Raw genomic sequence first — 56,449 nt, forward strand, 5'->3', positions numbered from 1 at the left:
CGAGGTGAGGGCATCTGGCTTGTTACCGAAGACGGCGAACGCTATCTCGATTTTGCAGCCGGCATTGCTGTAAACTCGCTTGGCCATTCGCATCCGCATCTGGTGGAAACGCTGAAGAACCAGGCGGAAAAGCTGTGGCACCTGTCGAATGTCTATGAAATTCCCGCGCAGGAAAAGCTCGGCCGGCGACTTGTCGAGAACACTTTTGCCGACAAGGTCTTCTTTACCAACTCCGGCGCTGAAGCCCTTGAATGCGCGATCAAGACCGCACGGCGCTATCAATATGTAAGCGGCCATCCGGAACGTTTCCGCGTCGTGACCTTTGAAGGCGCTTTTCATGGCCGCACGCTGGCCACAATTGCTGCTGGCGGTCAGGCCAAGTATCTTGAGGGGTTCGGCCCGAAGGTTGACGGTTTCGACCAGGTTCCGTTCGGCGATGAAGCAGCATTGCGTGCCGCTATAACCGACGGGACAGCAGCGATCCTGCTTGAGCCCGTGCAGGGTGAAGGTGGCCTGCGCGCTTTCCCTGAAGAATTCATGCGTATGCTGCGCCAGCTTTGCGACGAAAAAGGGCTTCTGCTGATCTTGGACGAAGTACAGACCGGCGTTGGCCGTACGGGCAAGCTTTTCGCGCATGAATGGGCCGGTATCAAGCCGGACATAATGGCTGTGGCCAAGGGTATTGGTGGTGGTTTCCCGATGGGCGCCTGCCTCGCGACCGCAGAAGCTGCCAAAGGAATGACAGCAGGGGTTCACGGCACCACCTATGGCGGCAACCCGCTGGCTATGGCCGTCGGCAATGCCGTGCTTGATGTTGTTCTGGCTGACGGCTTCCTCGAGAATGTCCAGGCAACTGCCTTGGTCATGAAGCAGGGGCTTGCTTCTATCGTTGACCGCTACCCGAGCGTAGTTTCCGAAATTCGTGGTCGCGGCCTGCTGATTGGTATCAAATGCGTGGTGCCGAATACCAGCCTCATTCAGGCTCTTCGTGACGAGCATTTCCTTAGTGTTGGCGCCGGTGACAATGTTGTTCGTTTGCTGCCGCCGCTGGTGACGACGCCGGAAGAGGCACGCGAAGCGCTTAAACGCATCGAAATGGCGGTCGAACGGCTAGCAACTGCAAATCCGATCAGCAAGACGGCGTGATAACATGGCTAACGATAACGGGATCAAACATTTTATCGACCTCTCCGCTGTTCCTGCGTCGGAACTTCGTGTGATCATGGAAGATGCCAAGGCACGCAAGGCGCGTCTGAAGGCAGGAGAAATTGAACGGCCTTTCGCAGGCAAAGTGCTTGCGATGATTTTCGAGAAGCCATCCACGCGCACTCGTGTTTCGTTCGATGTCGGCATGCGCCAGCTCGGAGGCGAGACGATCATGCTGACCGGTTCGGAAATGCAGCTTGGACGCAGCGAAACCATCGCCGATACGGCGAAGGTTCTGTCGCGCTATGTCGATGCGATCATGATCCGTACGACTTCGCATGAGCGCATGCTGGAACTTGCCGAATATGCGACCGTTCCGGTCATCAACGCATTGACGGATGATACGCACCCTTGTCAAATCATGGCTGACGTTCTTACATATGAGGAACATCGCGGCCCGATCAAAGGCAAGACCTTTGCCTGGATGGGAGACGGCAACAACGTCCTCCACTCGCTGGTTGAAGCTGCGGCGCGTTTTGATTTCAATGTCAATATCGCAACGCCGGAAGGCAGTGAACCCAAGTCGCAATATATCGATTGGGCGAAAGCTAACGGCGCGAGCATCATGTCTACCATCGATCCGGAGAGAGCGGCGAACGGTGCGGACTGCATCGTGACCGATACGTGGGTTTCCATGGGGCAGGAAGATCACGCTCGCGGCCATAACGTTTTCATGCCCTATCAAGTCAATGCGCGACTGATGGCAAAAGCTGACCCAAAGGCGCTTTTCATGCACTGCCTGCCCGCACATCGCGGCGAGGAAGTGACGGATGAGGTGATCGATGGACCGCAATCGGTCGTATTCGATGAAGCGGAAAACAGGCTCCATGCCCAGAAAGCCATTCTGGCCTGGTGTCTGCAAGGAGCATAATTTGGCTGATAAGACCGGCAATGAGCATACCGAAGTCGAAACCGTTCAGGTCAGCCTGGGCGATTTCGACTTCGCAGGCGATGACGCTGTCGTGCCCTTCCAGGTCGAGGGGCTCGACGTGCGTGGTCGTGCGGTTCAGCTTGGCGCGAGTATCGACGGCATCCTGAAACGCCACAACTATCCGGATGAAGTCGCACGCTTGTTGGCGGAAGCAACGGTTTTGACCGTGCTCCTTGGCACCTCGCTCAAATTCGATGGCAAGTTCATCTTCCAGACGCAGTCTGACGGCCCTGTCGATATGCTGGTGGTCGATTTCCGCACTCCACGTTCGGTGCGCGCCTATGCACGTTTCGACGAGGAACGCTTGCAGGAGGCTGTCGCCGCTCACAAGACGAAGCCCGAGGAATTGCTCGGACGGGGCACGCTTGCCTTTACCGTAGATCAGGGCGCTTACACCCAACGCTATCAGGGAATTGTTGCGCTTGACGGGTCGACGCTGGAAGAAATCGCCACGACCTATTTCCGTCAGTCGGAACAGATACCGACTGATCTAAAGTTGAGCGTTGCCAAGCTTATCGAGCGCGGTGTCGATGGAAAGCCTGTCGAACAGTGGCGTGCTGGCGGATTGATTATCCAGTTCCTGCCGGAATCCGAACTTCGCGCACGTCTCCCTGATCTGCCAGGAGGCGATGAGGATGAAGCCGAAGTCGTCTTTCATCCAGAAGACGACGCATGGGATGAAGCCCGCTCGCTGGTAGGCACAATTGAAAGTTCGGAACTGACGGACCCGCAGGTCGGCTCAGAGCGATTACTTTATCGCCTGTTCCATGAGCGTGGCGTGCGTGTGTTCGACGCGGTGCCCGTGATGGACGAGTGCTCATGTTCGCGTGAAAAAATTTCTGGTGTGCTTTCAGGCTTTACAGCCGAGGAAATTGCGGAAAGCGCAGACAGTGGCAAGATTTCCGTGACCTGTGAGTTCTGCTCGAAGCTCTATGAGTTCAATCCGGCAGAGTTCGAGAAGTAATGGGCAGAAGATTTTCTAGATTAGGAATTTATCCCCATTAAAGGCTAGGCTGGTAATCTCCACAGGTTGATTGTGGAGAAACGATATGCCTGACATTTGGTTACCAGTTACCCAGCAGAATCTCGAAATTGCGGCTGGCAGTCCGCTCGATTTTTCGACGTTTCTATCGAACCCGGCGATTACCGAAGAGCGACGGCTCATCATTAATCCAGACGGTCGCATCGCATTGCAAAGCAATCCCTCGGTTCCATATCGGCTGTTGTGCGGTACCATCGGCACTATCCCCGACAACGCGACTGCGGATAAGATGGCTGTCCAGTTGCGTCGTCATGGATATAACAGTGTCCGATTTCATTTTCTCGACATTGCATTGATGGATGGACAGCTTCAGGATTTCGGATACCGACAGGATACTCTTGATCGGTTCCGCTACTTCATGGCTGTACTGAAGCAAAACGGCATCTACTGGATCGTGGATGGCCTTACATCCAATGCTGGTGCATTGGGTGGCATGACGGACCGCTGGGGAACGGAAGGCAGGCTGAAGCTGAAGACGCATGTCGAGAATGCGGCTTTTGGCCACTGGCTGCGCTTTCAAGTTGATATATTCGGCACTGTCAATCCTTACATTGGTCTTGTGCCTTTCGAAGACCCGGCAATGGCAATTGTTGTGCCCTTCAATGAAAATGGCTTGTCGTTCAATTCGTGGATTTATGCCGACGGCGATCTGCAGGCTTTGACCGAATTGCCGATGCCTTTCAACCAGTGGCTTCGCGAACGCTACGGTACGACGGCTGGCCTGGTTAATGCATGGGGTAGCGAACTGGCGGCGAACGAGAACCTGGAGAACAACACCGTCCTCTTGCCCTCAAATCGCTATGCCAGCTCGGTTCGTCTGCGAGACTTCGCGCGCTTTCTCGTGGATATCGAAACACGCACCATGGACAAGATGAGCGACTGTATTCGGGCTATGGGCTTCAAGGGGGTCGTGGCACCCTACAACAATTGGACAGGTATCCAACCTGCTCTGACACGTGGCAATCAGTCAGCCGTTGCGATGAACATCTACCACGACTGGATTGGCGATGTGTCGCCAGGTGCCCAGATACAGCAGGAGAGTTCGCTCGCCAATGCGGTGGAGTATTTCCGTCTTGCAGCCTCGGCGCGCGTTTTCGGCAAACCATTTGTGATGACGGAATACGACCACATGTTCTGGAACCAGTTTCGGTATGAAGCTGGCTTGGCGATGCCTTCCTACGCTGCACTTCAAGGATGGGATGTACTCTGCCGTCACAGCAATGGAGCGCTGGTACTTGGCTATGGTGGCAGCAACTTCAACGAGCAGTATATTCGCCCCTATAGAACCGCACTGGATCCCGTTGCCCGTGCTGGCGAAACCCTATCGGCCTTGTTGTTCCGGCGCGGGGACGTCGCAAAAGCAGCTCATCAGGTTGTGGCGCAAATACAGGATGTCAACAATCTGATTGGGTTGGATACACCGGAGCCGGATGCTGTTACGGTCATGTCGTTGATGACAGGTTTTGCACAAGGAGATGCTGCACTCGCACCAGGAGCGGTAACGGTCGGCTCGCCTCGTCAGATAAACTCTGAGACGGCGGCGGTAACGTTCCTGCGCAACAACGGCGTGCTCACGACTGAAAATCCCAGCGCCGCGTCCTCGGGTATTTATGCCAGCGATACTGGAGAGATCACCCTCGACACAATGGCGAAGCAGATGAAAATTATTACGTCGCATTCGGAGGCGGTCGCCTTTGCATCGGTCAACCAGCCCATTTCGCTCGGTCAGTTGACTGTTTGGAGCGCTTCTGGCGCCAGCTTATTCGCTGTCTCGTCGCTTGATGGACAAACAGTAGCGGAAAGCAGCAAGCTCTTGATTGTCATGGCTACAAATGCCCGAAATACAGGCATGACTTTTTCCGATATGGAACAGACGGTCGTCTCCAATTATGGGGCGCTGCCTGTCGAAATCAAAGTCGAGTGGGTCCAATTCTCATTGCCGACCGATCGGGCATGGAGAATTTCTCCTATCAATCTCGACGGGGTCGTACAGCCACACGTCATATCAGGAGATGGGACTTCTTCGATAGGTGCACAGCTTTGGAACAATGTTTCTTCCTTGTCTGCGTCACCCGGACCAACGACATATTTCCTGCTCGAACGTCTGTAGGAGTTGAAAGCGAGCGCCGGTTTTGGCGCTTGTTCCAGTTGGCCTTACATGATCTCAACTTGCTGACTTATCAAAGGATCGTAGTGAAATTCGAAAGCCGCTTTACACTTTTCAGGATTTGCTCCGGTCACGCTAGGGTTGGTTGCTGCTGATAGGTCTGTTCTGGTGTTGTTGCTGACTTTTTGTGCACTGTGCAGGCGTGCAACCGCATACCCATGACCGCAGTAAGTACGCTGAACCAGACTGGTCCGCGTGCGACAAAGAACGGAGTCTCCAGATTGGCGTAGAACATTATGAACAACCATATCTGAAGATATGTGAGCGCAAGGCTGGAGGAGTTGCCTGATCGTTGCGCGCGGTGGAAATCGAGAAGCGGGCGCACCCCAATCCACCAGATCAGAGCAGCCAAGCCAATGAAACCCGTCGTAATCGCTATGTTGAGATAGGCATTGTGTGCGTGGCCTGCGCGCGCCGCCCATGTTTCGACGTCGTATCCACCATTCACCAGTCGCGAGGTGCCCCAGAAAGCGTCGTACCCATACCCTACCAGCGAATGGTCCATAAGTTGCTTGATGGCGAATTTCCATATGTCGGTACGGCCGGTGAAAGTGGGATCGGAGGCGAAGCTTTCGACGAGACTTTTGGCTGATGGAAAAAGGACGGTTCCCAATGTGAGATAGGCGGTGATCAGAAGAGGGACATAGACCATTAGTGCCTTCAAAGCGAGGCTTCGGGTCCGCGTAAGGCAATATGCAAGGGCGAAAGCCAGTACAACCAGGCCGATCGAGGTCTTGTTGTTCGTTTTGTAAAGAAAAAAGAGCGCGAGTATAGTAACGAGTGTCCCGCTAAATCGGGATTTTGCTCGCCAAAGATACATGCCGTAGCAGCTTAGTACTACCATTGCCGGCCCGGCGATGTTTTTGTGGGCGAAATGTCCGCGCCACGAGCCAGCATTCGTCAATTCCAATACCTCCGCCAGGTTATGGATGGAAACGGCAGGTAAGAAGATCACGCCGAAATAGGCTAGTCCCAACACGAACAATGAAAGCGGCTTGATGAGCCGGATGAAATGGGTTTCGTCTTCCGGCAGAAGGAGCCAGGCCAAAGCGGTAACAACGACCGTTATGCTGAAAACATAGCGGCGAAACGAGAGATCAGGTTGGGTGGAAAGAATTACCGTTACGAACTGCCATCCAAGAAGTATGACAAAGTAGGGAAACAGTACTTTGCCGACCAGATTGCGGTTCTGCCAGAGAACCCCAAGGCTAAGTGCCGTGAGCAACAGCGAAAGCACTTGCTGCATTGCATTTCCCGCTTCCTGGGCGAGAAGAACATCCGGGTTACGCAGATCAATGAATGGGTCGAGCGTGACCCAGTACAGACAAAAAATGGCAATGAACAGAATGTTTCTGTATGTTCTGCTCATACGCTATCCGCCGGGAAATAAGGTGAGGAATTCCTCAATTCAGTGTAGGTCGCAGGTCCGGCATGTCAAGCGAGAAGGCGGGGATATCGACCTCGAACAAGTTGCCGCCGTTACCCTCCATCTGATAGCGCCCGACCATGACCCCTGATGTCGTGGTCAAAGGGCAGCCTGATGAATATTGAAAAGAGTCGCCCGGTTCGAGGGTTGGCTGCTCGCCGACTACACCCGGTCCGCGCACTTCCTCGACATAACCGTTCGCATCGGTAATCTGCCAGTAACGCGAACGCAATTGTACAGTTTCTGTGGAGTTGTTGGCAATCGTGATGCGATAGCCCCACACATAGCGGTTTTCGTCGGGCTCGGACTGATCTTCCAGATAGAAAGGTTCGACCGAAACTTCGATCCCCCGCGTCACCGCTCTATACATACACACCGCCCTAAATTCGCATCGACCCTGGCACCCTGCAATCTATTGAGGCTGGATCGCAATGATGCTTGTCTGTTCAACGGTTCGTCGGTTCTGGGACGCCGTTATTCACCTCACCTATCGCTAAAGTTGCGGGAGAGGTCAATAATTTGGAGCGGCAAATATGCGGCAATTGCCGAAATGTTCCGGCAATTGCATCGTTTAAGCCTCTATTTGCAGCTTAAGAGCCACAATATCGAGATATAGAGTTCAGCGAACGATCTTCAGCGCGGCTTCCACGTCTTCCACGAGGTCGTCGCTATCCTCAAGGCCCAGCGAGATTCGCAGGAGGCCGTCCGAAATGCCGAGTTCGGCCTTCGCGTCGTCGCTAAGGTTCTTATGCGTGGTGGTCGCCGGATGAGTAATGAGGCTTTTCGCGTCACCGAGATTGTTGGAGATGCTGAAGACCTGCAAGGCATTCTGGAATTTGAATGCTGCCTCCTTGCCGCCGTCCAGTTCCAGAGCAATTAGGGTCGAACCGCCGGTCATCTGCTTGGCGATGATGTCGGCCTGCGGGTGATCTGCCCGTCCCGGATAGATCACGCGCTTCACACCTGGCTTGCCGGCGAGGAAGTCGGCAACAGCAGCCGCTGAGAGTGTTTGCTGCCGTACGCGTACGGACAAGGTTTCGAGGCCCTTCAGCATGATCCAAGCATTGAACGGGCTGAGGCCAGGGCCGGTATGACGGAAATAATCCTGCAAGGTGTTTTCAATCCATTCACGGTCGGAGAGGACTACACCGCCAAGGCAGCGTCCCTGACCGTCGATATGCTTCGTCGCAGAGTAAACGACAATATGCGCACCAAGCTCCAGAGGCTTCTGGAAGAGCGGTGTGGCGAAAACATTGTCGACGATCAACTTGGCGCCTGCTTCATTGGCGACCTGTGCAACGGCAGCAATGTCGATGACTTCAAGCGTTGGATTGGAGGGGCTTTCAAGGAACATGATCTTGGTGTTCGGGCGAACAGCCGCTTTCCAGTTTTCAATGTCTGAGCCGTCTATAATCGAAATTTCGACGCCGTATTTTGGCAGAACAGTCTCAACGATGTAGCGACAGGAACCAAAGACAGCGCGGGCGGAAATAACGTGATCGCCTGCCTGCACTTGACACAGGATGGCTGCTGCGACCGCTGCCATGCCAGATGCAGTGGCACGGGCTTCTTCAGCACCCTCCAGCGCACACATACGTTTTTCAAACATGTCAGTGGTCGGGTTGGCATAGCGCGAATAGATGAAACCCGGGTCTTCACCCTTGAAGCGCGCTTCGGCGGCTTCGGCATTGGGATAAAGGAAGCCCTGCGTCAGAAACATTGCTTCCGACATTTCGGCAAAACCGGAGCGCAGCGATCCGGCATGCACGAGTTCGGTTGCAGGGCGAAACTTGCGGGTATTCTCAGTCGTCATTTTTCCAACCTGTCGAAAGCTGGTCGGCCGGGGCAGGGTAACCGAGCCTCGGCGGCCAATAAAAAACCGGCCTTGCGAAAACGCAAAAGGCCGGTAACGAACCGCGGCCTTTTTTAGCGAATTCTTTAACGTGGCTGCAAGCCGGCCGGCCAAATCACCACGGAACATTTTTTCATTATGCCTGTTGTGTAGAGCCGTCAATGCCGAAACCGCCCAATTTCAGGAAAAGCGTATCCCTCGCTCTGCGTTAATGCTCGGATTCCTGCGGAAAACCCGGTTTGAAGCCGTTCCGAGGCTTGGCATTGACGCCGCCAGCGGTCAATGGTCTTTGTCAAGCAAGGCTTAGAGCATGTCTCCCGAAAGTGGGAACCAGTTTCGGTATAAAGGCATGCGTGAAAACAAGAGATTAAAGCGTGTCGCTTGAATACGACATGCTTTAGGCTACGGAGTGTGGGGTTGATGATGCAGAAAGATGCTGGGATTCTGGCGGATGCGGATATTTCCGCGCTGTTTGAAAGCGGTTTGCTGGCGTCTCCGCGCCCACTCGATCCTGATCAGATACAGCCTGCAAGCCTCGATCTGAGGCTTGGCGCAAAAGCCTATCGTGTGCGTGCGTCCTTCATGCCGGGGCCGGGGACGCCGGTTATTGAAAAGCTGGAACGACTGAAGCTGCACGAGATTGACCTGACCGCAGGGGCTGTGCTGGAAACTGGCTGTGTCTATATTGTTCCGCTTCTCGAAACCTTGGCACTGTCACCAGATCTTTCCGCATCGGCAAACCCGAAAAGTTCAACGGGTCGTTTGGATATCTTCACCCGCGTCATCGCGGATGGAGCGCAGGAATTCGACAAGGTGCCTGCCGGATATAACGGCCCGCTTTATCTGGAAGTCAGCCCGCGCACATTCCCGATCGTCGTGCGCACAGGGTCTCGCCTGTCGCAGATACGCTTTCGCAAGGGGCGCGCCCAGCTTGATGAAGCTGAGCTCGCCGCTTTGCATAATGCTGAAACGCTGGTTGCTGCCGAGATGCCGAATATATCCGGCGGCGGCATAGCTCTGTCGGTTGATCTTTCCGGTGGCCCTGACCGACTGATCGGCTATCGCGGCAAGCATCATACGGCTGTGGTCGATGTGGATAAGCGTGCAGCACACGATATATTGGATTTCTGGGAACCTATCTATGATCGTGGCGCGCGTGAACTCGTACTTGACCCGGACGAGTTCTATATTCTTGTTTCTCGCGAAGCCGTACATGTTCCACCGCTCTATGCGGCGGAAATGACGCCATTCGACCCGCTGGTTGGCGAATTCCGTGTTCACTATGCAGGCTTCTTCGATCCGGGCTTCGGGCATAGTGCCGCGGGTGGAACCGGTAGCCGCGCCGTTCTGGAAGTCCGCAGCCATGAAGTTCCGTTCATTCTGGAGCATGGGCAGATTGTCGGGCGTTTGGTTTACGAGCATATGCTGCATCGCCCGTCTGCGCTTTACGGTGTGGACCTCGGCTCCAACTATCAGGCGCAGCAGTTGAAGCTTTCCAAGCATTTTCGTTGACTATATCACCTTCCTCCAAGCAGTTAGAATTAAGGACGGAGGAGAGCGACCTAAGTGACAACTGGAATCGAACGGGATCAGGACAAGAAGCTTCAGGCAGCAATGGATGGCCCGCAGCGTAGGTTATCGGTCGGCATTGTTGCGCTGCCTGGCTTTACGCTGAGTGCGCTTAGCCTTTTCCTTGATCCTTTTCGCCTGGCTGCTGATGATCGCGACAAGAGCCGCCAGATACGTTGCGCATGGAAAATCTGCACGCTGACAGGAGATCCTGTAACCTCCAGCTCCGGCATGGTGATCGAACCAACCGCGCCTATAGGCGAAGTCGACGACTGTGATTATGTTGCCGTTGTCGGCGGGTTGCTTGCACAGTATCGGCCAAGGCAGCAAGCACTGATAGATCTCATCAAACGGGCGGACCGGCGCGGCAAGACCGTTGTGGGCCTTTGTACGGCCGCTTTTCTACTGGCGGAGGCCAATCTCCTGCCTGATCGCAATTGCTGCGTCAGTTGGTTCCATCGGGACGACTTTCTGGAGCTTTTCGACGGCTATACAGCCGATACGACCAGCCTGTTTCATCATAGTGGAAAACATTTCACCTGCGCCGGCGGGCTCGGTACGGCGTCGCTCGCGCTTTCGATCATACAGAACGAGATTTCCGAGGAAATGGCACGCAAAAGCGCGTCCATCCTTATGATTCCTTATGAGCTCGTACGCTCGGAGCAGCCAGCCCTGAGCTTCAACGGTGTGCGCTCACCGATGATCCGCAAGGCAATTCGTATTTTTGAGGAAACGCTGGAAGATCCAGTTCCGATGATCGATGTCGCGCGTCGGCTGGGTATTTCTGTTCGCCAAATGGAACGTGGCTTCAAGCTTGCTCTCGAGCGAACGGCATTTGAGGTTCGTGAAGAACTCCGGGTCAAGAAAGCCAAGGAACTCTTGTCCGAGACTAGCTTGTCGTTGCTGGAAGTGGCCGTTGCAAGCGGCTTCACTGACACGCGCAGCATGAACCGCTCATTCTCGCGACAAAAACAGAAGGCTCCGCGCGATTACCGCAAGCAGCGATGAGTGAGTACAGAACTTGCGAAGGTGGCACGGACAGCCTATTTCTTGCGCGATGAGTCCGTCGCTCTGACCAATAACTGCACAGGGAGATTTGCATGTCGGATGGTGTAAACCGTTTTCTTGGCGATACGCCCGCCCGTGTCCTGATCAAGCTGGTGCTGATTTCGCTGGTCGTTGGCGTGGTGATGAGCGCCTTTCACTGGACGCCCTATGATATTTTCTATGGGATACGCGACTTCTTCCTGCGCCTTTGGAACATGGGCTTTTCGGCAATTGCAGGCTTTGTCGATTATCTCATTCTCGGTGCGGCGGTTGTCATTCCTGCCTTTATTTTGCTCCGTATTCTCAGCTACCGGAAGTGAATTCAATTTGGTAATTGGATAGCTCAGACAGGCAATGCAGCAAGAACAGGGATTAACATTCAGTCGGCGCAGTTTTCTCCTCCTCGCCGGGGGAGCGCTGGTAGTGTCAGCAGTGCCGTTGAACATGGCGCTTGCTGCGGGAGACAATGATCCCACTCCGATTTTCAACGTTATTCGCAAAGCGTACGGTTTGCCGTTGATGGCCACGGATACGAGGCTCGAGCAAGCCGCGCTTTACCAGGCCAAACGTATGGCGAGTTATGGAAAGATTGGCCACAGTATCGGCTGGGGCAATGGTTTTGTCGCTCGACTGCGTCAGGCAGGTATTCGCGGACCGGCGGCCGAAAACGTGGCGTCGGGACAGCGCGATACTCAAGCCGTATTTGACGCATGGATGAAGTCGCCCGGTCATCGCAAGAACATGCTTGATCCGACTTTTGAGCATTATGGTCTTGCCTGGGCTACACCTGATAACAAACCCACATATATATATTGGGCCATGATGCTTGGGTTGTAACGGCCTCATGTCTCCTGACGGTTCGCTGTCAGGAGCTGCGACAAAGCGGTGGCCAAATTATCTGTCGTTCCGACTAATTCCAGAGTAGATGATCTGGATAAGAGGGCATGCATTCGGGACAAGCATAATGGATCAGTCGCTGCAACGTGTTGGTGGCGTAACAAGGCCGTTCGACGTGACACACCGGATGGTGATGCTGATCGCCATTCCAATGACACTTGCCGCAGTCACGACGCCGCTTCTCGGGCTTGTGGACATGGGCGTTGTCGGTCAGATGGGACAAGCCGAGCTGATCGGCGGTCTGGCGATTGGTGCACTCGTATTTGATTTCCTGCTATCGATGTTCAACTTCCTCCGCTCAGGCACGACGGGGCTCGTTGCGCAGGCCGTGGGGGCTGAAGACGCGGTGGAAGAACAGGCAATCTTCTGGCGCGCGATCATCATCGCAGTGGTTGCTGGCTGTCTGATGATTTTGTGTCTGCCGATCATCATCGCTGTTTCGTCCACATTCATGCATCCAACCTCCGCTACGCAGGAAGCGATGGCAACCTATGTGTCGATCCGCATGCTGTCGGCACCTGTTGCTCTCATCAACTATTCGATATTGGGACTCGTTCTCGGTCGCGGACACGGCATCATCGGCCTCGGTCTTCAAGTGCTACTCAATGGTATCAATATTGTGCTCTGCATCATCCTTGGGCTGGAATTGGGCTGGGGCGTTACCGGAGTTGCCTGGGCCACGGTGACCGGTGAGACCGTCGCTGCGTTCGTTGGCATGTTCATTGTGCTGCGGCATTTCCGCAAGGATGCATCGCTACGCCCAGACCGGGCGCGAATCTTTCAGAAAGAGGGGATTTTGCGCATGTTCGCGGTCAATCGCGACATCATGATCCGCTCATTTCTGCTTCTGACGGCCTTTGCGTTCTTTACCCGAGCCGGGTCCGACCTTGGTCCGGTTGCGCTTGCAGCCAACGCCGTATTGTTGAACTTCTTTCTCGTTGCCGGTTTCTTTCTGGACGGCATGGCAGCGGCTGCCGAACAGATTGTCGGCCGGTCGATTGGGGCACGTTACAGCCCGGCCTTTGTGCGTGGCGCCAAGCTCACTTTCGTTTGGGGGCTGGTCATGGCGAGCATTATCGCCTTTTTTCTGCTGTTGTTCGGGGATGCGATCATCGGACTTCTGTCCAAGGCTGAAGATGTCCATGCCGAGGCTCTGAAGTATCTGCCTTGGGCGGCGCTGACGGGGATTACGGGCCTGTTGGCCTTCCATATGGACGGGGTCTACATCGGCGCTACATGGTCGCGCGACATGCGCAACATGATGTTCCTGTCGCTCGCATTCTTTCTCGTGGTCCTTTACACGGCAAAGCCCGTAATGGGCAATCACGGGCTTTGGCTGGCTCTTAATCTGTTTCTGTCGATCCGTGGCGTTACGCTTCTGGCGATCTTGCCGCGCCGCTATCGTACGGAATTCACCGGGTGATCAAAGCATGTCTCCCAAAGCTGGTAACCGGTTTTGGGAGACATGAATGATGCCTTATGCAGACAGCTCGTGCCGGGCCCAATCTTTGGTGTCCCGGTCGCGCAGCGCGGCAATGTTGGCAACGCCCTCGCGCTTTACGGCGGCTGATAAGCCGCGCACGATTTCAGCAGGCAGGTTTGGACCGCGATAGATCAGGCCCGTATAAAGCTGGATGAGATCGGCACCTGCCTTGATCTTGGTTAGCGCTGTCTCGGCGCTATCCACACCGCCAACACCAATCAGCGGCATTTCAGGACCGACGCGTTCTCGCATGCGGGCGAGGACGACGGTGGACCGGTCGAAAAGCGGGGCACCGGAAAGACCGCCCGTTTCATCGCGGCTTTCTTCGCATTTCAAGCCAGCACGTGAAAGCGTCGTGTTGGATACAATGATGCCATCCAGCTTTTGTTCGGTTGCCTCGGCAGCGATATCGTCCAGTTCTTCGTCAGCCAGATCGGGTGCGATCTTCAGGAAAACCGGACGCTTTAGCGTACACATCTTGCCTTCTTCGTTGCGAGCTTCCAGTACACGGCTCAGCAATTCGCGCAAGGCTTCGCGAGCCTGAAGGTTGCGCAGGCCCGGCGTGTTGGGCGAAGAGATATTGACCGTGAAATAACGCGCAAGCTGATAGAAGCGGCGGATACCGGCCACATAGTCGGCAATGCGGTCTTCGGAATCCTTGTTGGCACCGATATTGACGCCTACGATACCGCTCTTGCCTGCACGTTGTGACAGACGTTTAAAAGCTGCGTCGTGGCCCTCATTGTTAAAGCCGAGACGATTGATAACGGCTCTATCCTCCACAAGGCGGAAAATGCGCGGGCGCGGATTGCCGCTTTGCGGGCGCGGTGTGATGGTGCCGATTTCGGTAAAGCCGAAGCCCAGCTTCAAAAGTGCGTCGGGCACCTCAGCATTCTTGTCATAACCAGCCGCCATACCGAGCGGATTTGGAAACTGCAGTCCTGCCACTTTGACAGAAAGAGCGGGATCGTTTGGCGCGCCGCAAGTAAGAAGGCCTGTCTTCAAGCCAGCGATGGAAAGGCCATGCGCCTGCTCGGCATCGAAGGCAAATAGGGCGCGCCGTCCGAGAGTTTCAAAAAAACCGGTCATTGATCTTCCAGCTCCGGAAAAATGTGACGTCCATCGTCGCCCAGCGGCAAGGCTTCAACCTTTAAAACCGCTGCAAGCGGCAGCTTACTATAAAGATGAGGAAACAAGGCTCCGCCACGCGAGACTTCAAACTTCAATGCTGCACCAAGCGCGGCAGCGTTCACACTGATCAGAAGTAAATTCTGCTGGCCCGCAAAATGCTTTGCTGCCGTTTCTCGCACCTGCGTTGCAGTGGAGAAATGGATATAGCCATCGGCAATATCAACCGGAGCCCCGGTAAAGCTACCAGTCTGTTCGGCTTGTGCCCAAAGGTCGCGTGGAGCGATCTTAAAGATGATCTCATTGGTCATGACTGCTCTCTAGACCGAAATTCTTCGGAAATCAAAGTCCCGTATGTTCGCTTTTCGTCTCAAACGTCCCATATGATAGGGACGTCTCAAAGGGAAGCTGAAGGGAATTGCATTATGTCAAACAGAAAGACATTGATGGTTCGTAATCTGGCTGCTGTTGCTCTTCTCGGTTCAGCGCTTGCCCCGGCTAATGCGCTTGCGCAGGAAAACGGGCGCTATCGGCTGGAAGGTACGGAAACAGGCTATGTCCGTCTGGACACGCGAACCGGGGCACTCTCCACCTGCACGGAGCAGCAAGGACAGCTCATCTGCAAGATGGCTACTGAAGATCGCGAAGCTTATGAGAACGACATTGCCGACTTGCAGGATCGCGTGAAGAAGCTTGAAGGCAAGGTTTCTGCTCTTGAAGGGAAGGGCGTCGCGTCCGGTCTCCCGACCGAGCAGGAATTCGAGCAGTCCATGAGCTATATGGAACGCTTCATGCGCCGATTTATGGATATTGCGAAGAGCTTCGATAGCGAGCCGGAAAGTCCGACTGACAAAATCACGCCGGGCGGCAGAACTTGATAATAAAGAAAAGGCGCCCCGCGGCGCCTTTTGACTATTGGGCGAAACGCTTTGTCGCCTCGATCAATTCGTGGGTGATGCCAGGCTCTGTAACGGCGTGCCCTGCATCCTCTACGATCTTGAGATCGGCTTCAGGCCACATTTTCTTAAGTTGCCAAGCATTGATAAACGGCGTGCAGACATCATAGCGGCCATGCACGATCAAGCCCGGAATATGCCGGATGCGATCGACATTTCGCAGAAGCTGGTCATCGGAATCGAGAAAGCCGCGGTTCTGGAAATAGTGGCATTCGATGCGTGCGAAGGCGATGGCGTACTGATCCTCGCCAAAGGAGTCTACACGCGCCGGATCAGGCAGAAGCGATATGACCGAACCTTCCCAACGCGCCCAGCGTCGCGCCGCTTCAAGTTGCACCTGCGGATCAGGGTCAGTCAGGCGCTTGTAATAAGCAGCGATCATGTCGCCGCGCTCGGCTTCAGGTATATGCTCCTGATAAGCCTCAAACTGGTCTGGAAATAGAATGCTTGCGCCATTGGAATACATCCAGTCGACTTCAAAACGACGGATCATGAAGATGCCGCGCAGAACAAGCTCCGCCACACGATCCGGATGGGATTGCGCATAGGCGAGGCCGAGGGTCGATCCCCAGGAGCCGCCAAAAACCTGCCATCTCTCGACGCCGAGATGCGCACGAATATGCTCCATATCTGCCACAAGATCCCAAGTCGTGTTTTCGCGCAGTTCCGCATGCGGGGTCGAGCGACCGCAGCCACGCTGGTCAAACAGGATGATGCGATAGCGCTCTGGATCGTGCAGGCGGCGCATGGTTGGGGTGATACCGCCGCCGGGACCGCCATGGATCATGATGACCGGCTTGCCGTCGGGATTGCCGCATTGCTCGATGTGGATTCGATGCAATGGAGAAACCTGAAGCATCTCTTCCTTGAATGGTTGGATCTCTGGATAAAGCGTATTGCGCGTCATGAATTGCCTTTTCGGTTTCCTTCCAATTGGTTGGTCGGGCCGCTCTCATGTTATCTTCAGCGTGCAACCTAACATACAATGCGGCCAGATGGCGGCAATGCGTATTGTGAAAACGGACACGCAACGTGAATTTTGGTTGCCCGAGGCAAAAAACGGCATAAAACGGAATAGTTGGCTGTTGGCCAGCATCGCGAGGGGAGGAGATTCGAACAATGGCGCGCGAGGCTCATGCACTTCATCATCGCTGACGATCACCCGCTTTTCCGGGGAGCACTCAGGCAGGTTCTTTCAGGACAGTCGCAGAGTGTGGAAATCATTGAAGCCGGCGATTTTGACGCAGTCAAGAAACTGGTCGGTGGGCGGGAAGACATTGATCTTCTCTTGTTGGATTTGACGATGCCAGGCGGAACGGGACTTTCAGGTCTGGTGACGTTGAAAGCGCTTCAGCCCGCGCTTCCGGTCATCATCGTTTCGGCGACCGACGATGCTGCAACGATCCGTCATGCAATTGAACTTGGCGCGTCGGGTTTTATCTCTAAATCCGCTAGCATGGAAACGATTGGCGAGGCAGTGCGCGCAGTTTTGTCTGGTGACATCTGGACGCCGCCCGACATTGAGCTGGATCATTCACACGACCCAGAAATTGAAGCTGTCATTGCGCGACTGCGTACATTGACGCCACAGCAGACACGTGTGCTGACCATGCTTGCCGAGGGCCTTTTGAACAAGCAGATTGCCTATGAGCTTGGTGTGTCGGAAGCCACCGTCAAGGCGCATGTTTCGGCGGTACTGCAGAAACTCGGAGTAGATAGTCGTACGCAGGCAGTCATTCTTCTGTCACGCATCGGCAATGATGCGCTAAGCATGGACTGAACGTCGCCCTGCTACTGAGCTGCATTCTTCGCCGATGCCTTGTCCTGCCGGGTGTGGTGGAAATGCGATAACAGAGAACGCAATGCAGCGGGTCGAAGCGGCTTGTGCAGAACCGTGACATTTTCATCCTCAGCGCGCTGCCGGACTTCTTTTGACCGATCGGCTGTCAGCAGAATGGCTGGTATCTCAACTTGAAACGTCTCGCGGGCAAAGCCAATCATATCTAGACCGTTTTCATTCAGCAGATGATAATCCGCGACAATCACGTCGGGTGGGGCGGAGTGATCAGCGCAATAGTTCTTCAAAGCTGTTCCGCTGCGCAGCGTCGTTACACGGCATCCCCACCCGCCAAGCAGCGTTTCCATTCCAGACAGGATGCTGACATCATTGTCGATACAGAGAATATCGAGCTCTGTCAGTTCCAGTAAGCGCTGTGGGCCACGGCGGCTCTTCACTTCGTCGGCGGGTACTTTTTCCTGCGAAACAGGGATGCGCAGCGTAAACACTGTTCCTTTGTCGAGCGTCGAAGACAGGGATAGCGGCAGCGACAGCAGCCTTGCGATGCGGTCGACGATGGAAAGGCCAAGGCCAAGCCCTTCTGCTTCCCGCATGCCCTCATCCAGTCGAGTGAACTCTCGGAAGACAACTTTGAGTTTCTGGGATGCTATGCCGATGCCGGTATCGAGCACTTGCAACTCAACAAAGGAGCCACGACGTCGGACACCGAGCAAAATACCGCCCTTGCGGCTATACTTGATCGAATTGGAAACAAGGTTCTGGATCAGGCGCCGCAGCATGTTGCGGTCCGTTTTGACAACGATGCTGGATGGCACAACGCGCAACTTCAGCCCTTTGGCGGCTGCGAGAGGTGTAAAGTCAGTGGCAATCTGGCTCATCAGCTTGTCGAGGCGAAACACCGACACATCGGGCTTGAGCGCTCCCGTATCCAGTCGGGAAATATCCAGCACCATGCCCAGAATAGCTTCCACCGCTTCCAGCGAGGAATCGATGTTGCGAGCGAATTCACTGGTTTCGGAGCGTCCGAGTTTCTCTGCGAGTGCGGTACTATACAAACGCGCTGCGTTAAGTGGTTGCAGAATGTCGTGACCGGCAGCCGCCAGAAATCGTGTCTTGCCCTGATTGGCTTCTTCCGCTGCCATCTGAGCCTTGGCAAGCTGCTGATTGACGCGAGTAAGTTCCGCCGTACGATCTGCCACGCGCTGCTCCAGCATTTCCGCAGCTTTCTGTCGCGTGGCATCGGCTTCGACTGCCGCCGTGATATCGGTATATGTCGCGACGATCCCGCCGTCTGGCATTGGATTGGATTGAATTTCCAGCACCTTGCCGGTCGATTTCATGTTGATGCGCCATGGCTGGCGGACGGTCGCGAGCGAGCGGATTACACCGTTCTGAGCATTGAAGGAGATGTCATCGCGGCGGTGCAGTTGTTCCACGATTTCTGAAACCGGTATCCCGACCTGCATCACTTCGTCGGGAAGATCGAAAAGCTGGCGGAACTGCCGGTTCCAGAAAGTCAGTCTCAAATCCTTGTCGAAAACGGTAATACCCTGTTCCATCTGATCGAGGGCCGTTTGGAGCAGATTGCGATTTTGCTGTAAGGCAGTCGAAGCATCGTCCAGTAGTTGTCGCGCGTCACGTCCGGAAGCATCATTTTTTTGCAAAAGCAGCGATAGAACCAGCCGCGCGGAGGCGGAGCCGACGGCAGTGCCAAGAAGCTGTTCCGCATGGCGGATCAAAGGCGTGTCAACGGTCATGCCCGGGTCGAGCCGCCGTTGTTCTCTTCCCTCGAAACGAAGAAAAGCTCGTTCAACGCGCTCAGCGCCGAGATAGCGCGCCATGGTAGCCTTCAGCTCGGCGACAGTGACGGTGGTGCGGAAGCGCTTTAGAGTCGGTGTACCGATGAAATAACGTGGTAGGAAGATACTGGCCTGAATGCGTTCGAGTGGTGTGGAGGCGCGCGAAAGGGAACCAAGCACGTAAAAAAGCGTGTTGGCCGCCAGGCTCCACATTACACCATTGGTCAAGGGGAGCGCATTGGTTCCGAACAACGCTTCGGGACGCAGGGCCGTAAAGCCAAGAAAGCCGTCGCGCAAAATGGCGGCATTTTCGGGCGCCAACGTTGGCAGCAACAGTGTGTAGGCCCAGACAAGAAACCCCGCCGAAAGGCCTAGCATGGCGCCGCGGCCATTCGCATTGCGCCAGAACAGCCCACCGATGAAGGCGGGAACGAACTGGGCAATTGCGGCAAAGGACACGAAACCGATCGAAGCAAGATGGATATTGTTTGAGGTGAAGCGATAATAGGCGAATGCTAGCGCCAGTATGCCGATAATGGTGATGCGGCGTGTGTTCAAAATGATTCTGGTGAGGTCACGCTGCTCAGCGGCGTGTTGCTTCGCCAGACGCCGGATGAAGAGCGGCAGCACCAGATGGTTGGAAATCATGATTGAAAGTGCAACGCAAGCGACGATCACCATCGCGGTTGCTGCCGACAATCCGCCAAGAAAAGCCACCAATGCGAGCCAATGGGCACCTGCTGCAAGCGGCAGAGCCAGAACGTATAGATCTCCGCTGACATCGCTCCCGAGCGCCATCACGCCGATCAATGCGATGGGAAACACGAAGATATTGATGAGCACCAGATAGAGCGGGAAGAGCCAGGAGGCAGTTCGCAGTTCCTTTTCACTTCGGCTTTCCACCACTGTCACATGGAACTGTCGCGGCAGCATGATGACGGCGGCGGCACTAAGCGCGCTTTGCACGATCCATGTGCCGATCGATGTCTGGTAGTGGAATGCTTCCAATGCTTCGGACGATTGGGAGATCTGATTGATGAGCTGTGACGGTGCGCCGAACAGGAAGAAGGTGCAGGCAAAGCCGACAGTCAGAAAGGCACATAGCTTGATGACGGATTCAAGAGCTACAGCCAGAATAAGGCCGTTCTGGTGCTCCGTAGCATCGGTATGGCGAGTCCCGAATAGGATCGCAAAGACAGCCAGTACAGCCGCAACGGGGAGGGAAATATCGCCAAACATGAATAGAGACGGATCGACGGCTGATCCGTAGTGTTCCATGATGAGCCCGACACTGCCGGAAACGGCTTTGAGCTGTAGCGCGATATAAGGGATCGAACCCACGGCTGCGATGCAGGTTGCAAGAGAGGCAACCCCGAAGCTCTTGCCGTAACGTGCCGCGAGAAAATCGGCAATGGAGGTGATGTGCTCGGATTTGGCCAGTCGCACGATATGTCGTAGTAATCGGTTGCCGAGCGTAAAGACCAGAATGGGGCCAATATAGATTCCAAGGAATTCAAGGCCGCGCTGAGCAGATAGACCGACTGAGCCAAAGAACGTCCAGGATGTGCAGTAAACAGCCAGGCTGAGCGCGTAGATATAAGGGCGCGGAGCACTGCTCCAACGCGAGGTGCGCCTGTCACCGATACTGGCCACCGCGAAGAGCAGCAGCAGATATAAAAAGGCGGCGCCAATAATACCCCAGCCCTGCATGATCGGCTTGTTCCCTCACTCCTTGAATGTGATTTGACGCAAGCACTTTCGGTGTGTTCGCGCAAGATTATTGATGAAAAACAGTGCATTTTAGCTGCTTCATCTTTTCTTTGGTAATTTTCGCTTACACAGTAGAAGTGTGATCTTGAAAAAAGTGTATGTCACATTTCAGGAAAGCATTCGAAATCGCAAAACGCTTTTCAGTTTCGTTTTCGAAAAGTTGCTTTGCCATCCATTGCCAGTTTATCTGGTACTCAGGTTGATTTGGCGAACGCCACCGGAGCAGGACGGCCCAACGGTCTGCGTTCGTGAGGGAGACAGGCTTATGCTAAAAGAATTCAAGGAATTCGCCCTAAAGGGTAATATGGTTGATCTGGCCATAGGTGTGATCATTGGCGGGGCGTTCGGCGGCCTCGTCAATTCCATCGTCAACGACATCATCATGCCGATCATCGGCCTGATTACTGGCGGTATCGACTTTTCAAATATGTTCATTCAGCTGGCAGGTGAACCCAAGCCCACGCTGGCAGCTGCCCGTGAGGCTGGTGCAACCATTGCCTACGGCAACTTTGTTACACTTCTCATCAACTTCCTGATCATCGCGTGGGTATTGTTCCTTGTGGTGAAAGGAATGAACCGCATGAAGAAGAAGGAAGAGGCGAAGCCAGAACCAGAAGCTCCGCGCGAAGAGGTCCTGTTGACCGAAATCCGCGACCTTCTGGCAAAGCAGAAAGCCTGACCGATTCAGAACTCATGAATGGAAGCGGGGCCTTGTGGCCCCGTTTTCTCTTGATCCATAAATAAGCTTGATCGAACTATAAGAAAAAGCCGCGTGATTTCGCCAACCGGCCTTGATAAGCACGAAGTAAAAATCGAAATTCAATGCGGGGAAATCATGACACTCATAGCCAACCTTCGTCGGGAAGCTGCACATGCGCCGGAAAGCGGGATTGTGGCAGTCGCCAATCACGGGCGTGGGCGCGAAGGACTGATTCCGCTTTGGGTCGGAGAGGGTGATCTTCCTACACCAGATTTCATCCGTGCTGCGGCTCAAAAAGGCATCTCCGACGGCGAGACCTTCTATACTTGGCAGGCTGGCATTCCAGAGTTGCGGGAGGCATTGGCCCGCTATCACGCGCGTTATTTTCCGCTACCTCTGAAGCCAGAGAACTTCTATGTCACCGGTTCCGGTATGCACGCCATCGAAATGGCCCTGACTGCAATCGTTGGAGCGGGTGAGGAAGCGATTTATCTTTCGCCGGCCTGGCCCAATTTTGTTGGTGCGGCCGGCCTCGCGGGGGCCGTACCGGTTCCGGTCGAGTTGGAATTCGGTGCTAATGGTTGGGTGCTCGATCCTGAGAAGATTGCCGCCGCCATCACGCCGCATACGAAAGCACTTTTTATCAATACGCCATCCAATCCGACCGGGTGGACGGCGGATCGGGAAACATTGCAGTTCATTCTCGATCTTGCGCGCAAGCATGGTCTTTGGATCATCGCCGACGAGATTTACACCCATTTTTATTATGGCGGTGGCCGCGCTCCGTCCTTCATGGATGTTATGGAGGTGGATGATCGTATCATCTTCGTGAATTCTTTCTCAAAGAACTGGGCGATGACGGGATGGCGTGTGGGCTGGATGACGGTACATCCGTCACTGGGACCGGTCATTGAAAATCTGATCCAATACTCGAATTCGGGCGTCGCCCAATTCATGCAGCGTGGCGCCGTTTCGGCTCTTGATGAGGGCGATGCCTTTATTTCGATGCAGGTTGAACGGGCGCGTGCCACACGTGATAGCCTGTGCGCCGCGCTGCTATCGACTGGCAAAGTTCGCCTGACGCCGCCGCAAGGGGCATTTTATCTTTTCTTCGGTGTGGATGGTGTCGGAGATTCAGTTCAGGCAGCCATTGATTTGGTGGACAATGCGAATGTCGGGTTGGCACCTGGCAGTGCATTTGGCCTTGGCGGCGAAGGATTTTTCCGACTATGTTTCTGCCGCGATCCAGAACAGGTGGACGAAGCGGCAAGGCGGCTCGTGCGCTGGATTGAAAAGGTCTGACAAAAAGGCCGCTTTAAGCGGCCTTTTTTTATTTAGAACTCTAGAAATTGTCAGCCGCCAGCTTTGGAAACCATCAGCGGAATGATCCGCTCGGAACTCGCTGGCTGCGACACTGTCGGTTCGGCGTAACGAATGCCGAGCGCATTCCAAACCTCGAGCAAAGCGTCTTTCAGGCCGTCGATCAGGGTGTCGTCATGCAGGGGCGACGGCGTGATGCGCAGTCTTTCTGTTCCACGCGGCACGGTTGGATAGTTGATCGGCTGGATGTAGATGCCGTGTACTTCCAACAGCCGGTCGCTGGCTTTCTTACAAAGTTCAGGATCGCCAACCAAAATCGGCACGATATGGGTTTCCGATGGCATGACAGGCAAGCCAGCCGCAGACAGCACATCCTTAGCGCGTCGGGCCTGGCGCTGCTGGCCATCGCGTTCCACCTGCGAAGTCTTGAGGTGCCGGATGGCGGCCGTTGCGGATGCCGCGACTGCTGGAGGCAGGGAGGTTGTAAAAATAAAACCCGGTGCATAGGATCGTACCGCATCGACAATCGCTTGCGAACCGGTGATGTAGCCGCCGAGAGCGCCGAAAGCCTTGGCTAGCGTACCCTCAATAATATCGATACGGTGCGCCAGGCCATCGCGTTCAGTGATGCCGCCACCACGCGCGCCATACATCCCGACAGCATGAACCTCATCTATGTAGGTCATGGCATTATATTTATCAGCCAGATCGGCGATTTTCTCGATCGGTGCGATATCGCCATCCATCGAATATACGGATTCGAAAACGATCAACTTTGCGCGTGCCGGATCGGCGGCCTTCAAAAGCTGCTCCAGATGCTCAACGTCATTGTGACGGAAAATCTTCTTCTCCGCACCTGAACGACGCACGCCTTCGATCATTGAAGCGTGGTTCAGTTCGTCGGAAAGTATGAGGCAATTTGGCAGCAAGCGAGCAATCGTGGAAATCGAAGCTTCATTTGAAACGAAGCCCGATGTGAAAACGAGACCGGCTTCCTTCCCGTGCAAATCAGCAAGTTCGTTTTCCAGTTCGACCAGCGGATGGTTGTTGCCGGAAATATTGCGCGTGCCGCCGGAACCTGAGCCCGCATTGCCAGCCGTATCGCACATAGCTTTGATTACCTCGGCGTGGTGCCCCATGCCAAGATAGTCGTTGGAACACCAGACGGTGATCTCACGGGCAGTGCCATTATTGCGCCAGATAGCTCGGGGGAAACGTCCGACAATGCGTTCAAGATCTGCAAAAACGCGGTAACGCTTCTCGGCGTGCAACTGGTCGATCGCTTCTTCGAAAAAACGGCGATAGTCCATTATGCGCTCCTTAGTCTTTGCCCTAACTAGCGCTTTTGGCACTTGCCGTCCATGGCGCATCGACGGGCAATTTGCCACGTTTAAGTGAAGCAGCATTGATTGAAATCAAGCAAATAGGTTTGGCACCTCGAATATTGGCGATCAGTTCCTCACGAACCATATCGGAATATCGCGCATTGTGATCAGGATTGACACGGAGTGGCTTGAATGAGATGCAACAAAATATCAGTTAATTATAATATTAATAAAAGCCCTGCACCTACATGAAACCAACACAAACGGCGATGAACTACCCAGCCTCGACAACAGGGGATTGGACAGCCTATTGGCGTGCTTCACCGATGCGCCATCTACGGATGCGATGGCGGCACGTGCGGCTCTCGGTTCCGGGGCGGAAACACAAGGCAAATCTAATCGCCGCCGCCGGCAGTTTCGAGGCTCTGCGCCCGGATGACCTCCCGCTCGTCTGTGTGGTTCGCAATGCCGCGCCCTATATGAAATCGTTCCTGCGTTATTATCGCGAAATGGGTGTTACGCGCTTCATAATGGTGGACGACCGGTCTGACGATGGAACGACTGAAATCCTATCTGGTGCGACCGACGTTGATCTGTTTTCTTCGAATATACGCTATGCGCAAGCTGATCGCGGACGTGCCTGGCGCGACGCTCTGTTCAATCTCTATGGGCGGAGACGTTGGTATTTCTCGGTGGATGCGGACGAGTTCTTCGTGTTCCCCAGAATGGAGCAGCGCGATATCCACTCGTTTATCGAGGAACTCGAGAAGAACGGAATCCGCCGGTGTCTGGCTCCGATGATAGACATGTATCCCCATGGTCTGTTGCGTGACGGGGTTTTTGTTGATGATGGGACGAAATATCCGTTTGAGGTTTCGTCGCATTTCGACGGAGATGGCTATACGGCAACATGGGAAAAGTTCGGGGTAGCGGTGCGCGGTGGGCCGCGTTTGCGTTTGTTCGGGCGCAGCATGCGACTTTCAAAATTCCCACTCATGTGGGTCGACAAGAAGACGGACTATCGACGGGGCAGTATTCATGGCCCCGGACCATGTTTCCGTAATTTCCTTCCGGCAACCGGGGCTCTTCTGCATTACCGCTTCTCGTCACTTTCAGTTGGCGAGTTCAAACGCATCGCGTCGGAGAAGAGTCATGCAGGCGGCGCCGAACACTATCGCGCTATCGTTGAAGACGAGCGTTTCTCAGACGATCTTTCACTCGTTTATGAAGGTTCAGTACGGTACACGCGCCCAGACGACCTGGTTGAACGTGGCTTTATGGCGGATCTGCGCGATATAACGCGTCCGGTGGGGCCGAAGAGCCGTGTTAGCGCGTAAGCGTCTTCCTCAGGAATTGTAGCAATATGTCATTGCGCCTGATCGAGAGGCGCGGAATGCCAAACGGATCGTCGGTTGATCGTGCGCGACGCTTCTCCGTCGTCGTCGCATTTGTATAGCCCGCCGCTTCGACTATTTTGCGCGTTGCTGCGTTTTCTCCGCCATAAGGATAGGCGAAGGACGTGACTTCACTCCCGAGCAGGTCTTCGATCTTTATGCGCGATTGTTGGATTTGCAATATCGCGTCCCTTTCGGTTGCTTCCGGCAGGAAGATGTGGTCGAGGGTATGGGAGCCAACCTCGTGGCCAAGCTCCGCCCATTCGCGCAATTCGGCGACGCCCATGCAGTTGGCGCGCGCAACGCCGATCTTCTGGTCCCACAGATTGAAGCCGCCGATCTGGTTGGCGACGAAATAGTTCGTTGCGGTGAAACCGAACTCCTGCAGGACTGGCAGGGCGTTGCGGAAGACGTTCTCAAAACCGTCGTCAAAGGTGATGACAACGACTTTGCCTTGCTTTCCGCCGTAAATGTAAGGCATTGCGTCCCGCACTGAGAGACCGCGATAGCCCAGCCGCTTAAGCCAGGACATCTGCTGACGAAAGCGATCAGGGTGAACGACCATGCTACGATAGGGCACGCGGTGCGTTGGAGGTACGTCGATCTGGTGATACAAAAGGATCGGAACGGACACGGGGACCTCAAACAGTTACGCGCGAGCGCGATTTGATCTTCCAGCGATACAGCGGGCGCAGAATTTCCCGCTTCAGCTTGTCGGGGAAGGAACGCGATTTCTGGATCGTGCTGCCACCAAGTCGAACCGAGATTTCCTTCACCCCACCCGGCAGGACAGACAGTGGTTTGAGACCGGTGACCCAGTTCATCTGTGCTGTGGTATCGACCGGGCGGTCAAAAACTTCTGTTGCCGTCAGCAGTCGCTGCGCGGCTTCACGCCCGACAAGCTGCGCCACCATTCCGAGGCCAACGGGTACGGGTTCGACGATTCGCAAAGTTTCCGTCGTTAGCACCACACAACCGCTTTCCCGCTCGCGAAATGGAAAACGGATGAAACTGTCAGCTTTGAGAATCTGGAACGCAGCGGAATAGGCCGCGGCAAATTCAGGCGTCAGTTCTACATCGTCCTCCAAGACCAGGCCAGCATCCAGTCCTTGGTCGACAATCGCCTGCCAGGCTTTTCGATGTGACAGAAAACAAGCAATTTCATTGGTGCTGAGTTTGAATGGATAGCGGGGTTTGTGCACCGAACGTCGATAGACGCGACCGATCGTCTGCGCATCGAGTGTGCCCCCGTCGACGGCGTCGACTACCTCCGTTTTTACCGGCAGCTTCTGAATAAGTTCTTCGACTTGCGGCTGTCGGTCGGTGGCACGCTCCAGATGGATGATAAAAGCCTTGACGGTCTTTTGCGGACCGTCATCGGGGTATGTGTCAGGACGCGTTTCGTTCATGGTCCCTATTTACCTTGTAGCGTGAAGAAAGCTCAAGGTATTTTGCAATTCAGACGGGCTTCCATCCCGGCTCGACGTTATCGGCTTCTGCCCGCCATAAATCGGCATAGTCGACGTTCTGCCAGTCCTTGAACCACGGGCCGCCGCGCGTGTAATGAACCACTTTCGGCAGTCCGGTTTCCGGCTTCTCGTTCCAGCCTTCCAACCAGTTGTAATCTGTCGGCAATGCGCCGATTTCGTCATCGGCAGCCCATTGCATTCGGTGCAGATAAGCTCCGGTTTCTTTGTTGACCAGTTCCGGTGTCAACTGGCGTGTCGACGGATGTGCGCAGTTGAACAACATGCAGGAAGACCAATTCTTACGCGGATAGCTGGTCTGCACCTTGCCGTCCATCTTCACACTGTCTTTGGGTTGGTAATCGTGCTGAACACAATAAACGGCCTTTGAAGGATCATTATAGGATTGAAGGCCCGCAACGTCACCGAGGAAAAGGAAGTCGCAATCGCAGAAAAGAGCCCAGCCCTTATACCCCGCAAGCCATGGCGTGAAAAACCGCGAATAAGTAAACTCCGTCGATGCCAGCGGATCGACTTCTCGTGTGTAGACCCCTTGATCGACGAGGTCCTGCAACTTGATCGGCACGATCTCCAGCGGGATGGAGGAATGTTTCAGTGCGGATGCTTTGGCGACTTCATATGCGATGGGTTCGCGAGAATCCCATCCGATGAAAATGCGTAACGGTTCACTCATTCATATTCTCCTTCAGAGAGATCGTGTCGTGCTCGTCCCCCTCGTTTCACTCCAGTCGGATTATGCATCTATGATGCGGGGTTACTGGATGAGGCTGATGCGTCCGGACTTAACCTTCTCCTCAACCCATCTGCGTTCATCTCCCCAGGTGTGGCGTTTCCAGCCTTCCCAGGTGAAGCCGCAGATTTTCACGTCCCAGCTTTCCTCAGGGCACTTTCCAAGCATGTACCAGATGCCAAAAAAGCCAGTACTTGGAAAGACTTTGCTTATATTATCGTCGGTTACACCCAGCTCTTTGCAACCGGCCAGATAGAATTGGGGCGGCATGATCCGGATTTCCTTGCCGGCAGAACCGACAACCTCGATGGTTTGCATCGTCCAGTCGCCACGTCTTCCCTTGAGGCGAGAGAGAAAATTCGGACCGGGATGATATCTGCGGATGATGCTTGGATGATAGGCAAGCATCACTTCCTTCGCCGCTTTAAATGTCGGTGTTTGTACGAACCCCGGATCCCGCAGCCGCCGCTGCATGGGCTTGCTGGAGGTTGCCAGCATAAGGAGATCAGTCCGGGTGCCGCTCATACCGATCGATTGTTTGGGTTCATTGAAACGAACGACAAAATCTGCTGCATCCACTTCGGCTGAAAGATCGCGCGGCAAAGGTGCGTTGCCGACGATGATCAATGTCTTTTTCATACCCCCCAACTCTGGCTGGAGCGCATCCCAGAAAGTGTAAAACGGCTTTCGGACAAGATGCGCGTTAAAACAAACAGTTAGAGCGCCGATCTGGTTCAGTCAGATCAAAACGCTCTTTAATGAACGGATCCCGGTATCGACGCGGAAGGTATATCTAATTTAGGGGTAATTACACAATAGTGGGAGCTATTTCATCTGCAGAACGGAAATCCGGGTGAAATTCTTGGATTTCGCTGCGATCAAGGCAGCCATGCAGGATATGCACTTCTCAAGAGTCAGAGAAAGATGGATGCTCATCATTGGGAGGAAGATAAAAAAAGGGGATACCACCATGAATCTTCGCACCCATTTCCATCGTTGGATGCAGTATCGTGAAAATATTCGCGAACTGAGCGGCTGCACAGATCGCGAGCTTTCCGATCTAGGTCTTTCACGGACTGATATTCATCGCGTTGCACGCGAAGCCGCTTTTGCCTGATGCAACAGATCAGGGCCGGTTCCAATTTCGGCAAACGGCCCTGCTTCAATCTGCAAATTCTTCGAAAACCTATACGTCGCCCGGTTTTTTGAAGCGGATGTGGATGTTGTCGCTTGCGAGATCGAAGCCTGCATAGTTGCGTTGAAAGGCAATGAGCGCGTCGTTGACGCCCTTTGAATAATCATCTTCCTGCACGTCGATATGGTGCCGGTAAAGGATTCTGTCGCCTTTATAGAATATTACCTGACCTTCCATCATAGCCTCCTTCGGGTGACGCGCAGAGCAGAAATCTATCGGCGATTTCAGGCATCGCGCTTTGAAAAGGGTGGATAGAGCGCGCTCTACTTACGGGCTTATGGCTGGACATGTGCAAAATGCACCCGTCCAGTCGGTATATAGTCTATTTGAAATAGGCGATAAGGCGGGCGTTTCAAGATGATGTGGTGCGGGTTCCGGCTTTGCTCAGTTCGAGCCAAGCGCGAGCGGCATGAGACAGGAAGGCGCCCTTTCGCCAGATCAGCGCCAGATGCCAGTTCACATCGGCACCATTGATTCCGTGGATACGTACGCCCGGGTGATGCCGCTGTTCCGCGATCATTTTCGGTAGAAAGCCGATGCCCATGCCCGCGGCTACGAGTTCGACGATGAAGTCAATCTGACTGGAGCGGACGGCAACGTTTGGAGAAAACCCGTGCGAACGACATGCGTCGAGGATGATATGATTGAGAGCAAAGCCGCTTTCGAAAAGAATGAACGGCAGGCTGGCAATCTCCTGCAGCGAAACGCCGTCACCATGCGCAAGCACATGATCAGTCGGCAGAAGCGCCACAACCGGCTCACACCGCACATCCTGCCATTCGAAGCTGTCTTCTACCGGCAGAAGCGAGGCAGCAAGTTCCACGTCTCCGGCAAGCAACAATTCTTCGAGTCTTCTGCTGCCGTGCTCAACCAGTTGAATATCGATCTCGGGATAAAGCTTCGTATAGGCTGCGAAGACGGGAGCAAAAAGCACACTGGACCCAATAGGCGGCAAACCGAGTTTCAGGAGACCACGCTTGAGACCGCGCAGTTCACCCAGTTCAGCGAGCATGTCGTCCTTTTCCGCCAGCATGGCAATTGCACGTCTGAAGACGATCTCACCTGCTGTCGTGAGACGGGAGGGCGAAATCTCGCGATCCAACAGAACCAGTCCCAACTCGTCCTCAAGTTGCCTCACCGCTTTGCTGACGGTGGACTGGGTCGCGTTAATGGTTTTTGCGGCGGCGGAAAAGCCACCTTGCCGGACTACTTCAACAAAGGCTTGGAAACTGCGCAAGTTCATAAGCCATTCCATTACGGAATAGCTGCAATGAAATCAATTCATTTCTAGAATGGAGGTGTAAGGCCTATACTCACCGATGAAAATGCACCAGTCACAATTGGAAAAGCACATGAACACCCATAGCCTCTTGATCCGGTTTCGCTACGCTCTGCATCAAAGTCGCCTGATGCAGATTGCGACGCTGGTCGGTTTCTGGCTGGCTGGCGAGCTTCTTGTTCGCCTTGTAGGTTTGCCTCTCCCGGGTGGTATCGTCGGCATGGCGCTGGTGCTGGCGCTGCTTCTGAGCGGTCGCGTCAGTCTGTTCAGCATGAAGCGTGGCGCAGAATGGTTTCTGGCTGAAATGCTGCTCTTCTTCGTTCCCGCCGTGCTAGCGATTCTTGAGCATCATGAACTGATCGGTATGCTCGGCCTGAAAATCATGGCTGTGATTTTGTTGGGCACGTTGACGGTCATGAGTGTTACGGCATTGACGGTTGATCTTTGCTACCGCTGGAGTTTGCGTTATGTCGCTAAGTAATCCGTATGTAGCGACGCTTTTCTGGTCTGCCGCAACGATTCTGCTTTATCTTGCTGCGAAGCGCGTCTATCGGCGATTTCCCATGTGGTGGCTGACGCCGCTTGCGGTCGCCCCATTGCTGCTGATGATGCTGGTTCTCGGTCTCAATGAAAACTATCGCGACTATTTCAGCGCTACCCATTGGTTGGTTGCACTGCTTGGGCCTGCAACCGTGGCCTTTGCAATCCCGATTTACCAGCAGCGCGCAACGATCCGCCGTCATTGGCCGGTGCTTTTGGCAGGTGTGGTCGTGGGAAGCTCGTCTGCCATGGCTTCTGCGTGGGGGCTGGCACATCTGCTGGGTCTCAACGAAGCAATCAGCCTCAGCCTGATGCCGCGTTCGATGAGCACGCCGTTTGCACTGGCCGTCTCGGGTGACATTGGTGGCACGCCTGACCTGACTGCAATTTTCGTGGTGTTGACTGGCGTGTTCGGTGCGGCTCTTGGTGAAATCATGCTCAACTGGCTGCCGATCCGTTCTACCCTGGCGCGCGGAGCCCTTTTCGGCATGGGCGCACACGGAGCCGGCGTGGCCAAGGCTCACCAGATCGGCACTGAGGAAGGTTCGATTGCCGGGCTGGTCATGGTGCTTGTCGGTCTGGTGAATGTGCTTGCCGCACCTGTGATTGCCCACTTTATCTAAAAGCTGAACTTTACAGAGTACTCTTAAAAAACGCCCGGTTTCCGGGCGTTTTCTGTATCAGCGAATCTGCTTTTTTCTTGAGCATCAACGTCTTTGCATAACTGATATGCATTAATGGCCGTTGCTGCGGAGGATGGCGCAGGGTAAATACATCTTCATCGAGTTCACTCCTCCTCCCAGAACTCGATAGGGAATACGGCACTCCTCCTCCCAAGCCGTATTCAAGATCAGGCCGCGCATCCTCCTCCCGCGCGGCCTTTTTCTTTTTGTACTCTCCCCAAGTCCTGTTTCGTTTGCGTCTACGTGCGTTGACAATGCGTAACTCCGTGGCCCCATAGGCAAGCTCCGTCATCTGCTCTATTTCTGAAACAAGTTCGGAATCGCGGAGACAGCATCCATGACAAGCGGCATCCACCACATCACCCTCATCACCCGAAAAGTGCAGGCGAATGTTGATTTCTATGCCGGCTTTCTGGGATTGCGTATCGTCAAGCAGACAGGCGGGTTTGAAGATGCCGAGCAACTGCATCTGTTTTATGGCGATCGTTCGGGCACGCCCGGATCGCTGATTACGTTTCTGGTGTGGGAAGATGGTGCCAAGGGGCGTGTCGGACATGGCCAGGTTAGTGAAATTGCATTAGCCATTGATCGTACCGCTATCGGATTCTGGCTTGAGCGCGCTTTGCGCTATCACGTGCCGTCCGAAGGGCCGGTTCAGGAGTTCGGCGAACCCGTTCTGCGCCTGCGCGATCCCGACGGTGTGATCCTCAAGCTTGTCGGCTGCGATCTTGCCCCCAACGATGCGTGGGAAAGTGAGGGTATTCCGGCCGCTTTCGCTGTCAAGCGTTTGCGTGCCGCAACCATTTTGTCGGAAACGCCGGAACAGACCGTTGGCTTTATCGAACGCTATTTCGGTTTCAGGCAGTCGACGAAGGAAGGTACGATTGATCGCCTTCTGTCGGGTTCGGGTGACGCCATCGATGTGCGCGATGCTGGCGGCTTCTGGCCGGGTATTCCCGGCACGGGTATTGCCGATCATGTCGCTTTTCGTGCAGCCGATATTGATGCCGTTGAAAAGGAGGAGAAAGAGCTCTCAAAGCTCAACTCGAGTGCCGTCAATGTGCACGACCGCAAATATTTCACGTCGCTCTATGTTCGCGAGCCGGGTGGAACGTTGTTCGAATTTGCAACCGATACGCCGGGCTTCACAATAGATGAGCCGGTTGAAAAACTGGGAGAGTTCCTGTTCGTGCCGCCAGGCAATGAAGAAAAGGCGGATGCCATCAGGGCACGGATGCCGCAATTTGCTCTGCCGGGCGAAGAACGTGTCATCTATCGTGATCTGCCTTTCGTGCATCGGATATACCAGCCGGAAGACCCGGATGGCAGTACACTGGTTCTTTTGCACGGCACGGGCGGGAACGAAAACGACCTGATGCCTTTCGCCCGCAAGGCTGCGCCACGCGCAACCCTTCTCGGCGTGCGTGGACGCAGCACGGAAGAGGGCATCCAGCGCTGGTTCCGTCGCTTCGACCTGAAAAGGTTCGATCAGGCCGATATTCGATTCGAAGCACAGGCGTTCGAGGCTTTCGTTGAAGGTGCCGCCGCCGCTTATGGTATCGATCTAAATCGGACGGCCTTTATCGGGAACTCCAACGGCGCAAATTTGCTGGCTGCTTTCATGCGCCTGCATCCCCATGTGGTCCGTATAGCTGTTCTGCTGCGCGGCCAGGAGGTTTTGGAAGAACGGCCAGCCAATGCGGACCTCTCCGACGCTTCGGTGCTTCTGTTAAATGGCGCCACCGATCCTTTTGGAGATGCGGGAGGATCACTGGAAAAGGCACTCAGGAATGATGGCGCTTCCCTCACCATCAGAACGATAAAGGCTGGACATGCGCTGATAGATGAAGACATCCGCATTGCTGGTGACTGGCTTCGGGACAAAATATAAACAATAAATGAAAAGGGCTGCGGAGAATTCCGCCGCCCTTAATTGTATTAATCAAGCGGTTTCAGGTTGCGCTCGATGGCTTCGCGCTTTCCTTCCAGAAAAGGCGGAAGCGACAGGCTCTCGCCAAGGCTTTCAAGTGGTTCATCGACTGCGAAGCCGGGGCCGTCGGTTGCGATCTCGAACAGGATGCCGTTCGGCTCGCGGAAATAGAGCGATCGGAAATAGTAGCGCTCGACTTCGCCGCTTGATGGCATGCGCACGGAACGTAAACGGTCGACCCATTCCTGCATGCTTTCCTGATCGGGCGTACGGAAAGCCACATGATGCACAGCGCCAGCCCCTTGCCATGCGGTTGGCAGATTCGGTTGCGCCGCGACATGCAGTTCGGCGCCAGTGCCCCCCGGTCCCATGGAGAAGACATGAACATGGCCTTCGCCGTCAGGCGAAGCGTAGTCGCCTGTCTGCTGCATGTTCATGACCTTTTCCAGGATTATCTGGGTAGGCGCCAGTTCGGGAACACTGAGCGTAATCGGCCCAAGGCCTCTGATCTGTCTTTCCGCAGGCACAGGACTCCGATCCCAGCTATGCGCTTCTCCCGCGCCGCCGTCATCGGTCAGACGCAGGCGCTGCCCTTCCGGGTCCTCGAAGTCGATAACGGCTCGTCCTGCCACTTCGAAAATATCGCCTGTCTCAACGCCCGCATCATTCAGACGCTTTCGCCACCACTCGAGACTATCAACACCGTTCACACGTAAACCGGTGCGGGCGACGCTGTTGGTGCCGCGCTGTTCAGGTTGTACAGGCCAGTCGAAAAATGTGATGTCCGTGCCGGGCGAAGCCAGCCCGTCAGCATAGAACAGATGGTAGGCGCTGGTGTCGTCCTGATTGACAGTCTTCTTGACGAGCCGAAGCCCGAGCGTGTCGGTATAGAAGCGCCGGTTGCCGGGTGCGTCAGCGGTAATGGCTGTCAAATGGTGCAGCCCTGTCAGTTCCAAAGCCATATTGTACCTCCTTCAGAAACGGAGTTGCTGTTGGTGGATATATCGATCTGAGCCGATGGTGAGGAAAGTAGCTGTCGTTGAACAGTGTGTAACCCATAAGCCGCAATCGTGTCGCGTTCCGACAATGGTGGATAATTGGGTCTTGGCAGAGCGTTTTACGTAAAGAATATTATGCTCTCCAAAATTCGCGTGTATGACAGCGGCTGGTATAGCATTGGGGAGTGTGGTTTTGCGGCGGGTTATTTTTCGGACTGCTCCTGCGTTGCTTGTCCTGTTGTCTCTGCTTTCTGGTTGCGCCAGCCGGCCTGAAGGCGTGCTCGTTCCCGTCGGCGATGTGGTTTCTCCCGGTACAACCAAAGTCAATCTCGTCGTCGCGACCACACGCCGCCCATCCGATAATCCGGGCATTCTTTTCTCCGGCGAGCGCGACAAACTCGTTTCGCTCAATGAGATTGTTGTATCAATTCCGCCGGAAAAGAACCGCAAGGCGGGAGAGGTGCAGTGGCCGAAGAAGCTCCCGCCCAATCCGCAGACAGATTTCACCACCGTCAGCGTAACGCCACTTAAGACAGATGTGGAAATGGCCGGCTGGGTCCGTCCGCATTTGACCAAAAGCCGCCGCGTGATGGTGTTCGTACACGGCTTCAACAACACGTTTGAGGATTCCGTCTACCGCTTTGCTCAGATCGTGCATGATTCCGGCGCCGATGTCGCACCGGTGATCTTTACCTGGCCGTCGCGCGCCAGCGTGTTCGATTATAATTACGACAAGGAAAGCACTAACTATTCCCGCGATGCACTGGAACAGATTTTGCGCGCCATAGCGCGTGAGCGGGAGGTAAAGGATATTACCGTCATGGCCCACTCGATGGGAAGCTGGCTGACGGTAGAGGCTCTGCGCCAGATGGCGATCCGCGACGGCCGCGTGAATGCGAAAATAACGGATGTCATTCTGGCGTCACCTGATCTCGATGTCGATGTGTTCTCGAAACAGTTTTTGGCGATGGGTAAGCAGCATCCGCGTTTCACCCTATTTACGTCCCGCGACGACAGGGCGCTGGCCTTATCGCGACGCATTTCCGGTAATATCGACCGTTTGGGCCAGATCGATCCATCCATTGAACCTTATCGTTCAGAGATGGAAAAAGCAGGCATCACCGTGATCGACCTGACGCAGCTGAAGGCGGGAGACCGTCTCAACCATGGCAAGTTTGCCGCAAGCCCGGAAGTCGTGCAGTTGATTGGTCAGCGCCTTATTACGGGTCAGACCATCACGGATTCGCAGGTCGGACTCGGCGATCGTCTGGGAGCGGTGGCGATGGGTACGGCACAGGGGGTTGGTACGGCGGCCTCGCTGGTTGTCACGGCACCGATTGCCGTGTTCGATCCGAACACACGCAAAACCTACGACGAGCAGATTGACCGCTTCGGTCGCGCTGTGGGCAATACGGTTGGCGTGATGACGACTCCGAATAATTGAACGGGACGACGTCGCCGTCCGGCCTGTTGTCATACGTGAGCTGACACTGTAGGACTCGCGGCCAACAAATTCGGGCCGCGAGGAGGACCTCATGCAGATCATCCGCACAATCGAGGAATTGCGTCAGGCTTTGGCGCCCACAAGGCGGGCCGGAAAAAGCATCGGCTTCGTGCCGACCATGGGCTACCTTCATCAAGGCCATCTTGAATTGGTTCATCGTTCAAGAGTGGAAAACGATGTGACGGTAGTGTCTATTTTCGTCAACCCGCTGCAATTCGGCGCAAATGAAGATCTCGACAAATACCCGCGTGATCTGGAACGCGATGCGGCTTTGCTGCGCGGAGCGAATGTCGATTATCTCTTCGCGCCAGCCGTCAGCGACATGTATCCTCGTCCGATGCAGACGGTGGTGGACGTGCCAACCCTCGGCAACCAGATGGAAGGCGAAGCCCGTCCTGGTCACTTCGCCGGTGTCGCGACCGTGGTGAGCAAACTTTTTAATATCGTTGGACCCGATACAGCTTATTTCGGCGAGAAGGATTTTCAGCAGCTCGTCATCATTCGCCGCATGGCGGAGGATATGGCCATTCCGGTGCGTGTGGTCGGCGTGGAGACGGTACGTGAAGACGACGGTCTCGCTTGTTCGTCTCGCAATGTCTATCTGTCGCCAGAACAGCGCGCTGCCGCTGTTATCGTGCCAAAGGCACTCGATGAGGCCGAGCGGCTTTATCGCTCCGGCGTGGACGATCCCGATGTACTGGAAGCGGCAATTCGCGCCTTCATCGCCAAAGAACCGCTGGCGACGCCAGAAGTCGTGGCGTTGCGCGATCCCGAAACTCTGGAGAGGCTGCCAGCAGTGCAGGGCCGACCAGTCCTCATAGCGCTATTTGTACGGCTGGGCACGACACGGCTTCTCGATAATCGCGTGATAGCGCATGTTGCACAGGAGAGAGCGGCCTGAGATGAGCGCCCCCGTCAAACAGAAGCGACTGGCGCCCAAGGCGATTTCAGCCCTGAAGGATGAACGCCCAATCGTCAGCCTGACCGCCTATACGACGCCCATCGCACGCTTGCTTGATCCGCATTGCGATCTTCTGCTGGTTGGAGACTCGCTCGGCATGGTGCTCTACGGTATGGATTCCACGCTTGCCGTCACGCTCGACATGACGATCGCGCACGGGCAGGCAGTCATGCGCGGAGCTGAGACAGCCTGTGTCATCGTCGATATGCCGTTCGGGTCTTATCAGGAATCGAAGGAACAGGCGTTTCGCAATGCTGCCCGCGTGATGCAGGAAACCGGTTGCGATGGCATCAAGCTTGAAGGCGGCGAGGAAATGGCCGAAACGGTCGAGTTTCTGGTACGTCGTGGCATTCCGGTGTTCGGTCATGTCGGTCTGATGCCGCAACAGGTCAATACGGTCGGTGGTTTCCGCTCACTTGGTCGCAGCGACGAGGAAGCCGACCGCATTCGCCGTGATGCGAAGGCTATAGCCGATGCCGGCGCATTTGCGCTTGTCATCGAGGGTACCGTGGAGCCGCTGGCACGCGAGATTACCGCGTCGCTTGCCATTCCGACCGTCGGTATCGGTGCGTCGGCAGCCTGTGACGGGCAGATTCTCGTTTCGGACGATATGCTGGGACTGTTTCAGGATTTCACGCCGCGCTTTGTCAAGCGTTTTGCGGAATTAGCACCACAGGTATCTGATGCTGTGAAAGCCTATGCCGACGAGGTGCGGGCGCGCACATTTCCGGGACCGGAGCATGTTTTCGGCGCGAAACCGAGAATCTAGTTTCTAAAACTTGTGCCGTATGACGGTAGTGCCTTGTAATTATTCGTCAATCGCGTTCAATGTCGGAACTGTTTTCCGGAGTTGCCGTGACCGACGATATTGCCCATACCGAACTGATTGCCGTGCTGGCCGCCGTGACCAGCGAACAGCCGCGCGTCATGACCGTGCGGCAGGGGCAGGCTTTACCGTCCGGCCCGTTCGAAAGCGAGCATCGTTCGCTGCAATCGGGTTTGCGCGCCTGGGTGCAGTCGGAAACCGCCCATCCGGTCGGTTATCTGGAGCAGCTTTACACTTTTGCCGACCGTGACCGTCATGCGCAGGGCGAACGCATCATCTCGATCAGCTATCTCGGCCTTGTGCGCGAAAGCGATGCGGCGGCAGGGCAGGCGGGCTGGCGCGGCTGGTATGATTATCTGCCGTGGGAAGATCACCGGCAGGGCGAACCTGCGATCATGGAGCATCTCAACAATGCGCTCCTTGTGTGGGCCTATCGGGCTGAAACGCCCGAGCTAACCGCGCAACGCATGCGGCGCATCGCCTTCACCTTCGGCTTTGAAAGTGGGGTTTGGGTTGGACGCTGGAATGAAGACCTCGTCCTTCAGCGCTACGAGCTTCTTTACGAAGCTGGTCTGGTGGCGGAAGCCGGGATGAAGGAAGAGGAGAACGGCCGCTCCATGTTTGCCGATCATCGGCGCATCCTTGCCACGGCGATTGCACGGCTGCGCGCCAAGATCAAATATCGTCCGGTTGTGTTTGAGTTGATGCCGGAAAGCTTCACGCTTCTACAATTGCAGCGCACCGTCGAGGCGTTGGCGGGCCTGCGTCTGCACAAGCAGAATTTCCGCCGCCTGATCGAGCAGCAGGATCTGGTCGAGGAAACCGGCGAAAGCGACAGCGAAACCGGCGGTCGCCCGGCGAAACTGTTCCGTTTCCGCTATTCGATTGTCGAGGAACGCGCCCTTTCCGAGCGCCATTTGGCCGGAGCCAAGCTGCCAATCTCTCGCGATTGACAATATGCTCGAATCGAGTATAAGTTCATCTCCATAAAATGCTCACAATGAGTATAAATGGGGGCTCGCACATGAACGATCATGTTTCCGTTTCGAAACTCTATGACCGCGTGGCCAAGGTGCTGCCCAAGGCGGAATGGCTGGGCTTCGAAGACGATGTTGCGGCGATCCTTGAACTGAAGAAAAAGCGCAATGCGGTCATCCTTGCGCATAATTACCAGACGCCGGAAATCTTCCACTGCGTGGCGGATATTGTCGGCGACAGTCTGGCGCTGGCGCGCAAGGCGGCGGAAGTCGATGCCGATGTGATCGTGCTGGCGGGCGTGCATTTCATGGCCGAAACCGCCAAGCTGCTCAATCCCGGCAAGACGGTGCTGATTCCGGATATGGGGGCGGGCTGTTCGCTGGCCGACAGCATCACGCCGGAAGATGTGGCGCTGCTGCGCGAGGCGCATCCCGGCGTGCCGATTGTCACCTATGTCAATACATCGGCTGCCGTGAAGGCGGCGTCGGATATTTGCTGCACCTCGGGTAATGCCAAGAAGGTGGTCGAGTCACTCGGTGTGCCGCGCGTGCTGATGATCCCTGACGAGTTTCTGGCACAGAACGTGGCGCGCGAAACTGATGTCGAGATTCTTGCCTGGCATGGCCATTGCGAGGTGCATGAGCGGTTCACGCCTAACGATATTCGCGAATTGCGCGAAAGCCACCCCGGCGTCGTGGTTCTGGCGCATCCCGAATGCCCGCCGGACGTAGTGGAAGCCGCCGATTTCGCCGGTTCCACGGCGGTCATGTCCGACTATGTCGGCGAAAAGAAGCCGCAGCGCGTCGTGCTTTTGACCGAATGCTCGATGAGCGACAATGTCGCCGTCGATCACCCCGACGTCGAGTTCATCCGCCCGTGCAATCTATGTCCGCATATGAAGCGGATCACACTCGCCAATATCCGTGATGCACTGGAAAACAACCGCCATGAGGTAACCGTCGATGCAGCTTTGATGGAGCCTGCCCGGCGTGCCGTCGAACGGATGCTGACCGTATGAATACGTCTCAGATCCTCGTCATCGGCAGTGGCCTTGCCGGGCTGATGACGGCCCTGACGCTGTCGCCGCAACCGGTCCTGCTGGTGACGGCAGGAAGTCTCGGCCTGTCCGGTTCCAGTGCGCTGGCGCAAGGCGGCATTGCCGCAAGTGTTGGCGTGAATGACAGTGCGGCGCTACATCTGGCCGATACGCTTGCTGCTGGCGATGGGCTTTGCGATACGGCTGCCGCGGAGGAAATTATCGGTGCAGGCGCACAAGTCGTTGCGGCACTGGAAGCATTTGGCGTGCATTTCGACCGTAAGACCGACGGTTCTTTTTCATTGGGCCTTGAAGCTGCCCACAGCCGCCATCGCATTGTGCATGTGGATGGCGATGCGACAGGGGCGGGCATCATGCGCGCTTTGACCGCGAAAGCTCTGGCGACGCCTTCGATCACCGTCATGGAAAATACCCGCGCTTTTCGACTCATTCGGCAGGATGGCCGTATTGTCGGGGCCCACCTTGAAAATGTCGGCCCGGTTGCTGCACGCACCGTGGTGCTGGCGACGGGCGGGATCGGCGGACTTTATAAAACAACAACCACGCCGCTTGGCAATCTAGGGCAGGGTGCCGCCCTGGCAGGTCGCGCAGGCGCGGTGCTTGCTGATATGGAATTCGTGCAATTCCATCCAACCGCGCTGGCCGTCTCAGCGCCGCGTCTGCCATTGGTCAGCGAGGCGGTGCGCGGCGAGGGGGCTATTCTCGTCAATGATCGCGGCGAGCAATTCATGGCTGATATTCCTGGACGCGAATTAGCTCCTCGCGATGTGGTTGCGCGCGCTATTGGCAGCGAGATCGCGCAAGGCCGAAAAGTTTTTCTCGATGCGCGGGCAGCTCTGGGGGCACGTTTTGCCACCCGTTTTCCGGGGATTGATGGCCTTTGCAAACTACATGGCATTGATCCGTCCAGCGATCTTATCCCAATCAAACCCGCCACGCATTATCACATGGGCGGAATTAGGACCGACGCTGACGGACGCAGCAGCTTGCCGGGTCTTTGGGCGGTGGGTGAAGCTGCCTGCACCGGCCTGCACGGCGCGAACCGGCTCGCCAGCAATTCACTGCTCGAAGCCGCTGCAATGAGTCTGCGCGCTGCACGTGCCATTATGGAGGAGGAACTCATCGACGTTCGGCATACCTTACGGGTTAGCCTGCCGCATCATACCGATCCTGAACCCGTGCGGCGTGTCGTTTCCAGTCACCTTGGCCTGCTGCGTGATGAAGAAGGCTTGCGTTCTGCGATCAGCACCCTTCTTCCCTTCGCGGAGACCGACGACGCCGCAGCCGTGGCGCTGGTTGCTGCGGTTGCGGCATTTGAGCGGCGCGAGTCGCGCGGCGGCCATACTCGCACCGACTATCTGCAAACGGATAAGCTGGCGAAGCGCCGCTTCTACACATTCGAGACGGCGTTCGCGCTCGCTCGCGGCATAACCGCTCCGGGATATTTGTCCCAAAGTTTTTTCCAACGAGTTTCGAGGACTGCATGATGAACCTGCCGCGCCTGTCTCCGCTTGTCGTCGAACCACTGGTGCGCGCTGCACTTCTGGAAGATCTGGGGCTTGCTGGTGATATTACCAGCAACGCGGTGGTGCCGGAGGATCACCGTTCGGCCATGCTGTTCAGTCTGCGCCAGCCGGGCGTCATCGCCGGGCTGGATGCTGCTGAAATGGCGTTTCGTCTGGTCGATCCGTATGTCACATTCTCGCGTCTGGCGCGGGATGGTCAGTTTCTGGAAAAAGGGGCAGATGTTGCCCGCGTTTCCGGCTCCTCCCGCTCGATCCTGGCGGGGGAGCGAACCGCGCTCAATTTCCTCGGTCACCTCTCCGGCATTGCTTCGGCGACTGCCAATCTGGTCAAGGCGGTCGCGGGCACCAAAGCCTCCATTGTCTGCACGCGCAAAACCATGCCCGGACTGCGTGCGTTGCAAAAATATGCGGTCAGGGCGGGTGGCGGGATGAATCACCGTTTTGCGCTTTATGACGCGGTGCTTATCAAGGACAACCATATCGCGGTTGCTGGCAGTGTGCGCGAGGCCATTGAGCGTGCCAAGGCGGGGGCCGGTCACATGGTCAAGATCGAGGTGGAAGTCGATACCCTAGAGCAGCTTGGCGAGGCCATGGAAACCGGAGTGGACGCGGTCCTGCTCGACAATATGTCGCCTGCGCAGTTGCGCAAGGCCGTTTCGATCATCGACGGCCGCGCTATTTCTGAAGCCTCAGGCGGCATTACACCGGAAACTGTTGCGGCAGTCGCTAACAGCGGTGTCGATCTGATTTCTGTCGGCTGGACCACGCACAGCGCCTCCAATCTCGACATCGGACTCGATTTTGAAGAGATAAAATAAAAAGGGAGGCGATTGCCTCCCTTTTTCGTCTGGATGGCTGCGAAATCTATTTTTCAACGAACGCCTTTTCGATGACGTAATGTCCAGCTTCGCTCTGGCTGCCTTCTTTAAAACCGCGTTCTTCCAGAATCTGCTTGGTTTCAGCCAGCATTTCCGGGCTGCCGCAGAGCATCATGCGGTCGTCGTCATGGTTGAACTCCGGCAGGCCGACATCGGTAAAGAGCTGACCCGACCGAATGAGGTCGGTCAGTCGACCTCGATTTTTGTAGGGCTCACGCGTGACGGTAGGATAGTAGATGAGCTGGTTCCTGACCATTTCGCCGAGGAATTCATCCTGCGGTAGTTCGTTGGAAATGAAATCCGTATAAGCGAGTTCTGCCACCTGACGCACGCCATGTACGAGAATGATCTTCTCAAAACGTTCATAGGCTTCCAGATCGCGGATAATCGAAAGGAATGGTGCGAGGCCGGTACCAGTCGAAAGCAACCAGAGATTTTTCCCCGGCTTCAGATTATCGTAGAGCAGCGTGCCGACCGGTTTTTTTGAAAGGATGATCTGGTCGCCAACCTTCAAATGCTGGAGCTTTGAAGTCAGTGGACCGTTTGGCACCTTGATCGAGAAGAATTCCAGACCGTCTTCATAAAGGCTCGATGCGATCGAATAGGCGCGTGTGAGCGGCTTGCCGTTCACTTCCAGCCCCATCATGATGAACTGGCCGCTTTGGAAGCGAAAACCGGGGTCGCGCGTCGTGCGGAAGGAAAACAGCGTGTCGGTCCAGTGATGGATATTGGTGACGGTTTCCTGATTGAAGTTGCTGCTCATTTTCGGAACTGTCTCTGTTTTGCTCATGCACCGCTTGGGAGGACGGCGCCCAGGGAATTGGGTTGTCTGGTTCGGTTATTAGCGGTCATTGCTGCATTTTGCCCACAGTCATGCAGCTCCGTTGAGACTGCCTCGGCCGCAGGCAAAATGCCTTGATCGCGATCAAGTTAAGCGCGTTATGCTGCCTTGAGGGTGGCTTCCGCGAATTCGTAATTGGCCAGCTTGTCGAGGAAATTCGTTACATAGTCAGGCCGACGATTACGGAAATCGAGATAATAGCTATGCTCCCATACATCAAGCCCTAATAGCGCTTTGCCTTCTCCGGTTGCCAGTGGGTTGGAGCCATTCGGCGTCTTGGTGACCTTCAACTTGCCGTCATCGGCCAGAACCAGCCATGCCCAGCCCGAGCCGAACTGGCCGACGGCCGCTGTCTTGAAAGCTTCTTTGAACTGGTCGACGCTGCCGAAATCCTCAACGATCTTCTTTTCCAGCGCGCCCGGCAGGCGCCCGCCATTTGGCGACAGGTTCTGCCAGAACAGATCGTGGTTCCAATGCTGACCGGCATTATTGAACACGGGAGCCAGATCAGCCTTGTCCTTGGCAAACAGCACGATTTCTTCAAGCGACTTTCCCTTGAGTGCATCATTTTTTTCAACGAAGCCGTTGAGTGCCGTCACATAGGCCTGATGGTGCTTGCCGTGGTGCAGCTCAAGCGTTTCCGTACCCATTCCGACGCCTTCGAGCGCGTTGGTCGCAAAGGGAAGTGATGGTAAAGTGAAGCTCATTTTAAAACTCCTGATCGCTTGAGCATAATCACCGTTCAGTATCCTGAGGATCGTTTCCGGTGTCGACTCTGGCTTGGCAAAAGCCGGTTTGAATATTGAAGATTCAGAATTATATTGCTTCGAGAAGCCTGATCGTCTATTTAACAAGATAATTCTTCTTTAAATAGAAAACAGTGCATATGTCAAGGAATGATTTTCTAAATACCAATGAGTTGGGGGCACGTTCTCCCGCGGGCAAGATCATGCTTTCGCTGAAGATGCGGGGAGCGCAGACCGCTGCGACCATTGGGGAACATTTGGGCATTACCGGCGAGGCAGTTCGGCAACAGCTCGCGCGTCTTGCGGAGGAGGGACTTGTTTCCTCGCATTCTGTGTCGCAGGGCGTTGGTCGCCCCTCTTTGTTCTGGGATGTTACAGAAGCCGGCAATAAACGTTTTCCCGATACGCATGCCGATCTGACCGTTCAGCTTCTTCATTCGGTGAGAACCATTCTTGGTGAGGATGCGCTTGACACGCTGATCGACCATCGCGAGACCGAGATGCGCCGTCAGTATCAGGCGCGCTTGAAAGATTTGTCCCTCGATCATCGTGTGAAGGAACTTGCCGAAATCCGTTCCGCCGAAGGCTATATGGCCGACGCTGAAAAGCAGGAAGACGGTTCCTGGTTGCTCATAGAAAATCACTGTCCTATCTGCGCCGCTGCGGATGCCTGTCAGGGCTTTTGCAGGTCGGAACTTCAGGTGTTCAGGGCTGTGCTGGGTCCTGATGTTTCTGTAAACCGCACCGAACATATTCTGGCCGGTGCGCGGCGCTGTGCCTACGTTATTGCGCCGACCACTTGATCATCCTTTCAGCACCGTGCCGGATGCGGTTGTCTCGCGCTGTGGACCAGAGCCAGTGCCGACGCGAACGCCAACGCAGACAGAATGGCAAAACCGGAGAAGAGCCAAAGCGCTGCATGTGCGGTGCCGATAAAGCCGCCCGGATCGGTGAGGCCAGCCATATTGGCAACCATTCCGGCAAGTGCGGCACCAAGGGCGGTCGTGAAAAGCTGCACCATGGTCACGGATGCCGAAGCCAGATTTTGATCCTCTGCGTCGGCGCGCTTGAAAATGCGGGTCAGCAGGTGCGGCCATGTCAGGCCGACGCCGAAACCGATGACCGCCAGCGCGATGCAGATCGGCAGCAGATCGTACCAGTGGCCTTCGCTGCCGGCTGGAATGAGAACGGCCAGCGTTACCATGCCTGCTACGCCCATGACGGGAGCAGCCAGAATGATCCGGTCGGTGCGCCCGACGGCAATCCCTGATGACCCGATGGAACCAAGCGTCCAGCTCCCGCCCATGATCGCTGCCAGATAGCCGGCAGCAAGCGGTGACTGGTTGTGCAGCACCTGAAAGAACAGCGGCACGAAGACCTCGGAACTGGTGACGGATGCGCTGAGTAAGGCGAGCGTCAGATAAAGGGCGCCGAGTTTCTGGATGCTGAACGAGCCCTTCGGGAGAATACGTCGGCCAGCTTTCTTTTCAACGGCCGCCAGGAGAAGCAGCAAGACAATCGCAAGCGCAACGCCACCTGCATTCAATGCCAGCTCCGACGAAATGCTTCCGGCGGAAACTGCGAGGACCGCGGCGGTCAAAAGAATGAGCTGCGGCCAGGCAAGCCGATCGTTGCTGGCGGCGGAACCGGATTCGCGCGGCAGGACAGTCATAGCCATCATGGCGAATACAGCAATCACCGGTGCAAGCGACCAGAAGGCGGCACGCCAAATGCCAAGCTCCGCAAAAATGCCGCCAATCGCCGGGCCGACAAGTGTCGCCACACCCCACATGCCTGAAACGAGACCAATGGCGCGTGGCCACAGCGCTTCATCGAAAACGATGCGGATCATGGAATAGGAAAGAGCGAGCATCATGCCGCCGCCAAGCCCCTGAATGGCACGCCCTGCCAGCATGACAGGCATGGATGGAGCCAGGCCGCAAGTCAGGGTGCCGGCAGCGAAGATAATTGCCGCAACCAGATAGGCGCTGCGCGGGCCTGCGCGGGACAGCAGGCGCGGTACGAGCGCCGAGCCGAGAATGGATGCTGTCACGAACAGTGCTGTATTCCAAGCATAATAGTCCATGCCGCCAATGTCTGCGACAACTGTTGGCAGAATGGTTGTAGCGATGAATACATTGATGGCATGAAGTGCCACGCCGCCCACGAGCGTCAGCGATACGATGGCGTTTCTACCTGCGAACAGGTCTCCCCAGCCGGCGGTCGGCTTCTGATCCTGCATTTGATTTCCTTCGATCTTTATTGCGCAGACGAACGTCGGAATGAGGTCGCTGCGAACATGAATAGATGGCTACGCTTGCCACTATAATTTGTCAAGCAAATGCTTGTTTAATTAAATTGATGCTACGGCAGAAATGTAGCAAGCTGCCTTGTCGGCCAGAAGCCTTCCATCAGGGCAAAGACTTTCAATGAAAGCGGCAGGGCGAGCGAGAGGGAGGGGTTCAAATTCCGGTAGAAAGCTCTATATGAAACACACCCACAGAAAGTGGGGACTGATCCGCGATAGCTTGTGGGGAAATTTTTCCCGATAGTGCTGTGGCGGATTTGTGTTTCTGTCACAAGCTTCCTATAAGCCTTCGAATAATTTGGGAAACTGCCTATCTGTTTCCTCAACTTGGCAAACCAGCCTTGCTGGCGAGGCCAGCTTTCCCCTTTGGACGACCCGGAACGACCATGATCCAGACGCCTTACTATCTGATCGACAAGACCAAGCTGAAACGCAACATGGAAAAGGTTGCCTATGTGCGCGAGAAATCCGGCGCCAAGGCACTGCTGGCGCTGAAGTGCTTTGCTACGTGGTCAGTATTTGATCTGATGGGCGAATATATGGACGGCACCACCTCGTCTTCGCTCAATGAAGTGCGTCTTGGCCATGAAAGATTTGGCGGCGAAACCCATGCCTATAGCGTGGCTTATGCTGATAATGAGATCGACGAAGTGATCAGTCATGCCGACAAGATCATCTTCAATTCGATCAGCCAGTTGGAGCGCTTTGCAGACAAGGCAGCGCATATCAAGCGTGGCCTGCGCCTCAATCCGGGTGTCTCATCTTCGAGCTTCGACCTCGCCGATCCAGCGCGTCCGTTCAGCCGCCTTGGCGAATGGGACGTGTCGAAGGTTGAAAAGGTCATGGACCGCGTGACTGGCTTCATGATCCATAACAATTGCGAAAACTCCGACTTTGGTCTTTTCGACAAAATGCTGACCGATATCGAAGAAAAATTCGGTTCGCTTCTGCATCGCGTTGAATGGGTCAGCCTTGGCGGCGGCATTCATTTCACCGGCGATGATTATCCGGTCGATGATTTCTGCGCGCGGTTGAAGGCCTTCTCGGACAAGTTTGGGGTACAGGTTTATCTGGAGCCCGGCGAAGCCTCAATCACCAAGACTACGACGCTGGAAGTGACGGTTCTTGATACGCTTTATAACGGCAAGAACCTTGCTATCGTCGACAGCTCGATTGAAGCGCATATGCTCGATCTGCTGATCTATCGTGAGAAGGCGAAGATGGCACCGAACGATGGCGCGCATAGCTATATGATATGCGGAAAGTCCTGCCTTGCTGGCGATATTTTCGGTGAATTCACTTTCGACAAGCCGCTGGCTATAGGTGACCGCCTCTCATTTGAAGATGCCGCCGGTTATACAATGGTCAAGAAGAACTGGTTTAATGGCGTGGAAATGCCAGCCATTGCCGTGCGTGAACTCGACGGCACGCTCAGAGTTGTCCGCGAATTTGATTACGCGGATTTTGAAGGGTCGCTTTCGTAAAGATCCTGTTGCGATTTCAAACCGCAACGAACTCACAGGTTCCGAATGAGAAGGCAATCGGGACGTTAAACAGATGGCGGGGAACCGCTGGAAGAGGAAGCATCGACAGAAAATGAAGAAGAACGTTCTCATTATCGGCGCCGGGGGCGTGGCACAGGTTGTTGCACATAAATGTGCACAAAACTCTGACATATTGGGCGATATCCATATTGCGTCCCGCACGGTTGAGAAATGCCGCAAGATTATCGATAGCGTGCATGAAAAGAAGAGCCTCAAGACCGAGGTTAAACTGGAAGCGCATGCGCTGGACGCAATGGATGTTGAAGCTACCAAGGCTTTGATCCAGAAGACGGGCGTTCAGATCATCATCAATGTCGGCTCGGCCTTCCTCAATATGTCGGTCCTTCGCGCCTGTATAGATACGGGCGTGGCTTATATGGACACCGCGATCCACGAAGATCCGAAGAAGATCTGCGAGACCCCGCCGTGGTATGGTAACTACGAATGGAAGCATCTCAAGGAATGCGAAGAGAAGGGCATCACCGCCATTCTCGGCATTGGCTTCGATCCGGGTGTGGTCAATGCCTATGCGCGTCTGGCTGCCGATGATTATCTCGATGAAGTTAAATCCATCGATATCGTTGACATCAATGCCGGTTCGCATGGCCGCTGGTTCTCGACCAATTTCGACCCGGAAATCAATTTCCGTGAGTTCACCGGCACGGTCTATTCATGGCAGAATGGCCAGTGGCAGTCGAACAAGATGTTCGAGGTCGGTCAGACATTCGATCTGCCTGTCGTCGGCCCGAGCAAGGCTTACATGACCGGCCATGATGAAGTGCATTCGTTGTCCAAGAACTACCCGAATGCTGATGTGCGCTTCTGGATGGGCTTTGGCGATCACTACATCAATGTCTTCACGGTGTTGAACAATCTAGGGCTCCTGTCCGAACAGCCGGTCAAGACGGCTGAAGGGCTGGAAGTCGTTCCGCTCAAGGTGGTCAAGGCTGTTTTGCCTGATCCATCGTCACTGGCTCCAGATTACACCGGCAAGACCTGCATTGGCGATTTCGTCAAGGGCACCAGGGACGGCAAGGAGAAGGAAGTCTTTATCTACAACGTTGCCGACCACAAGGACGCTTACAACGAAGTGGGTTCGCAGGGCATCTCCTATACTGCTGGCGTTCCGCCGGTTGCAGCCGCTATCCTGATCGCTTCAGGCGAATGGGACGTGAAGAAGATGGTCAATGTGGAAGAGCTGAACCCAAAGCCTTTCCTGCACATCCTGAACCAGATCGGCCTGCCATCCCGCATCAAGGATGAGAACGGCGACCGCGCGCTGGATTTCGCGTGAGTTTATAGCTTTGCGCTATCGAAAAACCCCGCTCCGGCGGGGTTTTTCTCGATCCTCATCCTGAGGAGGCCCGCAGGGCCGTCTCGAAGGATCGAGGGGAGCATAGAAATGGCGGTATGTTAAACCGGAACCACTCTAGGGTTAGAAGCGTCATTTGCAGGTCGCCGGCGCCTGAATATCATTCGTTCCGGGGCCAGGTGTCCGAGAGACGGTAGCCATGCGGAAACGGATCGCTCGGATCGAGCATGAGCTGCGAGGTTCCCGTCACCCATGCTCGACCCGAAATGATCGGGCTGATTGCAGGTTTGCCACCGAGTTCCAGAGCTTTGTCCAATCGGCAGTGAAACTCTGTTCCCAGCACAGATTTTCCGATAAATTTTTCTCCAACCTTCATCTGGCCTTTTGCGTGCAGCACAGCCATGCGCGCCGAGCAGCCGGTGCCAGTCGGAGATCTGTCGAGTTTGGCCGGGCGAATGGCAACGGTGTTTACGCCCGTCAGTACATCACCCTCCCGCCAAACAGGCTCGGTGATCTGGCAAAAGGAAATATGGTTCCAGTCTTTTTCAGGATGGCGGAAGCCAAGCTGCTCGTTGGCGGCCTTTGTAATTTTCACACCAATCTCGGCCAGCTCGCGCGCCTGACCCGGCTCGATCTTCATTCCAATCTGCGCCGCATCCACAATGACGAAGCTGTCGCCGCCATAAGCCGTATCGACGGTGATCGTGCCGAAGCCTTCGACTTCCAATGATGCATCCAGACGATCCGCGAAAGACGGTACGTTGCGCACGCTGATGCGCTCGGCCTTGCCGTTGCGGCATTCGGCTTCCACTTCAATGATCCCGCCAGGGGCTTCCAGCACCATGCGCGTCACTGGTTCCTGCATCGGGATGATGCCGCTGTCGAGCAGTACGGTCGAGACACATATTGAATTGGAGCCGGACATGGGCGGCGTATCGGCGGGCTCCATGATGATGAAACCCATCTGCGCGCGCGGATCTTTCGGTGGCACCAGCAGATTGACATGGCGGAACACGCCGCCACGGGGCTCGTTCAGTACGAAATTGCGCAAGGTCTCGTCGCTGGCGATGAAACGCGATTGTTCCCACACGGTTTCACCTGGAGGCGGAGCCACCCCGCCGACGATGACATCGCCGACTTCGCCCTCCGCATGACAGCCGACAATATGGATGATCTTGGTGCTGCGCATGATGTCTCCTGCAATTAATGCAATCATTCCTATCGGTTAGACCGCAAGCGTCAATCCATTCTTGGACGGGCAATTGCGCTTTCGCGTCAGAATGAGGATTTCATTCCTCGCAGTGTCAGGAGTTGAAAAATCCATTTCATGATGTGTTGCTTCTTTGAGCAAGTCTGATATCCATGATGCTCTTATTTTGTGCAAATCGATGCGCAGCCCGCTTGGCTCCGGATCAGTTTCTGGAACATACAAAACGTTCCCAATAGAAACTGAGCGACCCGAAAAGTTGGGGTGTATTCGCTTTACGGGCGATAAGCACCCTTAGCCGGCATGGGACGGTCGATCTTCGTATTTCCGCGCCTCCGCTCAGATTGACATGGTCTCTGATGTTCCGAGGCGTGGCCTCAGTCAAAATGGAACATCCGGCGGAATAACGGCCCCGGATGCTGCGGGGAGCGGACTATGGACAGGACAGTTGATGTGGGTTTGCGACCCCATGAATCCGGCATGCAGCGTTGGGGCAGGGAGATAGCTGCGGCACTGACACTTGGCTGGCCGCTGATCTTCACTAACCTTTCGCAGGCGGCATTGACCGCGACAGACGTCATTTTCATTGGCCGTCTTGGTGCGGACACGCTCGCCTCGGCCCTGCTGGCGACGAGCTTCTATCATACGTTGATGATTTTCTCGATGGGGCTTGTTTCGGCTGTGATGCCAATGATCGCCATCGCGCTCGGCAAGAACCGTCATTCGGTGCGCGATGTGCGCCGCACCGTGCGTCAGGGTTTCTGGACCGCAATCATGATCGCGATCCCGGTCTGGATCGTGCTGTGGCACTGCGAGGAAATTTTCCTGTTTCTTGGCCAGCGCCCGGATATTGCTGCCCGTTCAACCGATTTCATGCACACCCTACAATGGGCGCTGCTGCCTTATCTCGGTTACATCGTCCTGCGCTCATTCTTTGCAGCCATGGAAAAGCCCATGTGGACTCTGTTGATCGCAGCACTTGCCATTGGCTTCAATGCACTTGCCGGCTGGACGTTGATTTTTGGTCACTTCGGCTTTCCGCGCATGGAGTTGCACGGCGCCGGTATTGCCACCACAGCGTCAAGCACGATGATGTTCCTCGGACTGGCATTCATCACGCTGCGTCATCGCCGTTTCCGTCGCTATCACCTGTTCGGCCGGTTCTGGCGTCCCGATTGGGCACGTCTTCTTGAGCTGTGGCGCATCGGGATTCCTATGGCGCTGACATTCGTGTTCGAAACGTCCATCTTCTATGCTGCCGTTGTCATGATGGGCCGAATCGGACCGACGGCGATGGCGGCGCATGCGGTGGCGATCCAGATTGCATCGCTCAGCTTCATGGTGCCGCTCGGCTTCGGACAGGTTGCAACGGTACGCGTAGGAAGGGCCTATGGTGCGGGCCATCCCAAGGCAATTGCCTATGCGGGTTGGAGTGCCTATATACTCGGAGTTGGCTTCATGGCTGTGATGGGGCTACTTATGGTCCTCGTCCCCCGCCTGTTTATCGGCGTATTCCTCGATCTGCACGATCCGCAGAACTTGGCGGTGATGGAACTGGCTGTGACTTTCCTTGCGCTGGCAGCGCTCTTTCAGATCGTTGACGGCGCGCAAGCCGTTGCTGCGGGCATGCTGCGCGGCTTGCGTGACACGCGCATACCAATGTTTCTAGCGTTGTTCGGCTATTGGGGAGTGGGGCTCCCGCTGGGCGCTTTGCTCGCATTCAAGTTCGAACTCGGCGGGGTAGGAATCTGGCTCGGTCTCGCAGCCGGTCTCGGCATAGTCGCGGTGTTAATGACATTGCGGTGGCGCGGGCATCTTGCCCACGTCTCGGCGCATCCGGCCTAACAAAAAAGCCATACGCCCGTCCCGGCGTATGGCTCTTGGATTGGTTATCCCGAAACTTACTTCGTCAGCGCGATGATACGATCAAGAGCTGCGCCGAAGCCTTTCAGGGAAACCTTGAAGGCAACGGGCTGGCTTGGGCTCAAAGCCGTCGTCGTGACGTTGATATTTGTGCCGGCCTTGAGTGCAGCGACCTGCTTTGCTTCAAAGCTTACCGGTGCCAGACAACCTTGTGGCAGGCAGGTGGAAAAAGCCAGATTTGGTCCCGTGACTTCATCGATCTTAAGTGATGCGCCTTTTGCCAGATCGAGGCCGAACGGCATCAGCAACACGCCCTCTACCTTGCCGCCGCTGACATTGTGCAATTCGGCGGTGAGTACGCGCTGGCCGGTCTGCGTGCTGCTTTGGTCCTGCCGCATAACACAGAGGCTTGTTTCCTTCTGGTTCTGACAGGAAACGGTCCAGTCCTGATAGGTCTCCTGAAGGGTGCTCGCACCGCCGGGAAGAGGGGCGGCAAAGGACGAAACACTGGAAATGGCCGTAAGAGTGAATGCAAGACCGATGACGCGATAGTTTTTCATAAAAAGATTCTCTCTGAAATTAACGAGCTGGAGCCATATACTCGTATGCAGTGACTTAGAAAACAATATTGATCATAAAATATTTGTGTATTCAACCGACATGTGTTATTCGTAAATAGCTTATATAAGTATATAATTAAATATTACTATTATTGTGATTGTTCTCTCGCCCTCTTTTCCCCGTGATGCGGGAACTTTAAAGTCTACGGTTGAAAAGTGGGCCTCGATGCCGGGAGATGAGAACATGACGCTACGTTACCAGATCGTTGCACTCGCGATTGTGCCGCTCATCGTGGCTATACTGACGGTTACGGCCTTTATCACCTGGCAATCGGCAAATCTCGTGCAGAGCAGCATCGCGACCTTTGAGAAGAACATGCTCAAGGCAAAGGAAACCGAGCTTCTCAATCTCACCAATCTGGCGCTTTCTTCGATACAACGGATTTACGATGAGGCTTCCCCTGACGATACGGCCGCGATGGAAAAGGTACGGGAGATTCTTACCTCGCTCGATTACGGCCGTGACGGTTATTTCTTTGTCTATGATTATGACGGCAACAATGTCGTTCATCCGCGTCAGATCTTTCGGCCCGGCCATAACTGGCTCAACCTTGTCGATCCCGATGGAAATCGCGTTATTGCCAATCTGATTGACAAGGCGAAGGAAGGTGGAGGGTTGCATCAGTATAAATGGGAGAAACCCTCCAGCGGCGAAGTGGCCGACAAGCTCTCCTTTGCCGTCGGCCTGGATAAATGGAAATGGATGCTTGGAACGGGCGTTTATCTTGACGATGTCTATGTGCAGACGGCCGCCGCCAACGCAGATTTTCGCGCCAATATCCGCACGACCTTCCTCATCGTCAGTCTTATTGCCGTCCCGGCTGTGATGCTTGTCTTTGCAACCTGCATGCTGCTCAATCTACGTGAGCGGCGCATGGCCGATAACAAGCTGAAGGAACTGGCGCAACGGATCATTGATACGCAGGAAGAAGAACGGGCACGTCTGGCGCGCGAATTGCACGACGGCATTTCCCAAAATCTCGTGGGTGTTCGCTATGCCATCGATCTTGCAAGCCGTCAGGTGAGAATGGGCAGTGGCGGGGCCCCGCTTGCAATCGACAAAGCATCGGATGCCCTTAATGGCGCGATCAAGGAGGTGCGGCGGCTCTCACATGATCTGCGTCCGCGCATTCTGGACGATCTCGGGCTGACCGTTGCCCTCAAGGCGCTGTGTGAGCATTTTTCGGAACGGACAGGCATTGAATCGCAACTGGAAGCAAGCGGACTGAACGAGACATTGAAACCGGAGGCAAGCACGGCGCTTTATCGCGTGGTGCAGGAAGCACTCACCAATGTGGAGCGTCATTCCGGTGCCAGCCAGGTAGAAATCCGGCTATGGGGCTCCAATGGCAAGGTTACGATGACGGTTGCCGATGATGGCAATGGTTTCACGGCACGGGATTTGAAAGATCAGCTTTCCGGGCTCGGCTTGCGGAATATGCAAGAGCGAATGGCACATTTTGGCGGTGTTCTCTTGGTTGAAACCAGCGCAGATGGTACGCAACTCACCGCGCGTTTGCCGAAATCGGCAACAGAAAGAAAGCGGGAACCAGAAGTCGCATGACGAATGAATGCAAGATTCGCGTATTGCTCGTGGATAATCATCCGCTGGTGCTGGATGGTCTTCGGGCTGTGCTCGAAACCTACGACGATATCAATATTGCAGGAGCGGCCTCCAATGCGCGAGCAGCATTGGAATTGGCGCTGACCGTCAATCCTGATGTGGTTCTGATGGATATCAATATGCCGCTTCTTAACGGTATTGATGCAATCGAACTGTTCAAGAAACAGTTGCCGGGTATTCGCATCCTTATGCTGTCCATGCATGACAGCCGCGAATATATCTCGACCTCTATCATGCGTGGAGCGTCAGGCTACGTTTTGAAGGATGTGTCTACGACCGAAATCGTGGCGGCCATTCATGCTGTCGCATCGGGCGGAACATATTTCTCTTCCGGTGTTTCGGAAGCACTGCTCGACAGCGGGGACAAAAAGTCGGAAGGTCTGTCTGTGCGCGAGAACGACGTGCTTGTGCTGGTGGCCGAAGGCGGAAGCAATCGGGAAATTGCGATGAAGCTCGGCATTTCGGAAGCCACTGTTGAGACTCACCGCAAGAACATCAAGAAGAAGCTTGGAATTGCCAGTACCGCAGGGCTTACGCGCTATGCCATTGAGAACCGGCTGCAACTGTCCTCACCTTGACGAATGCCGGACTGATCCCCTGATATTGCGTTACCCACAAATGGGTAGGGTGCCGTTTCTTGGAACTTTCCTCCGCTTGCGACATGGATTTGCAGGTCTTATCATCCGCGCCAAAACCGCTTGAGGAGGCGGAACATAAAGGGGAGGAGCGATGTCAGTCTTGCTGGCGTTGTCGCGGGCTATCGACGCGGCCAATAATTTTATCGGAAAATCCGTATCGTGGCTGATATTGCTGGCAGTGCTGATCAGCGCCATCAATGCGGTCTCGCGCAAACTGTTCAATGTCAGCTCAAATGCATGGCTGGAAGCGCAGTGGTATCTCTTCTCGGCGGTCTTTCTGATCGCTGCCGGATATACGCTTTTGCACGGCGAACATGTGAAGGTTGATCTGCTTTACAGCCGTTATTCTCGACGAACCCAGCTTCTGGTCGAGATTTTCGGCACGATTTTTTTCCTCCTCCCTTTCTGCCTGATCACGATTTACCTCGCCTGGCCCATTGCGGAAGCCAAAATTGCCAGCGGTGAAACCTCCAACAATACAGGCGGGCTCGTTCTGTGGCCAGTTTGGGTTCTGATACCCATCGGCTTCGGGTTGCTGGCATTGCAGGGCATCTCCGAACTCATCAAGCGCATCGCCATCCTTCAGGGGCGCATACCGGACACGGTCGCCATCGAAGATGCTGAAGCCCAGGCGCTCTGAGGGGAACGGGTATGATTGCTTTTATTGCGGAGAATCTCGCCCCGCTCATGTTTCTGTCGCTGGTGGTCGTGCTGTTGCTCGGCTATCCGGTAGCTTTTGCGCTGGCCTTCGTCGGTTTTGCCTTCGGCTTCGTAGGCATCGAAATGGGGCTGCTGCCTGTCAATTTGTTCGGAGCCATACCGGACCGTATTTTCGGGCAGATGTCGAACGAGACATTGCTTGCCATTCCGTTCTTTACCTTCATGGGATTGATACTGGAACGAAGCGGCATGGCGGAAGAACTGCTTGATACGATCGGGCAGCTTTTTGGCCCTGTACGAGGCGGTTTGGCCTTTGCCGTTATCGTTGTGGGTGCGCTCCTTGCAGCAACCACCGGCGTAGTGGCTGCTTCCGTGATTTCGATGGGGCTGATTTCGCTTCCGATCATGCTGCGCTATGGCTATGACCGCAAAGTGGCAAGCGGGACAATTGCAGCTTCAGGTACACTGGCACAGATCATTCCGCCGAGCCTCGTTCTGATTGTTCTTGCCGATCAGCTCGGACGTTCGGTCGGCGATATGTACAAGGGTGCTCTGGTACCCGGCCTTTTGCTGGTCGGTTTTTATTGTGCCTGCATAATCGGCATGGCAATCCTGCGACCGGAATCGGTGCCAGCATTGCCACCTCAGGCCCGCACTTTGAAGGGTTGGAAATTGGCGCAGAAAGTGGTGATCTCGCTTGTGCC

The 56,449-nt window shown here is 55.2% G+C and carries 54 protein-coding genes and 1 riboswitch (2 of these 55 running past the window's edge); of the genes, 33 read left to right on the forward strand and 21 right to left on the reverse strand.

Annotated features, from left to right (window positions below; genetic code table 11):
* The 4 genes from FJQ48_RS01040 to FJQ48_RS01055 all read left to right on the forward strand — a co-directional run.
* A protein-coding gene (locus FJQ48_RS01040) for an aspartate aminotransferase family protein (RefSeq protein WP_139973363.1) crosses the window boundary here: on the forward strand, positions 1-1,146 show its 3' portion. 66 nt of this gene lie to the left of the window's left edge; 1,146 of the gene's 1,212 nt are visible here — the last part of the coding sequence; its start codon lies beyond the left edge, outside the window; its stop codon occupies positions 1,144-1,146.
* Positions 1,147-1,150: 4 nt separating this feature from the next.
* On the forward strand, positions 1,151-2,077 hold the full coding sequence (gene argF / locus FJQ48_RS01045) for an ornithine carbamoyltransferase (protein ID WP_139973364.1): 927 nt from the start codon (positions 1,151-1,153) through the stop codon (positions 2,075-2,077).
* Between the two features lies 1 nt (position 2,078).
* Positions 2,079-3,101, forward strand: a complete 1,023-nt coding sequence (locus tag FJQ48_RS01050) for an Hsp33 family molecular chaperone (RefSeq protein ID WP_139973365.1) — start codon at positions 2,079-2,081, stop codon at positions 3,099-3,101.
* Between the two features lie 85 nt (positions 3,102-3,186).
* Positions 3,187-5,289, forward strand: a complete 2,103-nt coding sequence (locus FJQ48_RS01055) for a glycoside hydrolase (RefSeq protein WP_139973366.1) — start codon at positions 3,187-3,189, stop codon at positions 5,287-5,289.
* Positions 5,290-5,416: 127 nt separating this feature from the next.
* On the opposite strand, the gene FJQ48_RS01060 is transcribed toward FJQ48_RS01055, so the two are convergent.
* From FJQ48_RS01060 to FJQ48_RS01070, 3 genes are all read right to left on the reverse strand, one after another.
* Positions 5,417-6,715: an O-antigen ligase gene (locus FJQ48_RS01060; protein WP_139973367.1), complete on the reverse strand. Its 1,299-nt coding sequence runs from the start codon at positions 6,713-6,715 to the stop codon at positions 5,417-5,419.
* A 34-nt stretch (positions 6,716-6,749) separates the two neighbouring features.
* Positions 6,750-7,142 carry a Co2+/Mg2+ efflux protein ApaG gene (gene apaG / locus FJQ48_RS01065; protein ID WP_139973368.1) on the reverse strand — a complete coding sequence of 131 codons (393 nt, stop codon included), beginning with the start codon at positions 7,140-7,142 and terminating at the stop codon, positions 6,750-6,752.
* A gap of 249 nt (positions 7,143-7,391) precedes the next feature.
* Positions 7,392-8,585, reverse strand: a complete 1,194-nt coding sequence (locus FJQ48_RS01070; protein ID WP_139973369.1) for an O-succinylhomoserine sulfhydrylase — start codon at positions 8,583-8,585, stop codon at positions 7,392-7,394.
* Positions 8,586-8,676: 91 nt separating this feature from the next.
* Positions 8,677-8,756, reverse strand: a riboswitch (SAM riboswitch).
* A gap of 288 nt (positions 8,757-9,044) precedes the next feature.
* On the opposite strand from FJQ48_RS01070, the gene FJQ48_RS01075 reads away from it, so the two are divergent.
* The 5 genes from FJQ48_RS01075 to FJQ48_RS01095 all read left to right on the forward strand — a co-directional run bounded on the left by FJQ48_RS01075 (position 9,045) and on the right by FJQ48_RS01095 (position 13,560).
* Positions 9,045-10,136: a 2'-deoxycytidine 5'-triphosphate deaminase gene (locus FJQ48_RS01075; RefSeq protein ID WP_139973370.1), complete on the forward strand. Its 1,092-nt coding sequence runs from the start codon at positions 9,045-9,047 to the stop codon at positions 10,134-10,136.
* Between the two features lie 102 nt (positions 10,137-10,238).
* Entirely contained in the window at positions 10,239-11,201 is a 963-nt protein-coding gene (locus FJQ48_RS01080; RefSeq protein WP_247870278.1) for a GlxA family transcriptional regulator, read from the forward strand.
* A gap of 92 nt (positions 11,202-11,293) precedes the next feature.
* Positions 11,294-11,560 carry a DUF6460 domain-containing protein gene (locus FJQ48_RS01085; protein WP_139973372.1) on the forward strand — a complete coding sequence of 89 codons (267 nt, stop codon included), beginning with the start codon at positions 11,294-11,296 and terminating at the stop codon, positions 11,558-11,560.
* Between the two features lie 34 nt (positions 11,561-11,594).
* Positions 11,595-12,077, forward strand: coding sequence for a CAP domain-containing protein (locus FJQ48_RS01090; RefSeq protein WP_139973373.1), 483 nt, complete (start codon positions 11,595-11,597; stop codon positions 12,075-12,077).
* A 127-nt stretch (positions 12,078-12,204) separates the two neighbouring features.
* Positions 12,205-13,560, forward strand: coding sequence for an MATE family efflux transporter (locus FJQ48_RS01095; RefSeq protein ID WP_139973374.1), 1,356 nt, complete (start codon positions 12,205-12,207; stop codon positions 13,558-13,560).
* A gap of 54 nt (positions 13,561-13,614) precedes the next feature.
* Here FJQ48_RS01095 and FJQ48_RS01100 read toward each other — a convergent pair whose 3' ends face one another.
* Complete coding sequence (locus FJQ48_RS01100) at positions 13,615-14,709, reverse strand: quinone-dependent dihydroorotate dehydrogenase (protein WP_139973375.1); 1,095 nt, start codon at positions 14,707-14,709, stop codon at positions 13,615-13,617.
* Positions 14,706-15,059 carry a DUF952 domain-containing protein gene (locus FJQ48_RS01105; protein WP_139973376.1) on the reverse strand — a complete coding sequence of 118 codons (354 nt, stop codon included), beginning with the start codon at positions 15,057-15,059 and terminating at the stop codon, positions 14,706-14,708. Before FJQ48_RS01105 ends, FJQ48_RS01100 begins: the two co-directional genes overlap by 4 nt.
* 114 nt (positions 15,060-15,173) lie before the next feature.
* On the opposite strand from FJQ48_RS01105, the gene FJQ48_RS01110 reads away from it, so the two are divergent.
* Positions 15,174-15,626 (forward strand): hypothetical protein, encoded by a 453-nt coding sequence (locus FJQ48_RS01110; protein WP_180350084.1) that lies wholly within the window; start codon positions 15,174-15,176, stop codon positions 15,624-15,626.
* Positions 15,627-15,660: 34 nt separating this feature from the next.
* Here the strand turns inward: FJQ48_RS01110 and pip are convergent, their stop codons facing one another.
* Positions 15,661-16,611 (reverse strand): prolyl aminopeptidase, encoded by a 951-nt coding sequence (gene pip, locus FJQ48_RS01115; protein ID WP_139973377.1) that lies wholly within the window; start codon positions 16,609-16,611, stop codon positions 15,661-15,663.
* 228 nt (positions 16,612-16,839) lie between these two features.
* Here pip and FJQ48_RS01120 point away from each other — a divergent pair, with 228 nt between their 5' ends.
* The gene (locus tag FJQ48_RS01120; RefSeq protein WP_139973378.1) at positions 16,840-17,484 is read left to right on the forward strand and encodes a response regulator transcription factor; all 645 of its coding nucleotides are present in this window, start codon (positions 16,840-16,842) and stop codon (positions 17,482-17,484) included.
* An 11-nt stretch (positions 17,485-17,495) separates the two neighbouring features.
* On the opposite strand, the gene FJQ48_RS01125 is transcribed toward FJQ48_RS01120, so the two are convergent.
* On the reverse strand, positions 17,496-21,011 hold the full coding sequence (locus FJQ48_RS01125; protein ID WP_139973379.1) for a PAS domain-containing hybrid sensor histidine kinase/response regulator: 3,516 nt from the start codon (positions 21,009-21,011) through the stop codon (positions 17,496-17,498).
* 325 nt (positions 21,012-21,336) lie between these two features.
* Here FJQ48_RS01125 and mscL point away from each other — a divergent pair, with 325 nt between their 5' ends.
* Entirely contained in the window at positions 21,337-21,750 is a 414-nt protein-coding gene (gene mscL, locus FJQ48_RS01130; RefSeq protein WP_139973380.1) for a large conductance mechanosensitive channel protein MscL, read from the forward strand.
* Between the two features lie 156 nt (positions 21,751-21,906).
* Positions 21,907-23,073: a pyridoxal phosphate-dependent aminotransferase gene (locus FJQ48_RS01135; RefSeq protein ID WP_139973381.1), complete on the forward strand. Its 1,167-nt coding sequence runs from the start codon at positions 21,907-21,909 to the stop codon at positions 23,071-23,073.
* Positions 23,074-23,123: 50 nt separating this feature from the next.
* Here the strand turns inward: FJQ48_RS01135 and hemA are convergent, their stop codons facing one another.
* A complete protein-coding gene (gene hemA, locus FJQ48_RS01140) occupies positions 23,124-24,401 on the reverse strand; it encodes a 5-aminolevulinate synthase (protein WP_139973382.1) in 1,278 nt (425 codons plus the stop codon).
* A 263-nt stretch (positions 24,402-24,664) separates the two neighbouring features.
* Between hemA and FJQ48_RS01145 the strand changes: the two genes are divergently transcribed.
* Positions 24,665-25,753: a glycosyltransferase family 2 protein gene (locus FJQ48_RS01145; protein ID WP_139973383.1), complete on the forward strand. Its 1,089-nt coding sequence runs from the start codon at positions 24,665-24,667 to the stop codon at positions 25,751-25,753.
* Here the strand turns inward: FJQ48_RS01145 and FJQ48_RS01150 are convergent.
* The 4 genes from FJQ48_RS01150 to FJQ48_RS01165 form a co-directional block, all read right to left on the reverse strand.
* Positions 25,743-26,444 (reverse strand): polysaccharide deacetylase family protein, encoded by a 702-nt coding sequence (locus FJQ48_RS01150; RefSeq protein WP_139973384.1) that lies wholly within the window; start codon positions 26,442-26,444, stop codon positions 25,743-25,745. The genes FJQ48_RS01145 and FJQ48_RS01150 overlap by 11 nt on opposite strands.
* A 7-nt stretch (positions 26,445-26,451) precedes the next feature.
* Positions 26,452-27,219 (reverse strand): glycosyltransferase family 25 protein, encoded by a 768-nt coding sequence (locus FJQ48_RS01155; protein ID WP_139973385.1) that lies wholly within the window; start codon positions 27,217-27,219, stop codon positions 26,452-26,454.
* 49 nt (positions 27,220-27,268) lie between these two features.
* Positions 27,269-27,970 (reverse strand): glycosyltransferase, encoded by a 702-nt coding sequence (locus tag FJQ48_RS01160; RefSeq protein ID WP_139973386.1) that lies wholly within the window; start codon positions 27,968-27,970, stop codon positions 27,269-27,271.
* Positions 27,971-28,051: 81 nt separating this feature from the next.
* Positions 28,052-28,666 carry a glycosyltransferase family 29 protein gene (locus FJQ48_RS01165; RefSeq protein ID WP_139973387.1) on the reverse strand — a complete coding sequence of 205 codons (615 nt, stop codon included), beginning with the start codon at positions 28,664-28,666 and terminating at the stop codon, positions 28,052-28,054.
* Between the two features lie 331 nt (positions 28,667-28,997).
* Between FJQ48_RS01165 and FJQ48_RS22245 the strand changes: the two genes are divergently transcribed.
* Complete coding sequence (locus FJQ48_RS22245; protein ID WP_010658239.1) at positions 28,998-29,144, forward strand: DUF1127 domain-containing protein; 147 nt, start codon at positions 28,998-29,000, stop codon at positions 29,142-29,144.
* Between the two features lie 69 nt (positions 29,145-29,213).
* Here the strand turns inward: FJQ48_RS22245 and FJQ48_RS01175 are convergent, their stop codons facing one another.
* Together FJQ48_RS01175 and FJQ48_RS01180 are read right to left on the reverse strand one after the other, a co-directional pair.
* Positions 29,214-29,399 (reverse strand): hypothetical protein, encoded by a 186-nt coding sequence (locus FJQ48_RS01175; protein ID WP_139973587.1) that lies wholly within the window; start codon positions 29,397-29,399, stop codon positions 29,214-29,216.
* A 175-nt stretch (positions 29,400-29,574) separates the two neighbouring features.
* On the reverse strand, positions 29,575-30,465 hold the full coding sequence (locus tag FJQ48_RS01180; RefSeq protein WP_139973388.1) for a LysR family transcriptional regulator: 891 nt from the start codon (positions 30,463-30,465) through the stop codon (positions 29,575-29,577).
* 109 nt (positions 30,466-30,574) lie between these two features.
* Between FJQ48_RS01180 and FJQ48_RS01185 the strand changes: the two genes are divergently transcribed.
* Together FJQ48_RS01185 and FJQ48_RS01190 are read left to right on the forward strand one after the other, a co-directional pair.
* Positions 30,575-30,982, forward strand: coding sequence for a CidA/LrgA family protein (locus FJQ48_RS01185; RefSeq protein ID WP_139973389.1), 408 nt, complete (start codon positions 30,575-30,577; stop codon positions 30,980-30,982).
* Positions 30,969-31,664, forward strand: a complete 696-nt coding sequence (locus tag FJQ48_RS01190; RefSeq protein ID WP_139973390.1) for an LrgB family protein — start codon at positions 30,969-30,971, stop codon at positions 31,662-31,664. Before FJQ48_RS01185 ends, FJQ48_RS01190 begins: the two co-directional genes overlap by 14 nt.
* A 10-nt stretch (positions 31,665-31,674) precedes the next feature.
* Here the strand turns inward: FJQ48_RS01190 and FJQ48_RS22250 are convergent, their stop codons facing one another.
* Complete coding sequence (locus FJQ48_RS22250; protein WP_180350085.1) at positions 31,675-32,016, reverse strand: hypothetical protein; 342 nt, start codon at positions 32,014-32,016, stop codon at positions 31,675-31,677.
* Between the two features lie 45 nt (positions 32,017-32,061).
* Between FJQ48_RS22250 and FJQ48_RS01195 the strand changes: the two genes are divergently transcribed.
* Positions 32,062-33,615, forward strand: a complete 1,554-nt coding sequence (locus FJQ48_RS01195; RefSeq protein ID WP_139973391.1) for a VOC family protein — start codon at positions 32,062-32,064, stop codon at positions 33,613-33,615.
* 47 nt (positions 33,616-33,662) lie between these two features.
* Here the strand turns inward: FJQ48_RS01195 and FJQ48_RS01200 are convergent, their stop codons facing one another.
* Positions 33,663-34,616 carry a ring-cleaving dioxygenase gene (locus FJQ48_RS01200; RefSeq protein WP_139973392.1) on the reverse strand — a complete coding sequence of 318 codons (954 nt, stop codon included), beginning with the start codon at positions 34,614-34,616 and terminating at the stop codon, positions 33,663-33,665.
* Between the two features lie 223 nt (positions 34,617-34,839).
* Between FJQ48_RS01200 and FJQ48_RS01205 the strand changes: the two genes are divergently transcribed.
* The 7 genes from FJQ48_RS01205 to nadC all read left to right on the forward strand — a co-directional run bounded on the left by FJQ48_RS01205 (position 34,840) and on the right by nadC (position 42,322).
* On the forward strand, positions 34,840-36,096 hold the full coding sequence (locus FJQ48_RS01205) for an alpha/beta hydrolase (RefSeq protein ID WP_180350092.1): 1,257 nt from the start codon (positions 34,840-34,842) through the stop codon (positions 36,094-36,096).
* Positions 36,097-36,187: 91 nt separating this feature from the next.
* On the forward strand, positions 36,188-37,057 hold the full coding sequence (panC, locus tag FJQ48_RS01210) for a pantoate--beta-alanine ligase (protein ID WP_139973394.1): 870 nt from the start codon (positions 36,188-36,190) through the stop codon (positions 37,055-37,057).
* Between the two features lies 1 nt (position 37,058).
* Entirely contained in the window at positions 37,059-37,886 is an 828-nt protein-coding gene (panB, locus tag FJQ48_RS01215; protein ID WP_139973395.1) for a 3-methyl-2-oxobutanoate hydroxymethyltransferase, read from the forward strand.
* Positions 37,887-37,945: 59 nt separating this feature from the next.
* A complete protein-coding gene (locus tag FJQ48_RS01220) occupies positions 37,946-38,896 on the forward strand; it encodes a hypothetical protein (RefSeq protein ID WP_139973396.1) in 951 nt (316 codons plus the stop codon).
* 71 nt (positions 38,897-38,967) lie between these two features.
* Positions 38,968-39,939: a quinolinate synthase NadA gene (gene nadA, locus FJQ48_RS01225; protein WP_139973397.1), complete on the forward strand. Its 972-nt coding sequence runs from the start codon at positions 38,968-38,970 to the stop codon at positions 39,937-39,939.
* Entirely contained in the window at positions 39,936-41,465 is a 1,530-nt protein-coding gene (locus FJQ48_RS01230) for an L-aspartate oxidase (RefSeq protein ID WP_139973398.1), read from the forward strand. Before nadA ends, FJQ48_RS01230 begins: the two co-directional genes overlap by 4 nt.
* Positions 41,465-42,322, forward strand: a complete 858-nt coding sequence (gene nadC / locus FJQ48_RS01235; RefSeq protein WP_139973588.1) for a carboxylating nicotinate-nucleotide diphosphorylase — start codon at positions 41,465-41,467, stop codon at positions 42,320-42,322. Before FJQ48_RS01230 ends, nadC begins: the two co-directional genes overlap by 1 nt.
* A 46-nt stretch (positions 42,323-42,368) precedes the next feature.
* On the opposite strand, the gene FJQ48_RS01240 is transcribed toward nadC, so the two are convergent.
* Together FJQ48_RS01240 and FJQ48_RS01245 are read right to left on the reverse strand one after the other, a co-directional pair.
* A complete protein-coding gene (locus FJQ48_RS01240; RefSeq protein WP_139973399.1) occupies positions 42,369-43,145 on the reverse strand; it encodes a ferredoxin--NADP reductase in 777 nt (258 codons plus the stop codon).
* Positions 43,146-43,321: 176 nt separating this feature from the next.
* A complete protein-coding gene (locus FJQ48_RS01245; protein ID WP_139973400.1) occupies positions 43,322-43,930 on the reverse strand; it encodes a superoxide dismutase in 609 nt (202 codons plus the stop codon).
* A gap of 242 nt (positions 43,931-44,172) precedes the next feature.
* Between FJQ48_RS01245 and FJQ48_RS01250 the strand changes: the two genes are divergently transcribed.
* A complete protein-coding gene (locus FJQ48_RS01250; protein ID WP_139973401.1) occupies positions 44,173-44,772 on the forward strand; it encodes a metalloregulator ArsR/SmtB family transcription factor in 600 nt (199 codons plus the stop codon).
* A gap of 8 nt (positions 44,773-44,780) precedes the next feature.
* Here FJQ48_RS01250 and FJQ48_RS01255 read toward each other — a convergent pair whose 3' ends face one another.
* Positions 44,781-46,211 (reverse strand): MFS transporter, encoded by a 1,431-nt coding sequence (locus tag FJQ48_RS01255; protein ID WP_139973402.1) that lies wholly within the window; start codon positions 46,209-46,211, stop codon positions 44,781-44,783.
* A gap of 452 nt (positions 46,212-46,663) precedes the next feature.
* Between FJQ48_RS01255 and nspC the strand changes: the two genes are divergently transcribed.
* The gene (gene nspC, locus FJQ48_RS01260) at positions 46,664-47,761 is read left to right on the forward strand and encodes a carboxynorspermidine decarboxylase (protein WP_139973403.1); all 1,098 of its coding nucleotides are present in this window, start codon (positions 46,664-46,666) and stop codon (positions 47,759-47,761) included.
* Between the two features lie 112 nt (positions 47,762-47,873).
* On the forward strand, positions 47,874-49,115 hold the full coding sequence (locus FJQ48_RS01265) for a saccharopine dehydrogenase family protein (protein ID WP_139973404.1): 1,242 nt from the start codon (positions 47,874-47,876) through the stop codon (positions 49,113-49,115).
* Positions 49,116-49,293: 178 nt separating this feature from the next.
* On the opposite strand, the gene FJQ48_RS01270 is transcribed toward FJQ48_RS01265, so the two are convergent.
* A complete protein-coding gene (locus FJQ48_RS01270; protein ID WP_139973405.1) occupies positions 49,294-50,322 on the reverse strand; it encodes a 4-hydroxyproline epimerase in 1,029 nt (342 codons plus the stop codon).
* 453 nt (positions 50,323-50,775) lie between these two features.
* Between FJQ48_RS01270 and FJQ48_RS01280 the strand changes: the two genes are divergently transcribed.
* Positions 50,776-52,185: an MATE family efflux transporter gene (locus FJQ48_RS01280; RefSeq protein ID WP_139973407.1), complete on the forward strand. Its 1,410-nt coding sequence runs from the start codon at positions 50,776-50,778 to the stop codon at positions 52,183-52,185.
* Between the two features lie 56 nt (positions 52,186-52,241).
* Here FJQ48_RS01280 and FJQ48_RS01285 read toward each other — a convergent pair whose 3' ends face one another.
* On the reverse strand, positions 52,242-52,763 hold the full coding sequence (locus tag FJQ48_RS01285; protein ID WP_139973408.1) for an invasion associated locus B family protein: 522 nt from the start codon (positions 52,761-52,763) through the stop codon (positions 52,242-52,244).
* A 244-nt stretch (positions 52,764-53,007) separates the two neighbouring features.
* Between FJQ48_RS01285 and FJQ48_RS01290 the strand changes: the two genes are divergently transcribed.
* The 4 genes from FJQ48_RS01290 to FJQ48_RS01305 all read left to right on the forward strand — a co-directional run.
* A complete protein-coding gene (locus tag FJQ48_RS01290) occupies positions 53,008-54,387 on the forward strand; it encodes a cache domain-containing protein (RefSeq protein WP_139973409.1) in 1,380 nt (459 codons plus the stop codon).
* Complete coding sequence (locus FJQ48_RS01295; protein WP_139973410.1) at positions 54,384-55,025, forward strand: response regulator transcription factor; 642 nt, start codon at positions 54,384-54,386, stop codon at positions 55,023-55,025. The genes FJQ48_RS01290 and FJQ48_RS01295 overlap by 4 nt, the downstream gene beginning before the upstream one ends.
* A gap of 151 nt (positions 55,026-55,176) precedes the next feature.
* The gene (locus FJQ48_RS01300; protein WP_139973411.1) at positions 55,177-55,725 is read left to right on the forward strand and encodes a TRAP transporter small permease subunit; all 549 of its coding nucleotides are present in this window, start codon (positions 55,177-55,179) and stop codon (positions 55,723-55,725) included.
* Between the two features lie 11 nt (positions 55,726-55,736).
* On the forward strand, positions 55,737-56,449 hold the 5' end (the start) of the coding sequence (locus FJQ48_RS01305) for a TRAP transporter large permease subunit (protein WP_139973412.1). Its footprint extends 856 nt past the window's final position; the window shows 713 of its 1,569 coding nt (coding positions 1-713); it begins with the start codon at positions 55,737-55,739; the stop codon falls past the right edge of the window.

It is taken from the genome of Ochrobactrum sp. CGA5, from assembly GCF_006345815.1.
GTDB lineage: Bacteria > Pseudomonadota > Alphaproteobacteria > Rhizobiales > Rhizobiaceae > Brucella.

Excerpts from the sequence above, each read along its gene's own strand:
- argF (WP_139973364.1), top strand. The coding sequence starts at position 1,151 with ATGGCTAACGATAACGGGATCAAACATTTTATCGACCTCTCCGCTGTT.
- FJQ48_RS01055 (WP_139973366.1), top strand. The coding sequence starts at position 3,187 with ATGCCTGACATTTGGTTACCAGTTACCCAGCAGAATCTCGAAATTGCG.
- FJQ48_RS01060 (WP_139973367.1), bottom strand. The coding sequence starts at position 6,715 with ATGAGCAGAACATACAGAAACATTCTGTTCATTGCCATTTTTTGTCTG.
- apaG (WP_139973368.1), bottom strand. The coding sequence starts at position 7,142 with ATGTATAGAGCGGTGACGCGGGGGATCGAAGTTTCGGTCGAACCTTTC.
- FJQ48_RS01070 (WP_139973369.1), bottom strand. The coding sequence starts at position 8,585 with ATGACGACTGAGAATACCCGCAAGTTTCGCCCTGCAACCGAACTCGTG.
- FJQ48_RS01075 (WP_139973370.1), top strand. The coding sequence starts at position 9,045 with ATGATGCAGAAAGATGCTGGGATTCTGGCGGATGCGGATATTTCCGCG.
- FJQ48_RS01080 (WP_247870278.1), top strand. The coding sequence starts at position 10,239 with ATGGATGGCCCGCAGCGTAGGTTATCGGTCGGCATTGTTGCGCTGCCT.
- FJQ48_RS01085 (WP_139973372.1), top strand. The coding sequence starts at position 11,294 with ATGTCGGATGGTGTAAACCGTTTTCTTGGCGATACGCCCGCCCGTGTC.
- FJQ48_RS01090 (WP_139973373.1), top strand. The coding sequence starts at position 11,595 with ATGCAGCAAGAACAGGGATTAACATTCAGTCGGCGCAGTTTTCTCCTC.
- FJQ48_RS01095 (WP_139973374.1), top strand. The coding sequence starts at position 12,205 with ATGGATCAGTCGCTGCAACGTGTTGGTGGCGTAACAAGGCCGTTCGAC.
- FJQ48_RS01100 (WP_139973375.1), bottom strand. The coding sequence starts at position 14,709 with ATGACCGGTTTTTTTGAAACTCTCGGACGGCGCGCCCTATTTGCCTTC.
- FJQ48_RS01105 (WP_139973376.1), bottom strand. The coding sequence starts at position 15,059 with ATGACCAATGAGATCATCTTTAAGATCGCTCCACGCGACCTTTGGGCA.
- FJQ48_RS01110 (WP_180350084.1), top strand. The coding sequence starts at position 15,174 with ATGTCAAACAGAAAGACATTGATGGTTCGTAATCTGGCTGCTGTTGCT.
- pip (WP_139973377.1), bottom strand. The coding sequence starts at position 16,611 with ATGACGCGCAATACGCTTTATCCAGAGATCCAACCATTCAAGGAAGAG.
- FJQ48_RS01120 (WP_139973378.1), top strand. The coding sequence starts at position 16,840 with ATGCACTTCATCATCGCTGACGATCACCCGCTTTTCCGGGGAGCACTC.
- FJQ48_RS01125 (WP_139973379.1), bottom strand. The coding sequence starts at position 21,011 with ATGCAGGGCTGGGGTATTATTGGCGCCGCCTTTTTATATCTGCTGCTG.
- mscL (WP_139973380.1), top strand. The coding sequence starts at position 21,337 with ATGCTAAAAGAATTCAAGGAATTCGCCCTAAAGGGTAATATGGTTGAT.
- FJQ48_RS01135 (WP_139973381.1), top strand. The coding sequence starts at position 21,907 with ATGACACTCATAGCCAACCTTCGTCGGGAAGCTGCACATGCGCCGGAA.
- hemA (WP_139973382.1), bottom strand. The coding sequence starts at position 24,401 with ATGGACTATCGCCGTTTTTTCGAAGAAGCGATCGACCAGTTGCACGCC.
- FJQ48_RS01145 (WP_139973383.1), top strand. The coding sequence starts at position 24,665 with ATGAAACCAACACAAACGGCGATGAACTACCCAGCCTCGACAACAGGG.
- FJQ48_RS01155 (WP_139973385.1), bottom strand. The coding sequence starts at position 27,219 with ATGAACGAAACGCGTCCTGACACATACCCCGATGACGGTCCGCAAAAG.
- FJQ48_RS01160 (WP_139973386.1), bottom strand. The coding sequence starts at position 27,970 with ATGAGTGAACCGTTACGCATTTTCATCGGATGGGATTCTCGCGAACCC.
- FJQ48_RS01165 (WP_139973387.1), bottom strand. The coding sequence starts at position 28,666 with ATGAAAAAGACATTGATCATCGTCGGCAACGCACCTTTGCCGCGCGAT.
- FJQ48_RS22245 (WP_010658239.1), top strand. The coding sequence starts at position 28,998 with ATGAATCTTCGCACCCATTTCCATCGTTGGATGCAGTATCGTGAAAAT.
- FJQ48_RS01175 (WP_139973587.1), bottom strand. The coding sequence starts at position 29,399 with ATGGAAGGTCAGGTAATATTCTATAAAGGCGACAGAATCCTTTACCGG.
- FJQ48_RS01180 (WP_139973388.1), bottom strand. The coding sequence starts at position 30,465 with ATGAACTTGCGCAGTTTCCAAGCCTTTGTTGAAGTAGTCCGGCAAGGT.
- FJQ48_RS01185 (WP_139973389.1), top strand. The coding sequence starts at position 30,575 with ATGAACACCCATAGCCTCTTGATCCGGTTTCGCTACGCTCTGCATCAA.
- FJQ48_RS01190 (WP_139973390.1), top strand. The coding sequence starts at position 30,969 with ATGTCGCTAAGTAATCCGTATGTAGCGACGCTTTTCTGGTCTGCCGCA.
- FJQ48_RS22250 (WP_180350085.1), bottom strand. The coding sequence starts at position 32,016 with ATGACGGAGCTTGCCTATGGGGCCACGGAGTTACGCATTGTCAACGCA.
- FJQ48_RS01195 (WP_139973391.1), top strand. The coding sequence starts at position 32,062 with ATGACAAGCGGCATCCACCACATCACCCTCATCACCCGAAAAGTGCAG.
- FJQ48_RS01200 (WP_139973392.1), bottom strand. The coding sequence starts at position 34,616 with ATGGCTTTGGAACTGACAGGGCTGCACCATTTGACAGCCATTACCGCT.
- panC (WP_139973394.1), top strand. The coding sequence starts at position 36,188 with ATGCAGATCATCCGCACAATCGAGGAATTGCGTCAGGCTTTGGCGCCC.
- panB (WP_139973395.1), top strand. The coding sequence starts at position 37,059 with ATGAGCGCCCCCGTCAAACAGAAGCGACTGGCGCCCAAGGCGATTTCA.
- FJQ48_RS01220 (WP_139973396.1), top strand. The coding sequence starts at position 37,946 with ATGTCGGAACTGTTTTCCGGAGTTGCCGTGACCGACGATATTGCCCAT.
- nadA (WP_139973397.1), top strand. The coding sequence starts at position 38,968 with ATGAACGATCATGTTTCCGTTTCGAAACTCTATGACCGCGTGGCCAAG.
- FJQ48_RS01230 (WP_139973398.1), top strand. The coding sequence starts at position 39,936 with ATGAATACGTCTCAGATCCTCGTCATCGGCAGTGGCCTTGCCGGGCTG.
- nadC (WP_139973588.1), top strand. The coding sequence starts at position 41,465 with ATGAACCTGCCGCGCCTGTCTCCGCTTGTCGTCGAACCACTGGTGCGC.
- FJQ48_RS01240 (WP_139973399.1), bottom strand. The coding sequence starts at position 43,145 with ATGAGCAGCAACTTCAATCAGGAAACCGTCACCAATATCCATCACTGG.
- FJQ48_RS01245 (WP_139973400.1), bottom strand. The coding sequence starts at position 43,930 with ATGAGCTTCACTTTACCATCACTTCCCTTTGCGACCAACGCGCTCGAA.
- FJQ48_RS01250 (WP_139973401.1), top strand. The coding sequence starts at position 44,173 with ATGCTTTCGCTGAAGATGCGGGGAGCGCAGACCGCTGCGACCATTGGG.
- FJQ48_RS01255 (WP_139973402.1), bottom strand. The coding sequence starts at position 46,211 with ATGCAGGATCAGAAGCCGACCGCCGGCTGGGGAGACCTGTTCGCAGGT.
- nspC (WP_139973403.1), top strand. The coding sequence starts at position 46,664 with ATGATCCAGACGCCTTACTATCTGATCGACAAGACCAAGCTGAAACGC.
- FJQ48_RS01265 (WP_139973404.1), top strand. The coding sequence starts at position 47,874 with ATGAAGAAGAACGTTCTCATTATCGGCGCCGGGGGCGTGGCACAGGTT.
- FJQ48_RS01270 (WP_139973405.1), bottom strand. The coding sequence starts at position 50,322 with ATGCGCAGCACCAAGATCATCCATATTGTCGGCTGTCATGCGGAGGGC.
- FJQ48_RS01280 (WP_139973407.1), top strand. The coding sequence starts at position 50,776 with ATGGACAGGACAGTTGATGTGGGTTTGCGACCCCATGAATCCGGCATG.
- FJQ48_RS01285 (WP_139973408.1), bottom strand. The coding sequence starts at position 52,763 with ATGAAAAACTATCGCGTCATCGGTCTTGCATTCACTCTTACGGCCATT.
- FJQ48_RS01290 (WP_139973409.1), top strand. The coding sequence starts at position 53,008 with ATGACGCTACGTTACCAGATCGTTGCACTCGCGATTGTGCCGCTCATC.
- FJQ48_RS01295 (WP_139973410.1), top strand. The coding sequence starts at position 54,384 with ATGACGAATGAATGCAAGATTCGCGTATTGCTCGTGGATAATCATCCG.
- FJQ48_RS01300 (WP_139973411.1), top strand. The coding sequence starts at position 55,177 with ATGTCAGTCTTGCTGGCGTTGTCGCGGGCTATCGACGCGGCCAATAAT.